The 57,671-nt window shown below is 62.6% G+C and carries 52 protein-coding genes and 2 pseudogenes (2 of these 54 only partly in view); 33 read left to right on the top strand and 21 right to left on the bottom strand.

Annotated elements, in window-relative coordinates; all coding sequences use genetic code 11:
• From O4220_RS18515 to O4220_RS18505, 3 genes are all read right to left on the bottom strand, one after another.
• Positions 1-1,166, bottom strand: partial view of a gamma-glutamyltransferase family protein gene (locus O4220_RS18515; RefSeq protein WP_269606874.1) — the 5' portion only. 649 nt of this gene lie to the left of the window's left edge; only the first 1,166 of its 1,815 coding nucleotides appear in the window; the start codon lies at positions 1,164-1,166; the stop codon falls past the left edge of the window.
• 63 nt (positions 1,167-1,229) lie between these two features.
• A complete protein-coding gene (locus O4220_RS18510; RefSeq protein ID WP_269606872.1) occupies positions 1,230-1,889 on the bottom strand; it encodes a GntR family transcriptional regulator in 660 nt (219 codons plus the stop codon).
• 166 nt (positions 1,890-2,055) lie between these two features.
• The gene (locus O4220_RS18505; RefSeq protein ID WP_269606870.1) at positions 2,056-3,186 is read right to left on the bottom strand and encodes an FAD-dependent monooxygenase; all 1,131 of its coding nucleotides are present in this window, start codon (positions 3,184-3,186) and stop codon (positions 2,056-2,058) included.
• 262 nt (positions 3,187-3,448) lie between these two features.
• On the opposite strand from O4220_RS18505, the gene O4220_RS18500 reads away from it, so the two are divergent.
• From O4220_RS18500 to O4220_RS18490, 3 genes are read left to right on the top strand one after another with little or no spacing between them, the layout of a single operon-like run.
• Entirely contained in the window at positions 3,449-4,873 is a 1,425-nt protein-coding gene (locus O4220_RS18500; protein WP_269606868.1) for an APC family permease, read from the top strand.
• A gap of 16 nt (positions 4,874-4,889) precedes the next feature.
• On the top strand, positions 4,890-5,786 hold the full coding sequence (locus tag O4220_RS18495) for an alpha/beta hydrolase (protein WP_269606865.1): 897 nt from the start codon (positions 4,890-4,892) through the stop codon (positions 5,784-5,786).
• 12 nt (positions 5,787-5,798) lie between these two features.
• Positions 5,799-6,476, top strand: a complete 678-nt coding sequence (locus O4220_RS18490) for a TetR/AcrR family transcriptional regulator (RefSeq protein WP_269606863.1) — start codon at positions 5,799-5,801, stop codon at positions 6,474-6,476.
• Here O4220_RS18490 and O4220_RS18485 read toward each other — a convergent pair.
• Complete coding sequence (locus O4220_RS18485) at positions 6,422-7,357, bottom strand: dihydrodipicolinate synthase family protein (RefSeq protein ID WP_269606861.1); 936 nt, start codon at positions 7,355-7,357, stop codon at positions 6,422-6,424. The genes O4220_RS18490 and O4220_RS18485 overlap by 55 nt on opposite strands.
• A 134-nt stretch (positions 7,358-7,491) precedes the next feature.
• Between O4220_RS18485 and O4220_RS18480 the strand changes: the two genes are divergently transcribed.
• Positions 7,492-7,875 carry a hypothetical protein gene (locus O4220_RS18480; RefSeq protein ID WP_269606860.1) on the top strand — a complete coding sequence of 128 codons (384 nt, stop codon included), beginning with the start codon at positions 7,492-7,494 and terminating at the stop codon, positions 7,873-7,875.
• Positions 7,876-8,107: 232 nt separating this feature from the next.
• A pseudogene (locus O4220_RS18475) lies at positions 8,108-8,599 on the top strand (response regulator transcription factor); the annotation flags it as partial.
• Positions 8,600-8,921: 322 nt separating this feature from the next.
• Here the strand turns inward: O4220_RS18475 and O4220_RS18470 are convergent.
• The 7 genes from O4220_RS18470 to O4220_RS18440 all read right to left on the bottom strand — a co-directional run bounded on the left by O4220_RS18470 (position 8,922) and on the right by O4220_RS18440 (position 15,066).
• The gene (locus tag O4220_RS18470) at positions 8,922-9,146 is read right to left on the bottom strand and encodes a hypothetical protein (RefSeq protein ID WP_269606858.1); all 225 of its coding nucleotides are present in this window, start codon (positions 9,144-9,146) and stop codon (positions 8,922-8,924) included.
• A gap of 355 nt (positions 9,147-9,501) precedes the next feature.
• Entirely contained in the window at positions 9,502-10,434 is a 933-nt protein-coding gene (locus O4220_RS18465; RefSeq protein ID WP_269606857.1) for an SDR family NAD(P)-dependent oxidoreductase, read from the bottom strand.
• Between the two features lie 60 nt (positions 10,435-10,494).
• Positions 10,495-11,067, bottom strand: coding sequence for a TetR/AcrR family transcriptional regulator (locus O4220_RS18460; protein WP_269606855.1), 573 nt, complete (start codon positions 11,065-11,067; stop codon positions 10,495-10,497).
• 126 nt (positions 11,068-11,193) lie between these two features.
• The gene (locus O4220_RS18455; protein ID WP_269606853.1) at positions 11,194-11,922 is read right to left on the bottom strand and encodes an alpha/beta hydrolase; all 729 of its coding nucleotides are present in this window, start codon (positions 11,920-11,922) and stop codon (positions 11,194-11,196) included.
• 69 nt (positions 11,923-11,991) lie between these two features.
• Positions 11,992-12,786: a 3-oxoacyl-ACP reductase FabG gene (fabG, locus tag O4220_RS18450; RefSeq protein ID WP_269606851.1), complete on the bottom strand. Its 795-nt coding sequence runs from the start codon at positions 12,784-12,786 to the stop codon at positions 11,992-11,994.
• A gap of 25 nt (positions 12,787-12,811) precedes the next feature.
• Entirely contained in the window at positions 12,812-14,377 is a 1,566-nt protein-coding gene (locus tag O4220_RS18445; RefSeq protein ID WP_269606849.1) for a GMC family oxidoreductase, read from the bottom strand.
• Between the two features lie 92 nt (positions 14,378-14,469).
• On the bottom strand, positions 14,470-15,066 hold the full coding sequence (locus tag O4220_RS18440; RefSeq protein WP_269606847.1) for a TetR/AcrR family transcriptional regulator: 597 nt from the start codon (positions 15,064-15,066) through the stop codon (positions 14,470-14,472).
• A 144-nt stretch (positions 15,067-15,210) separates the two neighbouring features.
• Here O4220_RS18440 and O4220_RS18435 point away from each other — a divergent pair, with 144 nt between their 5' ends.
• From O4220_RS18435 to O4220_RS18415, 5 genes are all read left to right on the top strand, one after another.
• Positions 15,211-16,536, top strand: coding sequence for a flavin-containing monooxygenase (locus tag O4220_RS18435; RefSeq protein ID WP_269606846.1), 1,326 nt, complete (start codon positions 15,211-15,213; stop codon positions 16,534-16,536).
• Between the two features lie 131 nt (positions 16,537-16,667).
• Positions 16,668-17,372: a helix-turn-helix domain-containing protein gene (locus O4220_RS18430; protein ID WP_269606845.1), complete on the top strand. Its 705-nt coding sequence runs from the start codon at positions 16,668-16,670 to the stop codon at positions 17,370-17,372.
• Between the two features lie 90 nt (positions 17,373-17,462).
• Complete coding sequence (locus O4220_RS18425) at positions 17,463-18,446, top strand: NAD-dependent epimerase/dehydratase family protein (protein ID WP_269606844.1); 984 nt, start codon at positions 17,463-17,465, stop codon at positions 18,444-18,446.
• Complete coding sequence (locus O4220_RS18420) at positions 18,443-19,369, top strand: CorA family divalent cation transporter (RefSeq protein WP_269606843.1); 927 nt, start codon at positions 18,443-18,445, stop codon at positions 19,367-19,369. Before O4220_RS18425 ends, O4220_RS18420 begins: the two co-directional genes overlap by 4 nt.
• A 222-nt stretch (positions 19,370-19,591) precedes the next feature.
• The gene (locus O4220_RS18415) at positions 19,592-20,308 is read left to right on the top strand and encodes a MerR family transcriptional regulator (protein ID WP_269606841.1); all 717 of its coding nucleotides are present in this window, start codon (positions 19,592-19,594) and stop codon (positions 20,306-20,308) included.
• A gap of 7 nt (positions 20,309-20,315) precedes the next feature.
• On the opposite strand, the gene O4220_RS18410 is transcribed toward O4220_RS18415, so the two are convergent.
• Complete coding sequence (locus O4220_RS18410; RefSeq protein WP_269606839.1) at positions 20,316-21,035, bottom strand: MerR family transcriptional regulator; 720 nt, start codon at positions 21,033-21,035, stop codon at positions 20,316-20,318.
• A 108-nt stretch (positions 21,036-21,143) separates the two neighbouring features.
• Between O4220_RS18410 and O4220_RS18405 the strand changes: the two genes are divergently transcribed.
• Positions 21,144-22,697 carry an alpha/beta hydrolase gene (locus O4220_RS18405; RefSeq protein WP_269606837.1) on the top strand — a complete coding sequence of 518 codons (1,554 nt, stop codon included), beginning with the start codon at positions 21,144-21,146 and terminating at the stop codon, positions 22,695-22,697.
• Positions 22,698-22,746: 49 nt separating this feature from the next.
• On the opposite strand, the gene O4220_RS18400 is transcribed toward O4220_RS18405, so the two are convergent.
• Positions 22,747-23,349 carry a TetR/AcrR family transcriptional regulator gene (locus O4220_RS18400; protein ID WP_269606835.1) on the bottom strand — a complete coding sequence of 201 codons (603 nt, stop codon included), beginning with the start codon at positions 23,347-23,349 and terminating at the stop codon, positions 22,747-22,749.
• Positions 23,350-23,443: 94 nt separating this feature from the next.
• On the opposite strand from O4220_RS18400, the gene O4220_RS18395 reads away from it, so the two are divergent.
• Positions 23,444-24,676: an MFS transporter gene (locus tag O4220_RS18395; protein ID WP_269606833.1), complete on the top strand. Its 1,233-nt coding sequence runs from the start codon at positions 23,444-23,446 to the stop codon at positions 24,674-24,676.
• A gap of 23 nt (positions 24,677-24,699) precedes the next feature.
• Here O4220_RS18395 and O4220_RS18390 read toward each other — a convergent pair whose 3' ends face one another.
• Positions 24,700-24,912 (bottom strand): hypothetical protein, encoded by a 213-nt coding sequence (locus O4220_RS18390; RefSeq protein ID WP_269606830.1) that lies wholly within the window; start codon positions 24,910-24,912, stop codon positions 24,700-24,702.
• A gap of 478 nt (positions 24,913-25,390) precedes the next feature.
• On the opposite strand from O4220_RS18390, the gene O4220_RS18385 reads away from it, so the two are divergent.
• The 4 genes from O4220_RS18385 (at position 25,391) to O4220_RS18370 (ending at position 31,058) form a co-directional block, all read left to right on the top strand.
• Positions 25,391-27,166 carry an alpha/beta fold hydrolase gene (locus tag O4220_RS18385; protein ID WP_269606828.1) on the top strand — a complete coding sequence of 592 codons (1,776 nt, stop codon included), beginning with the start codon at positions 25,391-25,393 and terminating at the stop codon, positions 27,164-27,166.
• A 322-nt stretch (positions 27,167-27,488) separates the two neighbouring features.
• Entirely contained in the window at positions 27,489-28,382 is an 894-nt protein-coding gene (locus O4220_RS18380; RefSeq protein WP_269606826.1) for an alpha/beta hydrolase family protein, read from the top strand.
• Between the two features lie 42 nt (positions 28,383-28,424).
• Complete coding sequence (locus O4220_RS18375; RefSeq protein ID WP_269606824.1) at positions 28,425-29,447, top strand: DUF418 domain-containing protein; 1,023 nt, start codon at positions 28,425-28,427, stop codon at positions 29,445-29,447.
• A gap of 57 nt (positions 29,448-29,504) precedes the next feature.
• Positions 29,505-31,058: an alpha/beta hydrolase gene (locus O4220_RS18370; protein ID WP_269606822.1), complete on the top strand. Its 1,554-nt coding sequence runs from the start codon at positions 29,505-29,507 to the stop codon at positions 31,056-31,058.
• A gap of 11 nt (positions 31,059-31,069) precedes the next feature.
• On the opposite strand, the gene O4220_RS18365 is transcribed toward O4220_RS18370, so the two are convergent.
• The gene (locus O4220_RS18365; RefSeq protein ID WP_269606820.1) at positions 31,070-31,792 is read right to left on the bottom strand and encodes a MerR family transcriptional regulator; all 723 of its coding nucleotides are present in this window, start codon (positions 31,790-31,792) and stop codon (positions 31,070-31,072) included.
• A gap of 156 nt (positions 31,793-31,948) precedes the next feature.
• Between O4220_RS18365 and O4220_RS18360 the strand changes: the two genes are divergently transcribed.
• From O4220_RS18360 to O4220_RS18325, 8 genes are all read left to right on the top strand, one after another.
• Positions 31,949-32,944 carry an alpha/beta fold hydrolase gene (locus tag O4220_RS18360; protein ID WP_269606819.1) on the top strand — a complete coding sequence of 332 codons (996 nt, stop codon included), beginning with the start codon at positions 31,949-31,951 and terminating at the stop codon, positions 32,942-32,944.
• On the top strand, positions 32,941-33,939 hold the full coding sequence (locus O4220_RS18355) for an alpha/beta hydrolase family esterase (protein ID WP_269606818.1): 999 nt from the start codon (positions 32,941-32,943) through the stop codon (positions 33,937-33,939). The genes O4220_RS18360 and O4220_RS18355 overlap by 4 nt, the downstream gene beginning before the upstream one ends.
• 148 nt (positions 33,940-34,087) lie before the next feature.
• Positions 34,088-34,372, top strand: a complete 285-nt coding sequence (locus tag O4220_RS18350; protein ID WP_269606816.1) for a hypothetical protein — start codon at positions 34,088-34,090, stop codon at positions 34,370-34,372.
• Positions 34,369-35,307 (top strand): ABC transporter ATP-binding protein, encoded by a 939-nt coding sequence (locus O4220_RS18345; protein WP_269606814.1) that lies wholly within the window; start codon positions 34,369-34,371, stop codon positions 35,305-35,307. Before O4220_RS18350 ends, O4220_RS18345 begins: the two co-directional genes overlap by 4 nt.
• A complete protein-coding gene (locus O4220_RS18340) occupies positions 35,304-36,125 on the top strand; it encodes an ABC transporter permease (protein ID WP_269606812.1) in 822 nt (273 codons plus the stop codon). The genes O4220_RS18345 and O4220_RS18340 overlap by 4 nt, the downstream gene beginning before the upstream one ends.
• A complete protein-coding gene (locus O4220_RS18335; RefSeq protein ID WP_269606810.1) occupies positions 36,122-37,285 on the top strand; it encodes a sensor histidine kinase in 1,164 nt (387 codons plus the stop codon). The genes O4220_RS18340 and O4220_RS18335 overlap by 4 nt, the downstream gene beginning before the upstream one ends.
• Positions 37,282-37,902: a response regulator transcription factor gene (locus O4220_RS18330; RefSeq protein ID WP_243594146.1), complete on the top strand. Its 621-nt coding sequence runs from the start codon at positions 37,282-37,284 to the stop codon at positions 37,900-37,902. Before O4220_RS18335 ends, O4220_RS18330 begins: the two co-directional genes overlap by 4 nt.
• Before the next feature lie 209 nt (positions 37,903-38,111).
• Positions 38,112-38,948 carry an ANTAR domain-containing protein gene (locus O4220_RS18325; RefSeq protein WP_269606806.1) on the top strand — a complete coding sequence of 279 codons (837 nt, stop codon included), beginning with the start codon at positions 38,112-38,114 and terminating at the stop codon, positions 38,946-38,948.
• Between the two features lie 115 nt (positions 38,949-39,063).
• Here O4220_RS18325 and O4220_RS18320 read toward each other — a convergent pair whose 3' ends face one another.
• Together O4220_RS18320 and O4220_RS18315 are read right to left on the bottom strand one after the other, a co-directional pair.
• On the bottom strand, positions 39,064-39,429 hold the full coding sequence (locus tag O4220_RS18320; RefSeq protein WP_269606803.1) for a histone-like nucleoid-structuring protein Lsr2: 366 nt from the start codon (positions 39,427-39,429) through the stop codon (positions 39,064-39,066).
• A gap of 61 nt (positions 39,430-39,490) precedes the next feature.
• Positions 39,491-40,753: an SGNH/GDSL hydrolase family protein gene (locus O4220_RS18315; RefSeq protein WP_332112840.1), complete on the bottom strand. Its 1,263-nt coding sequence runs from the start codon at positions 40,751-40,753 to the stop codon at positions 39,491-39,493.
• 807 nt (positions 40,754-41,560) lie between these two features.
• Here O4220_RS18315 and O4220_RS18310 point away from each other — a divergent pair.
• The 3 genes and pseudogenes from O4220_RS18310 to O4220_RS18300 all read left to right on the top strand — a co-directional run bounded on the left by O4220_RS18310 (position 41,561) and on the right by O4220_RS18300 (position 44,305).
• On the top strand, positions 41,561-41,896 hold the full coding sequence (locus O4220_RS18310) for a TetR-like C-terminal domain-containing protein (RefSeq protein ID WP_269606801.1): 336 nt from the start codon (positions 41,561-41,563) through the stop codon (positions 41,894-41,896).
• Positions 41,893-42,381, top strand: a pseudogene (locus O4220_RS18305) (FBP domain-containing protein). The gene O4220_RS18310 and the pseudogene O4220_RS18305 overlap by 4 nt, the downstream one beginning before the upstream one ends.
• A 451-nt stretch (positions 42,382-42,832) precedes the next feature.
• The gene (locus O4220_RS18300; protein ID WP_269606799.1) at positions 42,833-44,305 is read left to right on the top strand and encodes an MFS transporter; all 1,473 of its coding nucleotides are present in this window, start codon (positions 42,833-42,835) and stop codon (positions 44,303-44,305) included.
• Positions 44,306-45,046: 741 nt separating this feature from the next.
• Here O4220_RS18300 and catC read toward each other — a convergent pair.
• Genes catC through O4220_RS18280 form a run of 4 tightly spaced genes read right to left on the bottom strand, consistent with a single transcriptional unit; the run spans position 45,047 to position 48,276 of the window.
• Positions 45,047-45,331 carry a muconolactone Delta-isomerase gene (gene catC, locus O4220_RS18295; protein WP_269606797.1) on the bottom strand — a complete coding sequence of 95 codons (285 nt, stop codon included), beginning with the start codon at positions 45,329-45,331 and terminating at the stop codon, positions 45,047-45,049.
• A 5-nt stretch (positions 45,332-45,336) separates the two neighbouring features.
• Positions 45,337-46,203 (bottom strand): catechol 1,2-dioxygenase, encoded by an 867-nt coding sequence (catA, locus tag O4220_RS18290; RefSeq protein WP_269606795.1) that lies wholly within the window; start codon positions 46,201-46,203, stop codon positions 45,337-45,339.
• A gap of 43 nt (positions 46,204-46,246) precedes the next feature.
• Positions 46,247-47,350 carry a mandelate racemase/muconate lactonizing enzyme family protein gene (locus O4220_RS18285; RefSeq protein WP_269606793.1) on the bottom strand — a complete coding sequence of 368 codons (1,104 nt, stop codon included), beginning with the start codon at positions 47,348-47,350 and terminating at the stop codon, positions 46,247-46,249.
• A complete protein-coding gene (locus O4220_RS18280) occupies positions 47,347-48,276 on the bottom strand; it encodes a LysR family transcriptional regulator (RefSeq protein WP_269606790.1) in 930 nt (309 codons plus the stop codon). The genes O4220_RS18285 and O4220_RS18280 overlap by 4 nt, the downstream gene beginning before the upstream one ends.
• 207 nt (positions 48,277-48,483) lie before the next feature.
• On the opposite strand from O4220_RS18280, the gene benA reads away from it, so the two are divergent.
• From benA to O4220_RS18250, 6 genes are all read left to right on the top strand, one after another.
• A complete protein-coding gene (benA, locus tag O4220_RS18275; protein WP_269606788.1) occupies positions 48,484-49,869 on the top strand; it encodes a benzoate 1,2-dioxygenase large subunit in 1,386 nt (461 codons plus the stop codon).
• Between the two features lies 1 nt (position 49,870).
• Positions 49,871-50,410: a benzoate 1,2-dioxygenase small subunit gene (gene benB / locus O4220_RS18270; RefSeq protein WP_269606787.1), complete on the top strand. Its 540-nt coding sequence runs from the start codon at positions 49,871-49,873 to the stop codon at positions 50,408-50,410.
• Between the two features lie 31 nt (positions 50,411-50,441).
• Positions 50,442-53,162, top strand: a complete 2,721-nt coding sequence (benC, locus tag O4220_RS18265) for a benzoate 1,2-dioxygenase electron transfer component BenC (protein ID WP_269606785.1) — start codon at positions 50,442-50,444, stop codon at positions 53,160-53,162.
• Positions 53,163-53,222: 60 nt separating this feature from the next.
• On the top strand, positions 53,223-55,925 hold the full coding sequence (locus O4220_RS18260) for a helix-turn-helix transcriptional regulator (RefSeq protein ID WP_269606782.1): 2,703 nt from the start codon (positions 53,223-53,225) through the stop codon (positions 55,923-55,925).
• A gap of 153 nt (positions 55,926-56,078) precedes the next feature.
• Positions 56,079-57,443 carry an MFS transporter gene (locus O4220_RS18255; protein WP_269606780.1) on the top strand — a complete coding sequence of 455 codons (1,365 nt, stop codon included), beginning with the start codon at positions 56,079-56,081 and terminating at the stop codon, positions 57,441-57,443.
• On the top strand, positions 57,440-57,671 hold the 5' end (the start) of the coding sequence (locus tag O4220_RS18250) for a benzoate/H(+) symporter BenE family transporter (RefSeq protein WP_269606778.1). The gene runs 1,016 nt beyond the window's last position; the window shows 232 of its 1,248 coding nt (coding positions 1-232); its start codon is at positions 57,440-57,442; the stop codon falls past the right edge of the window. The genes O4220_RS18255 and O4220_RS18250 overlap by 4 nt, the downstream gene beginning before the upstream one ends.

The raw sequence follows: 57,671 nt of genomic DNA, 5'->3' as shown, positions 1-57,671 counted from the left end.
TCGAAAGCAGGCGGAAGGAACGGCTGACGGCCCGGCACGGCACCGGGACGCATGTCCGCACTCGCAGTCTCGGAGATCTGGTGCGCACGTCGGGCACAGTACTCGGGCGACAGAAGATGGTCGCACAGGTCTTCCGAGGTGGTGCCGTCGTCGCCGTAGTAGGCGTCACGGTCGGCCATCGCCAGTTTCATCGCCTCCGTGATGTTGTGTATTCCCTCCACGGTCGCGGGGTCGACACTGGCGCTGTGCGCGACTACGTCCAAGATTCCCAATGCCTGCAACAGGACTGGACCCGACGACCAGAATCCTGCCTTGGCAACTTCGGTGCCCCGGAAGGTGTGCACAAGCGGAGGTTCACGACGAATTTCGAGGTCGGTGAAGTCTTTGACTGTGATGACTCCGGGATGGTCGCGGCCGTCGGAATGGCGATGAGGCGTAGCGACGAATCGGGATATGGTCTCGGCTATCGGGCCCTGCCAGAGTTCGCGTGCCCTCTTGATTCCAGTCAGGCGCGACCCCGATGACGATGCGGTCGCCAGTTGCTCGAGCACCGCTGCGTAGGTTGGATTCTCGATGATCGAACCCGGTGTGGGCGCAACGCCTCCGGGTAGCCAGACCGCGGCGGAGGTTGGCCAGTGTTCACGAAAATGAGGGGTCATCGTGTCGATGACACCGGACAGCTTTTCGCTGCACGGAACACCCTGCAGCGCATAGTCGATGGCGTACTGTAGAACGTCCGCCAGCCCCCAGGTCCCGTAGTCCTGCAATATCGTCAGCCAGGATTCCACGGCGGCGGGAACTGCAGCGGCGAGCGCTCCCGCGCCCGGTACTTCGGTCAATCCCATCGCGCCGAACGATTCGATCGTCGCGGCTCGCGGTGCGGGCCCCTGGCCCACAACGACTTCCGGGCGATCCCCCGCGGCGGTCGCGACGATCGCGACCATGTCACCGCCTGGGCCGTTCAGGTGTGGTTCGACGATGTGCAGTACGAAGCCGGCAGCGACTGCGGCGTCGAAGGCGTTGCCGCCCCTCTCGAGGACGGAATGGGCTGTTGCGGAGGCTATCCAATGGGTGGAGGCTGCCATGCCGAACCAGCCGCGCAGAGTCGGGCGGGTGGTATCGCACGGTGGGGCGGTGAACGAGGTGTGCACAGAGGGAGACTGCATATTGACAGTATGCAGTCTGAAGGTAATTGGATGCAATAGCTCGGGTGTCCCGAACTTGTACGGCTACCTGTCGTTGTCTTCTGCCCACCGAGCAAGATGCTCGGCAGTCGAGCGGATGTGGATGGACATCGCCTGACGAGCGGCCCGAGGATCGTGTGCACCGATTGCATCAGCCACATCTCGATGCTGCTGGAGGTTCTCGCGCATCAAACGGCTGCTTCTCGCATAGATGGTGAACGACGAACTCGACGGAAGGCGACGGCTGATCTCGGTGATGGTGATGATCAGCTGGCGGCTGTCACTTCCTTCGAGTACTGCACGATGAAATCGGCTGTTCGCGTCGGACCACAGCCTTTCCAGCTCGGTCTTGGCGACGTCGTCTCGATCGAGGGCGGACTCGAACTCGGTCCATGCGGTGCGCAGTTCGGACAGCCCGGAGTCGGTGATGTGCTCGGCAGCACGTGAGGCCGCGAGACCTTCGAGTTCGGCGCGAACCTCACCCAGTTCCCTGATGTCGCGGCCGGACAATCCTTCGACCAACGCGCCGCGGTTCTTGGTGATCGTCACGATGCCCTGTGCCTGGAGGACTCGCAGGGCCTCGCGGACCGGCGTCCGCGACACTCCGAATTCCTCAGCTATCGCTTCGTGACGAAGCCAGGAACCAATGGGTATACGGCCGTTGAGGATTCGTCGTTGTAGCTCGGCAACCAGGGAGTCGCTCATGGATTGGGAGTCTGGTGAAGATCCGGTCTGCATTACACCCCTCTGCCCTGCATTTCATCCGAGATCCTCGATTCTATGACAGGAGGGTCGGGCGTCGTTCACGGCCCGCATTCCGGGATCGTCGACTCGCGCACCGAAGGCAGGCGCGCATCAAGGCGGCAACTTGTCACATGGGCGCAGAATCGAGGTCGGTTCGCAGTGGGTATCGGCCGTTGCGAAGGGCTATTTCGTCCTCGGTGGAAGGGAACAGGATGGCGGCACCGACGGTGGCCATATCGTGGGCCGCGTCCACGATCGGGCGCATTTCTGCGCTGTACCCTGCCGAGACCGGAGATGTCGCGTTCATCGTCAGAGCACGCCCGAGCGCGGCGGCTCCGAGCATTGCCAACGACGTGCCCATCCCGGAGAAGAAGGATGCGCAGTACCCTGCGTCGCCAACGAGCGCCACACGTCCACGAGCCCAAGTCGACATCTTGACCTGGCTCACCGTATCGAAGTAGAGATCCGGCGCAGCGCTGATCTCAGCTCGAAGTTCGGGGAACTTCCATCCGCGGTGCCCGGCGAACGCCGAGGCGAGCATGTGGCGGTGAGAGTCGACGTTGCGGTAGTCGTACGAGACGAGCGGGCTGCGGTAGCCCAGAATTACAGACTGTTCGTGTCCGTCGCCGCGCACCATCACCATGCGGTCGGGCTCGTTGTATACGGTGGTCCCCGATACGCCCAGGTCCGTTCTGCACTTTCGAATGACACCGACGTACAGCCCCAGGTGCCGCACGAATTCTTCCTCGAGACCGAACGCAAGTCGGCGGACGCGGGAGTGCATGCCGTCCGCACCGATCACCAGATCGAAGGTCTCTGTCCACGCATGTTCGGCGGCCACATCCACCTCCACGTGTGAGTCGAGTTCGCGCATCGCGTCGATCGAGCTGCCATGGTGCACGACGATGCCGTCGTCCTCGATCTTCGCGCCGAGAATGCCGACCAGATCGTCCCGTGAAATCTCTAGATCGTCGGGGTTGTCGTACACATCTGTGTTGGGCTCCACCTCGGCTTGTAGCTCGCCGCTTCGATCGACGAAGGAGAAGCGGTCCTCGTACGCCACCTTGCGGTCGCGCAGTTCGCCGAGGATTCCCAAGTCCCGTGCGACGTCGAGAGCAGCACCTCGCACGTCGACTGCCACACCGCCCTGGCGGGGCCCGGTCGACCGTTCCAGGACCGTCACCGCGTGGCCGGCGCGCTTCAGGACCAGTGCCGTGGTCAGCCCTGCAACCGATCCGCCGGATATCAGAATTTTCATTGTTGACGCCTCCTGCAATTCACGTTGAGCGTTCTCGGAGTCAGCTTCGGTTCGGCGGTTGCCGGTGCCTGAACACCCGCGACGATAAATGTGTCGAGGGTGTTACAGATCACTTCAACTCTTGACTGTGACCAAGATTGGATGCAATAGTTCTAACACGAATTCGGATTCGAGTATAGCCGTCAGTGCCCGTCCGGTACCGGCGTTGAACTGTGTCTCGGCCGCCCGGAGCGGCCCCTACTACATTTACGAATCGAGCATCATGACCTCCAATGAGCAACCAGTTTCGGTTCCCCCCGAGGCTGACCATCTGAAGCGAGGCACCATCGGTGGCGTCGGCCTCACCTTCATGGTCGTAGCCGTTGCAGCCCCTTTGACTGCAATGGCCTCGAATCTGTCTCTCAGCCTGGGGTTCGGAGTCGGTGCCGGCACGGTTGGGCTACTTGTGATCGTTGCCGTGGCACTGACGATCTTCGCCTCGGCATTCGTCTCGCTGGCACGTCACGTCACCAATGCCGGTGCCTACTACGCCTTCATCGGGTTCGGACTCGGCAGCACCGTCGGCTCCGGCGCGGCATTCGTTGCAACGACTGCATACAACATGGCCGCAGCCGGGATGGCTGCCGCGACTGGCTACTTCTTCGATTTGACGATGCAAGCCGCATTCGACATCGAAGCTCCGTGGTACGTGTACGCAACGGTGACCCTGCTGCTCACCGCCTGGTTCGGCCGACGCGGTGTGGAGGTCACCAAACACTTGATCACTGTGGTTTCACTGCTGCAGTTCGCGTTGCTGATCGTTCTCGCGATTGCAGTAGGAATTCAACGGCCGAGCGGATGGAAGCTGGATGTCTTCTCGCCGTCGGCGATGCTGGATGGGAACATCGCTCTCACCCTGGCGTTCTGCGTTCTGTCGTTCGTCGGTTTCGAGGCGACTGCCATCTACGGCGAAGAAGCAAAAGCGGCACGGAAGAGCATCAAGTGGGCGACGTATGCATCGATCATCCTGCTCGTCGGGGTCTTCGTGGTTGCGACCTGGTCCTTGGTCGCGGCTTTCGACGACGTCAAGGCAGTCGCTGCCGAAGACCCCGGTGCATTGGTGTTCCGTACTGCAGACATCTACCTCGGTGAATGGTCGGGAACGCTGATGTCCGTCCTCGTAACGATCAGTTTCTTCGCAGCCAGCGTCGCATTCCACAACATGGCAGCGCGTTATCACTTCGCACTCGGACGCGCGGACTTGCTTCCTGCCCGGCTCAAAACGGTTCACCCCCGCTGGGGTACCCCCAGCACTGCCGGCACCGTGCAGATCGTTATTTCGGTGCTGGTCCTGCTGCCGTTCATCGTGTCGGGATCCGATCCGATCGTCAATCTCTTCCCGATGGTCTCGGGCGTTACCAGCGTTTCACTGATCACCCTCATGATCGGCTGCTGCGTCAGCGTGCTCGTTGCCGTCTACAGGAAGAAATTGCCCACCGGCAGATGGGCGACCGTAATCGCTCCTTCGATCGCGGGTCTGTGCCTGTTGACTGTTCTCGTCGTGATCATCGCCAACTACTCCGATGTCACCGGGAGTACCAAACTGGTGGTCACGTTGATGCCCCTGCTGCCGATCGCCGCGGCCCTTTACGGAGCGGGTCGTCAGCGGCGAATCGGCGTTCACAAAGAACTCTCGGTGGTGGAGTGAAGGGGTGGACGACGACGTGACAAGACGACGCCTGGTGGATGTCGCTCCCCTCATCGACTACGAATCCGTGACCGCCCCAGAACTGTTGAGCCCGACTCCAGCCGAGATGTTGACCTCGACGCTCAGCCATCGCGGTCTCGTGTATGCGGCGGTGCCCGGGTGGAGGCCCCTACGGTTGGACCTTCACCTCCCCGCCGCAACTGCCGGTCGGCCCTGGCCGGTCGTTGTGTACGTACACGGTGGTAGCTTCGTCGGTGGCGTCCGAGAAATGGGTCCGTGGACATCTCTTCCCGCCGAAGGCATTGCGGTGGCGTCCATTTCGTATCGGCTGGCGGCCGAGGCCTCTTTCCCCGAGCCGGTCGAGGACGTTCGCGCTGCTGTTCGCTGGGTTCGGCGAAACGCTCGAAAATTCGATCTCGACCCGGGGCGGGTGTCACTGTGGGGGAGCTCGGCCGGCGCACTGCTGTCAGGGATCGCCGCAGTGTCCGGCGATACGCCTCTCGGGCGCACAGTGGGCGACGGGACCGTACCAACCCACGTGCGATCCGTCATCTCCCACTACGGGCTGAGCGATGCCTCTGCGCTGGTCGCCGACGCAATGGCGGGTGGAGAGGCTGCGGCCGACTCGCTGGCGGAGATCATCGAGCTGTTCACCGGAACCGCCGCGACCCCGGTGTCCGTCGCCGCGCACATCGCCGATGGCGTCAGGCCGAGATATTTGCTGGTGCACGGCGACACGGATACGCGAGTGGGACACGGTCAGTCCGTTCGACTGCACCGCGCACTGACTTTCGCACGCTTCGAGAGCGACCTGAGTATCGTACCGGGAGCCGGCCACGGGACCGCGGAGTTCGCGGACGAGGTCCGGACGGAGTTGGCAATTGCGTTTCTCCGCGAGTCCTGGAAAGAGTGAGTTGGCCCGACGATGTCCCGCCCCAATCTGAAACCACTGCAAAAGCGCAGTAAAGAATCTGCTTCCCGGATATTGCAGGCGGCGGTCGAGGTGATCACCGAAGTCGGCATTCAGGACTTCACGATGGGTGGTGTTGCAGAGGCCGCCAAGATCTCGGTAGGTGGTCTCTACGGGCGCTATCCGGACAAAGATTCGTTGTTGTATGCCGTCAAGGACAAAGTCTTGACCGATCTCACCCGGACGGTCGAGGACTCGCTCGATGGTTCCGAACCGACCGTTCGGGCCGTGATCCGCGCATACGCGGGAACGCTCTCCCGTGTCCTGTTCGGTGCAGAACGCCTGTACGCGTTCATCTTTGTGCACAGTGCACACGATGACAGGCTTCGCGGCAGGGGCTTCGAGTTCCATCGTGACTTGCGCGCGGCCCTCGTCGGCAAATTGAGGACGGCGGGCGTGGTGGATGAGGGTGCCCTCGCGACCACCTACGAGGTCATCGTTCAAAGCCTGTTGATGCGCGTCATTTCGCTGGGCCACAGCAACACGGGAAATGCACCGTACGAGGGCTTCCCGTCACCGGACGAGTACGCAGCGTGGCTGACCGACTACGTTTGCCGCGCGCTCGTCGACGTCCTCACCTACGGACCAAGCCCCGAGGCGTCTGGGTCCGGTCCCGCGACGATGCATGAATAGAGAGCCGCGTGCTTCCGGAGCGCTGGCTCGAACCGACGAGTCGGTGGCCGCACGACGTCGGTCTCGATAATGCCGGCTTGCATCCAATGGTGCTTTCGTATTGCGATGTTGGGGCCGGTCTGTGTCTCGTAGTGGATTCGAGTGGCTGCACGACCGACTACCGCCGCCGCCTCGTGATACCTGCCGACCAACGCAAGACGGATCGCAGTGGCTACTTCACGCGTCGCGGTCGTGCCGATCGCCACCGCAGATGCTCCTGCAATCACGTCGTCGACGACGCCCAAACCTCCGAAACCGCTGATCAATTCGACCCGTGTATTTCTATCGAGGTATTCGATGCGCTCGTAGGTAGGCATCGCCTCACACTTCACCGCGATGCACTCCGGACTCTCGTTCAGTGCCGCCGCGAGATGATGAGGGCTGATCTCGACGCCCGAGAATCGAGGCAGGTCCTGAACGATCACAGGCACGCCGGCCGCTTCGTGTGCGGTGGCAACCGAGGCTCGAACGCCCTCGGCCGACGATGCAGTGACCGGAATCATCACCGCGGATACGGATCGACGAGCCTTCGCCGTCAGAGTCGCGAATTCCGTTCCGAAAGAACCGGATTCGAGTGCCAACACGGAGGCGACTACCGGTACGCCCCCGGCCACCGATTCGATGGTTTCGAGGATCTCGGACTTCTCGGCCGCCGTCAGTGTGAGTGGCTCGGCGATCACACCGAGGGCGATCAATCCGTCGCAACCGTTGTCGAGGAGATGCCGCACAATTCGCCTCAGTGAGGGCGCATCCAACCGTCCGTCGCAATCGAAGGGGGTGGGCACCATTCCCCAAGCGACAACGCCTGTTTCGTGCCCCAGCGCGCGTTGTGCGTTGATCACGGTTCGTCCTCTCGTACGGTTGTCGGCAAACGTGTCGGCATTTTCTGCCAATTCCACTGTTGCCCTTCCAGATCGAGCATTACGGTGTATCGTATGCTAACGTACACCAATTGCATCCAATTATAGGAGATCGCGTGACCTCGAACGACATCCCCCCGACTCCAGGAGACACCCTGCTGTTCGAGAACGACAGGGTTCGCGTCTGGTCGATGACATTGGAACCGCACGGCATTTTCGATTTTCATCAGCATCACCACGACCATGTCGTCGTGTGGCCCGATGCGGGTCGGGCGCAGGGGCAAGACCTCGGAGTGGAAGATTGGGGAATCAGTCAAGTCGCGGAGCCAGGCTTCGTGCTCTACAAAACAGTTGGACGAGCTCGTCCGCTCACGCCTCACCGCATCCGAAATCTCGAAAACCGTCGGGTTACCCACTACATCGTCGAACTGCTGGACGAGTCTCCAAGTGAGGTCGAACTACCTTGGGAGCACAACGACAGGGGATCGTTCACAAAGTAGAGCGGCGTAAAACTCAGCGACTCGCATGCGAGCGCAATTCGAGGCCGGACGGCCCCAAACATCGATCGCAGCGGTCGAGCCGGTGTAGTCCTGGCATGCATGTTCAGCGCTGTCGGAAGCCGGTCCTTCACAATTCGACGTAGCCAGTTGGGGCCCGACCGTCGAGCAGCTGCGTTGTGTCCGCACCAATAGTCTCTGCGGCGATGGCGAGCTGGGGCCAGAACGATGGCTGGACGGCCTTGATGTTCTTCGCAAACTACGAACCTTCAGTTCGGTCCCGGTGGTGGTACTGACAGCACGGGACGACGAGCGCTCGGTGGTACGGGCCCTGCGCGGCGGTGCAATCGATTACGTCGTCAAGCCGGTTCGATTGGGTGAATTGCACGCGCGACTGGAGGTGGCCGCGCATCGTCGAAGCGCGGCCACCGAACCCGCGGCGGACAGGCTGACACTCGGTGACGTCGTCGATTTGTCCGGTCGTGCCGTCGAAGTCGGCGGACGCGCTGTTGCGCTGACCACCAAAAAGTTCGACCTGTTGGCACATCTGGTGACGCGACGCGGCGAAGCAGTGAGCCGGGAACAGTTGATGGACGCGATCTGGGGTGACGCCTATGTCGCGATCTCACGAACGCTCGACGTCCACATGACGGCGTTGCGTTCCAAGGTCGCTCGCCCGGGTACCATCGCCACCATCCGCGCCTTCGGCTACCGCTGTGATACCTGACGTGCGTCGGCGTGTCCTGTTGGTGTTGATGATCTACTCCACCGTCGTCGTGCTTGCTCTGTCGGTTCCCCTCGCACTGTTGGTCGGCCGCGAACGGGCCCAACGGTTCGGCGAGAATCGGGCCGCTGCAGCATCGTTCTTCGCAGAACTGAGCTCGCGAGAACACGAATCCGGCGTAGCACGTATCCGAGAATCGGTGCAGCGCTACAACAGTCTGTACGACGAGGGCCTCGCCGTCGTCGATCGCACCGGAGAGGCGCGGGCGGTGTCCGGCATGGGCTTGCAGAGTGCCGACGTTCAGCAGGCGGTGCTGAGGCGGTGTTCAAGTGTGTCCGCTGATGTCCTGTGGACGCATTCCGAGGCTTTCGATGAAGGTCGACACGCGTGCTCTGGCCTTCGCGTCACCACCGGCGAAGAGCACATCCAGCGGGCCGCCTGCGGCCAGGACGTCGCGACAGAGGGTATTGAAAGCCTCGACGACATCGGCGCTTGCCGGGGCGACCGCAGCGACTTTCTGAGCGACAGAGGTGTCGTGGGGAACCGCCAATCCGTTGGCGCCGGCATCGAATGGGTTGGTGATATCGACGATGATCTGGTGGCCAGCCCGCCCCCGAACTCGCTGACGATCGGGGCGGCGCTGTCGAACAGCACCGCGAGGAGGACGATGTCGCCGGCTGGCCCGCGACTACAGGACCGGCTTTGCCGCTCGGCTCACCGATGCCGCCCGCGAGGCTGGCGCGTCGGACCCCGACCAGCTCGGCGAGCAGTTGGCGCTGTTGTTGGACGGTGCCTCGGCACGGAGTCGAGTTCTGGACTCCGACACCCTCGCCACTGCCGCCGCCATCGCACCCGTTCTCGTCGACAACGCGATTCCCGTACCGTAACGGCTCCGGGCATGCGTGTCAGAGCGATTGGCTCAGTGTCTGGGTGGACAGCAGTGCTCTGGTCTCGGCAACTACGCGGTCGCTGAACGCGGGATCACGCACCTGGGCGGAGCCGAGCATGGGTTTGCCGCTTTCGTCGTAGTAGACGCCCGACGTCTGCTGTGGCGTGGTCAGTGTCGCGGCAAGCAATCGTGCCGCACGCTTGGGTGTGCTCCAGTTCTTGATGAGCGGGGCCAGCGGCGACAGGACGTACTTTGCGAGGAACTTCAGCAGTGGTCCGGCGTCGCGGCCCAGACCGGTGCCGGGGTTGAAGCCCGGTTCGACGGCAGAGAACTGCAGCCGAGGGATTTCGCGCGCGAGAGCGAGAACGGTGGCGAGGTTCGTTTGTTTGGAGGTGGCGTAGGCGTCGAAGCCGGGTTTGGACGATCCTCCGGGCAACCACTCGCCTCGTGCACTCGCATCGGCGGAGATGTACCGCCCACCACGAAAGCCGACCGTGACCGCGGGCTTGTTGTCGGGGTCCTCCGAGGACGAGCAGGTGAAGACGACGTTCGCGTGGTCGGGTAGGTGTGGAACGAGGGCCTCTGTGAACGCGAACGGTCCGAGGTGGTTGGTAGTGAAGGCCAGGTCCCATCCCTGGAGGTTCTTCTCAGCGCGGTTGGGCATGATGCCCGCATTGTTGAGCAGTCCCGCAAGCGGAAGTCCGAGTTCGACGATCTGTGCGGCAGCTGCGCGAACGTTCTCGATGTCGGAGAAATCGCAGACGACCGAGACGGCGTGGTTCCCGGTGGCCGATTCGATTTCGGCTTTCACCGACTCGAGCTTGTCCGGATCCCGGCCCACCAGCACTACGGTGCCATGCTGCGCGAGCTCCAATGCGGCGTATCGACCCATTCCGGACGTCGGTCCGGTGACGATCCACGCCGGGGTGTTACGAGCCTGTGTAGCCATGTCGATGTCCTGTTCATTTGTGGTACAGCGGTTTTCGAGCGAAGTCGGGGCCGGGCGATGTCAGTTGCCGGAGATCACCCGCCAGGTGGCCTCGAAAGCGAGGCGGGTGAGTCTTTCGGCTTCGGCCGGCTCGCGAATGATCGCGTCGATGGTGGTCTCGGCGATGGTGTTGGTGAGCGTGAGCAGGAAGATGAGGGGGGCATCATGCATCGGGCCACCGGCTCGGCTTCGCTCGAGGAGGTCGGCCATGGCACCGAACGCCGCGTTCGCCTCGTCGTGGCTGGCGGCGGTGATCTCGTCCGACACCAGCAGTTGTGCGACTGCACGCCTCTTGTCGGGACTGGTTGTCGCCCAGTGCATCCACTGTGTCCACACGTGCAGCATCTGCTCGCGTGGTTCTTCGCCGACGGGAATGCCGACCAATGCCGACTCCGCCATCTCTGTTTTGAGGGACACGAAAAGCTCGTTCAGCAGAGCAACTTTCGTGTCGAAGTAGACGAACAACGAGCCGTTGGAGACACCTGCCTCCTTGGCGATCGCCGCTGTCGACGCTCCGAGTCCCTGGGCGGCTATGGCGCGGGTGGCCGCGGTCAAGATTGCGGTTCGTCGATTCTGATCACGTGGTCTGGCCATGCCGAAACAATATAAGAGAGTGAGCAGTCAGTCAACTATCAATTTCATCGGTGCTCCTGAAACGGCATTACGTGCGTGGCGGACCGCGTCCGGCCCGCCCTGCGACAGCGTCCTCGATCGCCACCGTCATTCGCATGCTCTGACGAAAGCATCGGCCAAAGATCCGGGTTGGGTGATCAGCGCCTCGTGACTACCCCGCGTCGAGATGACGTGGCCATCGGAAAGGCGGTCCGGGAACCGTGGTGTCCAGCCGAAGTCGCCGGCCGGCAGGGATATGTCGTCGTCGGTCGCGATGTAGGTTGCCGGAAGACAAAGGCGTTGCCATTCATCGAGATTCAGAGATTCGTTCACCGTATGGAATGGCTGGCGCGTGAGGAGTGAGTGGAACACCCGCTGTGTTTCGGGGGACGCGTCCTGCATGAGGGCAGCCGCGAAGACGTCGGCCGGGAAAGCTATGGAATTGTCGCTCGATTCTTGTGCCGACGAGCGGAACATCTCACCGAACTCGGTTGGGCACAGGTCGATCAGCGATTCTCCGGTGTGAGGCACGAACGCGCTCCAGTACACGAGTCGTTCGATGCGGTGGGGTATGCGTTGCGATGCACCCGAGACCAGAAATCCACCCCAACTGTGTCCCACAAGAACGACATTCGTGACGTTGTGCTGTTCGATGTACTCGACGAGGTAGTCGACGGTGTCAGCGAGATGAATATCGGCACGCGCGTCGTCGGCACCGAGTCCTGGCATGGTGGGTGTGTACACCGTGTGTCCCTGGGCGCGAAGCAGTGTTGCGACCGGGTTCCAGGCCCACCCTCCGTGACAGAGTCCGTGTACGAGGACGAAGGTCTTGGCCATGATGTTCTCCTGTGGGTTGGGGTGTGTTCCCGACGGCGACATCGAAGTGATGTCGCCGTCGCGGGTGGATCAGTAGGTGCCGACACCGCCGCAGACGTTGATCGCCTGCGAGGTGATCGAGGCGGCCGAATCGGTGACGAGATAACCCACGAGGCCGGCGACCTCGTCGGGACGTGAGTACCGTCCCAGGGGGATCCTGGCGATGAACTTCTTCTCGATCTCCGCCTCCGTGGTAGCGAACTGGGCGGCGTACTTCTCTCGAAACCATTGAGACATGGGTGTTTCGACGTATCCCGGGCATACCGCGTTGACGGTGATGCCGGTCGGGGCGAGTTCGTTGCCGAGGGCCTTGGTGAAGCCGATGACCCCGTGTTTGGAGGCGGAGTACGGCGCGCCGAGGACGACGCCGAGTTTGCCGGCTGTCGAGGAAATGTTGATGATGCGTCCCTGTTTCTTGGACCGCATACCGCCGGCGGTGAGTACTTCGCGCGTGACGAAGAACGTGCCGTTGAGGTTGGTGTTGATGACATCGAACCAGAGCTCGTCGGTGATGTCCGCAGTCACTCCGCCGCCACTGATTCCGGCGTTGTTGACCAGAACGTCGATGGGGCCGTAGCGTTCGACCGCGGTGCGCACGACGTGCGCGACATCCGCTGTCGATCCGACGTCTCCCGGTCCGCCGTCGACATCGAGTCCCAACTCGCGCAGTTCGGTCACTGTGGATTCGACTTTGTCTTCGTCTCGGGCGCAGAGGAATACGCGATAGCCTTGATGGGCCAGGTGGGTCACGATGGCCAAGCCGATACCGCTCGTGCCGCCGGTGACCAGCGCGACTCGCGGGCCGGCTTCTTCGGCATTGTTCATGGGGGGTCCTTGTGGGTTCGGAGTGTCAACTGCGGATGAGGTCGGCAGCTTTTTCCGCAATCGCATAGACGGTTGCGTTGGTGTTGGCGGACACCGGCGACGGCATGATGGATGCGTCGGCTACTCGGAGTCCGCCGATGCCCCGTACACGCAGGTGGAGATCGACGACGGCCATCTCGTCGGTGCCCACGCGGCAGGTTCCGGCGTAGTGGAAATAGACGACCAGGCTTCGCGCGAGGTAATCACGCACCGATGCGCTGTCGCCGACGGCCATGCCCGGCTGCATCTCCCCGCCTCGCCACTGCGCCAGTGCCGGCGCGTTGCCGATCGAACGAGCGATCTCGAGCCCTAATTCCATCACCGCGACATCTCGTTCGTCACCGAGATAGTTGGGGTCGATCAAGGGACTGACCGACACCGACTTGTCGGCCACACGTACCGATCCTCGACTGAACGGCGTCACGGCCGAGAAGGCGATCGCGTATCCGTTGTCGGGTCCGGGCAAAGTCTGCGCACGCATCGGCGCGGTGATCGCCAGAATCTGCAGGTTAGGACCGGCGACAGCACCCGGTGTTTCGACGAGGCCGATTGCCTGGCCCATGAGGTTGTGCTGGTTGTGGGGGAGGGGTGCGGTCGACTCGTAGAGAACCGTGGACATGGGGTGATCGTGCAGATTCTCCCCGACACCGGGCAGGTCGAGGACAACGTCGATTCCGTTGTCCTGCAGATGCTCCTTCGGTCCGATTCCGGATACAAGCAACAGATGCGCGGAGCCGATGGCACCGGCGGTGAGGATGACTTCGCGGGTTGCCTTTGCCCGCACCGTGTATCCGCCGCGGAGATACTCGATCCCCGTTGCCGCTCCGTCTGCGACCAGGATGCGTCGAACCATGGCGTCGGTGACGACGTGAAGGTTGGGGCGATCCAGGGTCGCCTGGTCGAGGTAGGCGTCGGACGCGCTTTGGCGCTGCCCGTCCTTGATGTTTCCGTCCGATAGTCCGAAGCCGATCTCGACGCCGCTGCTGATGTCCTGCGCTCGTGGATATCCCATTTCGGTCGCACCGTTCAGTGCGGCCGTGGCGATGGGGCTCGGCGCTGACATGGGACCGACCGAGAGTGGCCCGCTGGTTCCGCGGATCTCGGCGTCGCGGCCGGTGGTGGTTTCGGATCGCTTGAAGTACGGCAACAGGTCGTCGAACCCCCAGCCCTTCGCCCCCTGGTCGACCCACGCGTCGTAGCTCGCTCGGTGTCCGCGGACGAAGTTGAGCCCATTGGTGGCGGAGGATCCGCCCAGGGCGCGTCCTCGGGGCACTGGGACCGATGACTGCGAGAACTTTTGTGGCACTGTGGATTCACCCCAGTTGGCCGCTGTCCCCATCAGTTCGGGCCATGCGAAGGGGATGGCCATTGCAGGAAGTACGTCGGAGGATCCTGCCTCGACGAGTAGAACGTGCACGTGTGCGTCTTCGCTCAGGCGCGCTGCGAGGACGCTTCCGGCTGTTCCCGCGCCGACGATGACGTAGTCGAATGGTGGGTGTGTTGGACCGTGTAGTCCGGGAATGATGGTCGGTGATCCGCTCAGTTGGTTCATGCCACAACAGTGGACGAATCCGTGCGGTCGTTGTGTCCACGAACTGGACAGACTCCGTGTCGGCAATCACCTGGCCGATGAGGCGTTACCGGCTAGCGTTCGACGGCGAAACCCGCGACGACGTCGGCGAACTGGGCGAGCATTCGTTCGGTCGCGTCATCGTCACGGTCGGCCAGCCAACCGAGAACGAGTCCGTCCAGGATCGTTGCGACCATCCGGCCCAGGACCGGCATCGGTATCGACCATCGGATCTGCGCAGACTCCTCGACAGAGGCCATAGCGCGCATCGACTGCTCGAAATACTGTTGGTACTGCCAGGCAGCGAGGTCGGCCAGTTCGTCGTCGCGCAGGGCCATCGTCGTCAGTTCGTAGCCGACGAGGTGTCGATCCGGATGTGCTCGTGCGTGCTGCCATGCGGTGTCGAAGACGGTGCGAACCGCGGTAGCGGTGTCGGAGCGAGCAGGCCGGATCTCGGCTGATGTCTCGACCATTCCAGTGACGACCGATCGGATCAGTTCCTGGAACAGTTCCTTCTTCGAGTTGAAGCAATAATGGAAGATCCCCTGGTTCACGCCGGCTTCTGTGCAGATCGCTCGGGTAGTGGTCTTCTGGATTCCTGATGCCGCAATGACGCGAAATGCTGCCTCCACCAGCTCTTGTCGTCGCTGTCCGACCGGTACTCGTGCCATCGTCCGTCGCGCTCCTGTCGGCCAAATCTCGTGGTTGATGTACTGGATCCTACAACCAGGTCCCTTGACTTGGTCACATGACCAACTTACTGTCATGGACACCCCTCCCGTTCCGGTCGAGGGACCACAGTGAGGAAGTTGCAGATGACTGCTACATCGATCGAATCGGAACGCGTGTGCGTTGTCGGTGCAGGTCCGTCCGGGCTGGTCGTCGCTCGTCAGCTCCGTGAGGCGGGCATTGCCTACGACCACTTCGAGAAGCATCACGACGTCGGGGGCATCTGGGATCCAGAGAACGAGGGGAGCCCGATCTACAAGAGCGCGCACTTCATCAGTTCCAAGTACACGAGCGGATTCTTCGGACACGAGATGCCGGAGGGCTACCCCGACTACCCGTCGTGGCGTCAGATCCGCGACTACATCCGACAGTTCGCAGCCGACGAATGCCTCTACGAGGCAATCACTTTCAATGCGTCCGTCGAGTCCGCAGATCTGCAGGCCGATGGCACATGGCAGGTGTCCGTCGATGGCTCCATGCGCCACTACCGCGCACTCGTTGTCGCTCCCGGTGTCACCTGGCTCGCGAACCAGCCCAGCATCCCGGGCAGTGAGACGTTCACCGGGCAGCTGATCCACTCATCCGCTTACCACGACACGTCCTTGTTCGACGATCGGAAGGTATTGATCGTCGGGGCAGGAAATTCGGGAGTCGACATCGCCTGCGACGCGGCCAGGAGTGCGGACCGCGCGTACCTCAGTGTGCGGCGCGGCTACCGATTCCTCCCGAAGCATGTCTTCGGTGTGCCACTGGACGTATTCATCGGATCCGGTGCAGCCGCTCCCGCGGGCGTTACCCTCCCCGAGGACCCGAATGCCCTGGTGGATGCGCTCGTCGGCGATGTGACCCGATTCGGTCTGCCCGCACCCGATCACAACCTTCTCGAGTCCCACCCCATCGTCAACGATCAGATCATTCACCACTTCACACACGGTGACATCACGGCAAAGCCGGGGCTCGACAGGATCGCCGGAAACACAGCAGTATTCGTCGACGGCAGCACCGAGGAGGTCGACGTCATCGTCCTGGCGACGGGATACGAGCAGAAAGTGCCGTTCCTCGACGACAGTCTTTTCGAGTGGAAGGACGGACATCCACAGCTGTATCTCAATGTATTCAACAGAACCGTCGACTCTCTCTACGTCGTTGGCTTCGTCGAGTTCGCCGACGCCGCGTACAAGCGATTCGAGGAGATGGCACAGCTTGTCGCACTTGATCTTTCGCTCGAAGGCGAGAACAAGAAGCGATTCACCGAGCTGAAGGCGTCGCACCGGCCCGACCTCCGGGGTGGAGTCGACTACATAGACACACCACGCCACGCGAACTACGTGGAAACGCACGCCTATCAGCACGTGCTGTCGGAGATCCGCGACGAGTTCGGGTTGACGTCGCCGGCCGGGATGCACTCGTGACCAGGACGTCCAGGGTGTCACGCCGGGGTCCACCGACCGCTCGATCATCCGAGTCGATCACGTGCCCCTCGCGTATCGAGCGCCGACGAGACACTCTGCAGCGCACGAGACTGACCAAAACCTCTCTCGCCGTGTCGGGAGAACGAGGAACGGGCCGAACAACGTTGCTGGCGGAGCTGACGGAAGGAGCTGATCCCGTCTGGTTCGACGGTCTGGACCTGCTTCGCCTGACCGAAATGGAATGGATTCGCGCCGTTGCTGTGGCGCTCGACAGTGGGCTGCGTCCTGTCGTGGTCGACAACGCACATCTGTTGTCGCCATTGGCCGCTCATGGTCTGTACGAGTCGACATCTCGGTCGGCCGGATGGTTTGCACTCGCCAGCGCACCGCTCGGCACGGTGGCACCGGACGTGTATCGATTGATCGATTCGTGCAGAACGCACGTCGAGCTGATTCCACTGAGGTTGCGCAAGCACGAGATCACCACACTGATCGACGCGATGCTGGAGGACATGGGTGCCCGCGTCCGCTTCACAGCCGGCGCAATGCGACTCCTCCTCGCGCACGACTGGCCCGGCAACGTGGCCGAACTGGAAGCGGAGGTGCTCGCCGCAAGCCGGACACGTTCGGTGGGTGACGTTAGCGTCGGTGATCTGGGGCGCTTGCGGGAGCGAGCTGCAATGCCGCTGCTCAGCGCAATCGACAGCGCTCAACGGACCGTTATCGAGGACAAGCTCATCGCGCATCGGGGGAACAAGCTCGCCGCAGCACGGCATCTCGGGATCAGCCGTACGACGCTCTACAAGCGAATGCGGCGGTTCGGCATAGCGGGCTGATTCACGGGCCGCGAGATTGCCATCGCCCCAGCCGTTCACGGTTCCGTCCACCGACGTGACCGACGCACGAAACGAAGATGGAGACACGACATGAAGTGTTTGGTGACCGGTGCAACAGGATTCGTCGGCAGCAATCTGGTCAGAGATCTGGTCCATGCCGGACACGAGGTTCTCGCGAGCGGTGCTCCTGGGTCTACGACACGCTTTCTGAGCGGCCTTCCCGTGAACATCCAGCTGGCAGATCTGCTCGATCGTCACGCTGTTGATTCGCTGGTCAAAGGTCAGGACTGGGTCTTCCATCTTGCAGGGGACACATCGACCTGGCGCAAACTCTCAGCACGCCGGCGCAGTGTGAACGTCGTCGCCGCAGGTATTGTCGCCGACGCGAGTGTCGACGCCGGAGTCGGTCGTCTGGTGCACACCAGCACGATCGATGTGCATGGATGCAACTCCGACGGATCACCAGTGGACGAACGTGGAGGTAGCAATCCTTTGACCGGCATGGGATACGACTATGCCGAAACCAAAGTTACTGGGGAACAACAGGTTCGGAACAGGATTGTTGACGGCCTGGACGTCGTGGTGGTCTATCCGGGCTTCATGATCGGGCCGTTCGACCACACACTGCAGCTCGGCCGGGTGATTCGCGACATGCACGAGGGTAAGACGACGTTCGCGTTCCCCGGTACGTCGTCCTTCTGCGACGTACGAGGCGTGTCGGCCGGCATTCTGGCCGCGGCAGAGCATGGACGATGCGGTGAAGGATACAACCTCTCGGGATACAACGTCGGTTACGCAGAAATGTTCTCGCGTATAGCCGAATTGGTGGGTGCGAAGCGTCGCCCGATCAGGCTCCCGCGCAGCGCGTTGGTCGCGTACGGTGCCGGTCAGGAAGTCTCGGCCATGGTTACGGGACGCCCGCCTTCGATGGACCGCGGCCTGGGCAGATATCTTTCTTCACCCCAGTCCTCGGATTGGGGTAAGGCGCAGCGCGAACTCGGGTATTCACCCGGAAACATCGACATTGCGATCATCGACGCCGCGCAGTGGTACGACGACAACGTGTGCGCATGACCACCGAGCTCGAGGGCCGGAGACCCTTCACATGGTCGTGCATCTCGGACGTCACCCAGGTTGGTTCGGCGAGGCTGGACGCCTCTGAGATCGACGTCGATGCACTTCATCGGGTAGCGGGTACACCGATCCGCCCGATGATGGACGTGTCCGGCGAACAACTGTTTCTCGCACTCACAACGGCGAAATACTTGTCCGCCGAGAGCGGGGTCGAGCTCGGCGATGTCATCTTTGCCGTAAGTCCATCTGCTCTGGCAACCGTCTGCGATTCGCCGGAATCAACTTTTCCCACGATGCATCGAAGTCTCGACACCGCCGGCGGAGAAGCCGAACGGACCCCACTGGGAGCGTTTCATCTCGCACTGGAGATGGTCATCGACAATTACGTCGAAGTTATCGAGCTACTCGACCGTGACATCCGCCGCGTCGAAGGGGAGGTGTTTTCCCGCGCCGGTGGACATTCGGTGGAAGCGATCTATCGGCTCAGGCGGTCTGTCACCGAGATGGAGAGAGCAACCACGCCGTTGACCGGCGAGCCATTGAGTCGCCTGCTCCGACGCAGGGCACCCGGCTGGGTCACCTCGGGCGAGTACGGAGACACGATAGATGCAGACGGAATCGCCGAGCTTGATCGACACCTGCACCGCGTGGTGTCCAGGGTTCAGGGAATGCGGAGTCAACTCGACAGCATGCTCGATGCGAACTTGACCCAGGTCAACCTGAGGCAGAACGCAGATATGCGCAAGATATCGGCCTGGGTAGCAATCGCATCGGTGCCCACCCTCGTAGCCGGGATCTATGGAATGAACTTCGACAGCATGCCGGAACTCACATGGGCATTCGGCTACCCGTTTGCGCTGACTCTGATGAGTTCTGTCGCGACGACATTGCATTGGCGGTTCAAGAAAAACGGGTGGCTTTGATCCACAGCAGGGCATTTTGCTCGACGCGACACTGCGCGACGCCTTGCTCGGTACCCGGTCAGGATTCTCCACGGAACGAACGATTTCACGATGGGTTGCCGCTCCGGAACGGTGAGTGGTGTTCGATGGCAGGGTGCGGCTGCCGCATGAAATACACGTGTGCATCAGACCCCGGGAGCCGAGACTCCCCGAAGGCCGAGACACAGAGAGGGGGTGAGGGCGATGCCGTGGAACAGGCGACAACTCGCTGACCTGGTGGGGACCACCGCGAATACCGTTCGCCATTATCACCGTGTCGGTCTGCTCGACGAGCCCTCGCGCCGACTCGACGGCCAACGACGCTACGAGGTGCGGCACCTCGTGCGCCTTTTGCACGTCAGGAGGCTGGCGCACCTCGGAGTACCTCTGCACGACATCGCCGAGATGGGTTCCGAGGCACCGCCATCGACGATGCTTCGCTCGCTCGAGACGGAATTGACGGATTCGATCGCCCATCTGCTCGCCGCGCGCGAAGATCTGGCGACCATGATCGGGCTCGATGCGCCGTATGACGCGCCCGCGGAGTTCGCTGCTATCGCCGGCCGGTTGACGGCCGCGGACCGCGCGCTCACCCTGATCTGCTCGCGGCTGATATCCGCAGGTGCGCTGGATGCGATCCGGGAACAGTTCACGACCGAACGCACCGAACCGCAGGTCGAGTTCGATTCACTGCCTTCACGTGTCGACGATGTGACCGTCGGACGCCTCGCGAAGGGGTTGGCACCACATCCCGTTCTTGCCTATGTCGAGGGCGTGTTCGCCGGGGCCGACGCGAATACGCGGCTGGGCGACGATCGCACTCGGGACATCCTGCTGGATGCGGTCGTCGGCGTGCACAACGCGGCCCAGCTCGAGGTGCTTCGCCGTATGCATCCACTGCTCGACGGTTGGCTCGACTAGTCCGAGCTCAACTGTCGTCGGCGAGAACACCCGCTCGCCGGATGACCTCGATCTGGGCGCTGTTGTAGAGCTCGAAGACCGCCTCGACCATCGTCGATTGCGCGAATGCCGCCCCACCCGGCGACCGTGTGCCGGGGTCGACCGTCCATGAGAACTTCTGTCGCCGTGCGCGAATCACGTCTGCCATCCACTCGACGAGCCGATCGATCTGCTCGGGGTCGGCATCCACCTCGAGCGCGTCGAATTCGGCATCGCGATCCGTGCGGGGTTCCGTGCGCATGACGGCACGCAGGTCGTCCATGGCATCACCGTCGAGCACGCGAGAACTCACGAACAGCGCCGCGCGGTCAGCGGGGGAGAGCACACTCGCGACTGCGTCGAAGCCTGCGGGTAGGTCGGTGGGAGCGTCGTGCTCGATCAGTTGCTCGAGCTCGGACCGCACCTCGTCGAGTCGAGTCAGCATCGACTCGAGCGCGCCATCGACGGTGCGCAGCGCTTCTAGTACCGACCCGTCGGGGCCGGTGATCTCCGCGACCTGCGCGAGCGGCACACCAAGCTCGTTCAATCGTCGAATCTGCAGAACGCGCACGAGGTGCGCGACGCCGTATTGCTTGTAGCCGTTTTGCATTCGCTCGGGCTCGTCGAGCAAATCGAGGGAATGGAGATACCTGATGGTCTTGACGGAGGTGTCGGCGATTTCCGCGAGCTGTCGCGTGCTCCATGCCACTGGCATCCCTTCGGTTGAGTCGGCATCTTCGACGCCAGGGTTGACCGTGCCCCGGGAACGCTCGTTCTGATGGTTCACGCCAACCATCGCACGTTCCAAGGAGACACCATGCGCCTCCGCGCTATTACTCTCGTCCCCGCAGCGAGCGTTCTGCTCGTGCTGAGCGGCTGTGTCGCAACCGAGGCGTCATCGCCCGTAAGCGACGCCTCGCTCGGGCATTTCTACGGCCAAATGCTCGAGTTCACCGCGTGTGAGGCACCCGCGCAGGCACCCGGCCTTCCGCCGCCCGACGTGGCGGCAGAGTGCGCAACACTCGAGGTGCCACTCGACTACGCGAACCCGAGCGGCGACACCGCTCGGATCGCTCTCCTCAGAGTGGCGGCGCGCGGCGACGACGTGACCGGTTCCGTTGTGGTCAACCCAGGCGGCCCCGGCATGTCCGGCGTCGCATTCGCGCCGACCCTTGCGCTGGCTTGGGCGAACAGCCCGGTCACCGAGAAATTCGACATCGTCGGCTTCGACCCGCGTGGTGTCGGCGCATCGACACCCACCATCGACTGCTACACCGACGCAGAACGGGACGCCGACGCCAAGTTCACCTCCTACGATTCCGGCGCAGAAGACTGGACGGAAGACGAGACCCGCGACCTTGCAGAGCAGTGCGCGGACCGCTCCGGCGGAGAGCATGTGCTTGCGGCCGTCGGCACGCGCGACGTCGCTCGCGACATGGACGTGCTGCGCGAGGCGCTCGGCGACGAGCAGCTCAGCTTCGCCGGACTCAGCTACGGAACGCGGCTGGGTGCCGTCTACGCCGAGATGTTCCCCGACAACGTGCGTGCTCTTGTGCTCGACGGCGCGCTCGACCCCGGAATGAGCACGCACGATCTGCGCGTGCAGCAGTTCGAAGGCATCGGTCGCTCGTTCGACCAGATGGCGAAATTCTGTGCGACGCAGGCCGATTGCCCTCTCGGAACCGACCCGGCCGCCGCCACGACCGAGTTCCAGAACCTCGTGCAGCCGCTCGTCGAGTCCCTAGCACCCGCCACCGACGACCGCGACCTGACGTTCATCGGTGCCCTCTCCGGCGTGATCGTGGGGCTCTACAGCGACGCAGCATGGCCCATCGTGCTCGAGGGAATCAGCGAACTGAAGGCCGGCAACGGTGCTCCGCTGCTGGCACTGCGGGATGCGCTACAGGGCCGTGCTGCAGACGGCACCTCGTCGAACGATCTCGAGTCGCTGCTCGCGATCAATTGCCTCGACGAAGATCGCCACACCCCGGACCAGGAGACGGCTCTCAAGCGGGCCGTGTTCGACGCCGCGCCGTTCATCGACCCCGGCACTGCGGTCGAGAACTCGCGCAACGGCTGCGAGAACTGGCCGGTGGATCCCACGCTCAACCCGCTCCTGGCCGACGAGGTCGACGGCCTGGCCGACACTCTCGTGGTCTCGGTGACCGGCGACGGCATCACTCCGCACGCCGGCGGCATCGCCCTCGCCGAGGCGCTCGGCGGCAGCCTGCTCACGGTCGAAGGTGAACAGCACGGTGCCTCCCTCGCGGGCAATGCGTGCGTCGACCGGATCGTCGCGGCGTATCTGGTGAACCTCGAATCGCCCACACCCGACGCACGGTGCGACCTCGCCTCGGCTCCCACACCCTGATCGTCGGTGAGGTCCGCGACCGGAGATGTTGTGGCAGAAAGTGGTTCGTTTACCTCGGGTACATGGAATCCCAGAACGTCATCGTTGCCGAGACCGATGCCTGAAGTTCATCGGCGGGCACACCGTCTCTGGCGAGGGGTGACAATCCGAGTAGGAAGCTGTGTAACAGTGTCGCGGTTGCGTCGATCGGGATGCTCGGGTCGAGTTGACCCTGATCGACAGCACGTTCGACCAGCGCGGCAATGTTGCGGCGATCGAGCGTCCTCCGGGCTGCCAGAGCAGAGTGCCTTCCGGCGTCGGGACCGTCGATGATTCCACCGAGGCCGACCAGGCATCCGAGGGGATGCGACGAATCGGTCTGCATGGTCACCGATCCGCGCAACGTCTTCTCCAGGGCGTCTCGAGGGTCCAAGGATTCGTCTGCCAGTGGTGCGGTCGCACGTCCGTAGCTGTCGACGTACCGCTGGACCACGGCGGCGAACAACCCTTCCTTGGAATTGAACGCACCGTAGAAGCTGGCCGAAGACATCCCCATGCTGCTTCGTAGTTGTGCCAACGACGTTGCCTCGTAGCCGTTCTCCCAGAACAAGACCATGGCAGCTTCGAGAGCGCGGTCCTCGTCGAACTGCCGTGGTCTCCCGGTTCTGCTCATTGCTGCTCCATTCCGTGCTTCGGTGCGCTGTGAATTACAGGCTAATCGATCCATATATTTGGCACGAGAGGCACCGGTAGTGTTGACTTACGGAATGACCAATCCAGAAGTCATTCAGGGCAGCAGCGACAGCTCCACAACTCCGATGCCGGCCGGGGGTAGAAGCACACAGCGACTTCCGTGGTCAGCTCTGCTGGCGATGTCAGCGACCGCATTCATCGTCATCATGACCGAGACACTTCCTGCCGGGCTTCTTCCTCAGCTCTCAGGGGGTTTGGGTGTCGGGGAGGCCGCGGCAGGGCAGTTGATCAGCGCGTATGCACTCGGAGCGGTGCTCTTTGCGATTCCTGCGATCACGTTCATGCGAAGTTGGCGACGCAAACCGATTCTGCTCATCGCGGTTGGTGGGTTCGTAGTGGCCAATACGATCACAGCACTTGCGCCTGGGTTCGAGATTGCACTGTCGGCGCGTTTCGTTGCGGGGGCTTTCTCCGGGGTGGTCTGGGGGATACTCGCCGGGTACGCCCGGAAGATAGCGCCGCCCGCGTTGGCAGGAAAGGCGCTGACCGTGGCGATGGCGGGTACGCCTGTTGCTTTCGCCGTCGGCACGCCTCTTGCGACGTATCTCGGAACGCTGATCGGGTGGCGATGGACCTTCGGTCTGATGTCTGTGATCGCCCTCGGTTTGATCGCGTGGGTGGTCGTATCAGTTCCCGATTCCGACGGACAGAATTCCACTGCGCAAACGCCGTTGAGTCGCGTCTTTCTGCTCTCCGGTGTCGCGCCGATCATCGCTGTAGTGCTCGGATGGTTCCTCGCCCACAACCTGCTCTACACGTACATCGCACCCATCATCGACGATATGGACGTAGGGCTCAGAGTCGATGTGGTGCTGGCGGTGTTCGGGGTGGCTGCGATGGCCAGCATTGCCGTTGTGGGAGCGCTGGCGGACCGCATTCTGCGACGGCTCGTGCTGATTTACTTGATCGCGTTCGCTCTGGGAGCCACCGCTTTGGCTCTCGCGGGAAGCAATCCGGCGGTGTTCGTCGTAGCGGTAATTCTGTGGGGCATGTCGTTCGGGGGAGCTGCGCCGCTGTTGCAGACCGCACTGGCGGACGCATCCGGCCCCGATGCCGATGTTGCCAATTCGATACTGACGACTGTCGCGAACGCGGCTATCTTCCTCGGAAGCGCCATGGGCGGAATACTTCTGAGCGGCGCAGGACCAGGATCTTTTCCCGTCGTCACCCTGGGTCTGGTCGCCTGCACCTTGCTCGCCGCAGTTGCTGCCCGCCGCCATGGTCTTCCTCCAGGCGCACGGCAGTAGGCGACTCGCCGCGAACTCGGGGGCTAGTCGTCGACGGCTCTCAGCGCGGCGCTGAGCGCCACCTGCGCCGAAACCTCTGCTTCGATCGCGTCATGAAACTCGACGTCGTCGTGGTCGACGATCAAGGGGACATCGGGGTCCGTTTGTCCGCGCTCGCCGGCCAGCGCGTGCTCGTGATCTTTGGCCAGCTGGTACGCGGCGAAAGCCGAGTCTTGCTTTTCTCGTGCCGTGGGCATGTGGCGTCAGCCTCGCTGGTGCCGCGCCCGGGGACGCCTGGGCGTTGCGCCGGGTGCAGGATCGATGAACGGTTCGACAGCGCGATTCACATCGCCGGTCTCGATGCCCAGTGATTCTAGGAGTTCGTCGTGAATAGGCGTGCTGATCAATTGCTTACTCGACCTTCTCGACCCTTGCTCGGCTCATCGCCTTCGCCCGAGCAGGTCAGTGGAGTTCTGCGGCGTCGCGATCGACGATAAGTCGACCGCCTACTCATGACCCTAACGTGCTTTGGCGTCGATCGATCGACAGTAAGCAGATCGGGTCGGGCTTCGGAAGCGGCACGACGAAAGCCGCGCCCCGTTGTCTCCCTCGCATCGCCGACAGTTGACCCTGTTGCGGGAACACGGAATAGCTTTGCCGTGCAGATGAGAACGCACGCACACCGTGCCGTGCGCCACAGCGGGACCGACCGATGATCGATGACGAGGAGCTCATGTGCCGTTGCACGAGATGGTGCCAGGTACAGCAACGCGCGGGAGGAAGTACTTGCTCCCGGCTTTGATCGCTGCCGGTGTCATCGGGTTGACCGGCGTCGTCGTGATGGCTGCCATGGCGTCGCCGCCACTGCCCGATTCGACCACCAGTGGCAACGAATCCGGTAATGGAACACCGGATATCGCCGCACTCGCTGGGCCGTTGGCCGACCAGCAACTCGGCTGGGAGGCATGCGAATTCAACGACGACGGACCGCCCATTCCGGGTGCCGACATATCCAACGTCGAGTGCACAACTATCCAGGTCCCGCGCGATTGGAACGATCCTGATCCGCAGCAGACGTGGGATGTACGAATTTCCCAGGCACGCAACATCGATCCCACCGATCCTGACTACCACACCACGATGATCACCCACCCGGGTGGACCGTACGCGTCGGGGTTGTCCTACAGCTCGACCGTTCAGATGTACACCCCGGAATTGCGGCAGACCACAAATTACGTGAGCTTCGATCAGCGTGGCCTCGGCCAGTCCAGTCATGCGCAGTGCGAGTACGAATACGATCCGGCCGACGGACCCGTCGCCGAAACGCGTGCGATCGGCGAGTCGTGCTCGGTCGATCCCGATGTCGCGACCATGACCACCGAACAGACCGCGTTCGACATGGATTTGATCCGTCACCTTCTCGGGCTCGAATCGGTGACCTATATGGGTTACTCCTACGGCACGTGGCTCGGTGCCTGGTACGGCAGCCTGTTTTCGGACAACATCGAGCGCATGGTTCTCGATTCGGCCACGGATCCGACGCAGGACTCGATTCAAAGTCTGTACGACGTGGCCCACGAGGGCCGGGATCGTCAGTTCCGGCTGCACATGATGAATTGGATTGCGCGTAACGACGCCACGTACGGTCTCGGTGGTGACCCCGAGGTGATCTGGAATCGCTACTTCGCTGCTACCGGTGGCCCGGAGCGCTCGCTCGCTGCGCGTTACGCCTGGGCGTCGACGAATCTCAACGTTGCGTTCTCCAGCTCGGTGGTCTATCCGTTTGCTGGACAGCTCGTTTCGCTCATCATCGCCGAGGGCGAAGGTGCCGTGACCCCTACGACTCCTGTTGCCTCCGCGACCCGCATCGTCGACGGGATGGACACCCTCACCGAGGAGCAACGCACGGCGGCCCACGACGTGCTGGCGGCACTGTCCGCGGCACCGGCAGACAATTCCGGTGGGTTGATTCGCGGTACCTACGACGAGGTCATCGACTTTACGAAATGCACCGACGGACAGTGGGTTCAGGGCCACGAATACTGGAACGAATTCAACGAGCGAACAGCGCTCGCTGCGCCCTTCTCGGCGCAGAGTGGACTGCTCGACGGGCCGCAGGCCTGTGCATTCTGGCCGACGGACTCGGCGATGCCTCCGTTGAGCGAGGACTTCCCGGAAACCATCGTTCTGCAGAGTGAACTCGATTCGATGACGCCGTGGGAAGCGGGTCACGTGGCGGGCACAGAGCTACCCAATACGAGCCTGATCGCGGTCGACAACGAGAGTGTTCACGGTGTCTTCCCCTATGGCACAGACGAAGTCGATCGACCGGTGATCGACTTCCTGCTCGGCGGCGATCGGCCACCACGGACGATCGTGGCACATGCCAAGCCCATGCCCCTGGAGGAATTCACCTACGAGTCCTGGACGCCGATCGAGGGAAGCACCGACCATGCCGGCCCGGCACCCAGGTTCACCGATCCGACCATCCGTGCGGAATCGGGCAGGTGAGCCACCGCGTACCCGGTGAACCGGTCGTATAGGTCGAAACACCAGGGCTTGACCCTGTTCTCGGAACACGCACTAGTTTCGGTCCACAGCGCGTGCGAGCGCAGGACACAGACTTCGACTCTGACAGAGCAACCTTGGAGAGAATCACATGAAGTTCACGACATCGACGGCGATACTGGCAGGTCTGTCCATGCTGGCCATAGTCTCTTGTGGCAGTGCCACTTCCGACTCGAAGAGCGCGAGCCCAGCTCCACAATCGGTGGGCATGGATCAAGAAGTCGCGTTCGAAAACGGGGCGCAAACGGTTCATGGAAGCTTACGAATGCCCGACGACACCGGCATAGCTGTTCCGGCCGTACTGCTGATCGCCGGTTCCGGGCCGACGGACAGGAATGGCGACAACGTCCACGTCGAAGGATCCATCGGCACGTTGAGCTACTTGGCCGACGTCTTGGCGCGCCGCGGCATTGCCAGCCTGAGGTACGACAAATCCGGCACCGGTGCAACGGAATTGGACTCAGAGACGGACCCGTCGGAACTCGGGCACGATGTATACCTGCACGAGGCCGCGGCGGCGGCGAACTTCCTCGTCGATCGGCCGCACATCGAGAATTCGGGAATCGGACTGGTCGGGCACAGTCAAGGTGCCCTGGTGGCGTTGGCGCTGGCCACCGACAAGGCCGGCGAGGTGCCGCCCATTACTTCGATGGGCCTGGTGCAACCACAGACGGCTCGAACATTGGACATCATGATGCGTCAGGTCGCCGGACTCGTGGAATCTGGACGAATGGTGGATGTGGCTGGTGTCGACCTCGTATCGTCCTTGAACCGCACGGTGGACCAGATCCGCACTTCAGGGACAATTCCGAACGATCTCCCGGAACCGCTACGTTCGATAGGGATGGTTCCGGCAGGCGCCACCATGCTGGCCACTCAGGACGAACTCGATCCGATCGCCATGGCGGCGTCCCTGCCATCCTCGATGGCAGTATTCACAAGCTGTTCGGACAAGGACATGCAGGTTCGATGCGTCGACGTGGCCGGTCTCAACGACGTCTTGGCGCAAACGAAGCTGAGCACAACGCATCTGGACACGGCGAATCATGTCCTCAAGGACGTAGGCGACCAGCCGTCGACCGGTGCCGAGTACGGAGAGCCGTTGCCCTTCTCGCAGCAGTTCACCGATGCGTTCGAATCATGGATTTTCGCCCGTTGATGTGCGGGCGGCCCCGGTCGAACCTAGCAGAAAGCTGAACACGTGACATCCATTGCCCAGCAGTCTGTTTCGAGAGCCGCCGTCGGCCGAATCGCTACCCTCGATGTGATTCGTGGTGTTGCACTGTGCGGCATCATCTTTGTGAACATCGGGCCACTCACCGGCTTCCGTACCGCACCGGGCCTCTACGAGCGTGCGGCACTCGACAACACAGGAGGCTGGTTGCAGCTTCTTGTGCAACAACGCTTCTTCCCGATCTTCGCTCTACTCTTCGGCATCGGATTTGCGATGTTCTACGAGTCCGCTGCCCGCCGGGTGATACGTCCCCGGCTACTCCTGCTCCGGCGACTGCTGCTCCTGCTCGCCATCGGAATCCCGTTCAACGTGCTCCAACCCGGATCTGCGTTGCTACCGCTGGCGGTGGTCGGCCTCGCCATCTTGCTTCCGAGCACGTGGATGTCGCGGCGGGTCTCAGCGGTTGCGGCGGTGGCGCTCATCGTGGGGAGCCTTCTCTTCACGGGCGGTGGTATCAGCCTGACTCCGGGGATGCTCCTTCTGGGTGCTGTCCTCACCCGGTACGGTGTCGTATCGGCCATCGGTCGGTCGCGCCGTGGTGCGACGATCGTGCTGATCGTCGGTGCAGTTGCCGCGATCCCGCTGATCTTCCTGCAGACCAGGACGATCGAGATGTCGAATTTCAGCACGGAGTCCGCTGCAGCGGGTCTGGCTGTCGCAGCGGTGTACGTGTCGTCGCTCGCCCTGCTGATGACAACCGGTGTGTCTCGAATTCTGGTAGCGGCCTTCGGCCCGTTGGGCAGGATGGCCCTGACCAATTACGTCGGTGCCGCACCGTTGATGCTGGCGGCGGGGTTGGTGTTGAACTTCTCCGACAGCTCCTCGTGGACAACGCTGTTGGGTACGGCAGGCGCGATACTCCTCGCGCAATGGGTTGCCAGCGTGTTGTGGCTACGGCACTTCGTGCAAGGACCGCTCGAGTGGTTGTGGCGGTGGGGCACATGGGGACATCGGCAGCCCGTTCGCCGGAACGCCACCGCGACCAACTGATTGCGGAGACCCCATCGTTCTTGACTGTGTGCCGACGACATAGTGCGTAATTGGCGTATGCGTACTCACCTAGGACTGAAAGCGGGCGCGGCTGTGGCAGTGATGGCGTTGCTCGCGTCCTGCAGCCAGAACACCGCACCCGAGGACGGCGAGCCCGACGCCGGATCTCTCGACACGTTCTACAGCCAGCAGTTGAACTTCGTGGATTGTGCCCCGCCTGCCGCGAACCTCCCGTCTGGTGAAACTGATGCCTCACAAATGGAATACCAGTGCGCACGCATGGATGTGCCACTCGACTACATGAATCCAGCGGGGGAGACGGCCGAGATCGCGCTGTCCAGGATTCCCGCACGTTCGGCTGATCCGATCGGTTCCATTGTGCTGAACCCGGGTGGACCCGGGTTCTCGGGAACCGAGTTCGCGGCAACCACCGCGGGCGCGTGGGCGCAGAGCGACGTCACCGACAGGTTCGACCTGGTCGGGTTCGATCCACGTGGTGTGGGTGCGTCGACACCCGCGGTGAACTGTTTCGACGACGACGAGCGTGAAACCGACGCGATCAGCGCTGCGATCAGCGTTCTGCCGCATGCGATGTCCGAAGATTCGACCCGCGAATTCTATGAGAACTGCGCAGCAGGGTCTGGAGGAGAGAACGCGTTGGCCCACCTGGGTACACGTGATGTGGCACGCGATATGGACGTCATGCGCGCTGCGCTGGGCGACGACGAGCTCACCTACGCGGGTGCGAGTTACGGAACCCGCCTGGGCGCGGTGTACGCGGAGATGTTCCCGGAGAACGTCAGGGCGCTTGTTCTCGACGGTGGGATGGACCCGCTCGCCGGAACGAAGGAGCGACGCATTCAGCAGGCCGGTGGGATGCAACGGGCATTCGACGAGCTCGCGAAGTTCTGTGCCACACAGACTGATTGCGCACTGGGGCCGGACCCGGCGCAGGCAACCGAGGTGTTCCACAGCCTCGTTCGGCCCCTGGTAGACGCACCACTACCGGCGGCCGACGGTCGTGAACTGACGTTCACCAAAGCAATCGGAGGCGTTGTCCTCGGTCTCTATTCACAGGAGGCGTGGCAGCCCGTGGTCATGAGCCTTGCCCAACTGCGTGACGGCCGAGGAGACTCACTGATTGCACTCAGCGACATCTACCAGGATCGCAGCGCGGACGGAACCTACGCGAACACCCTCGAAGCGACGGGTGCGATCAACTGTATCGACGAGGAACGCCACAGTCCGGCCGAGGAAGCAGCACTGATTCGCGCAGCATTCGATGCGAATCCTTTCGTCGATTCGGGAAGATCGGTCGAGGGTGTGCGGGATACGTGCGAGCAATGGCCCGTCGAGCCCACGTTGGGCTACCCCTATGCGACCGAAATCGAAGGATTACCAGACACTTTGACGGTCTCTGTGACCGGCGATGCGTTGACTCCGCACCAGGGTGCCGTCAACCTTGCGGACGCGCTCGGTGGAAGCCTGGTGACCGTCGAGGGTGAGCAGCACGGATCGATCATCGCAGGGAACGCGTGCGTGGACGAGATCGTTGCCGACTACCTCATCGACCTCGCGACGCCTTCCTACGACTCACGCTGCGTCCTGTGACGGGAGACCGGTCAACGGTGTCGCTGCCGAGCGATGACAGTGGCACGAAGCAGTACGTCGAGTTGCGCAGTGTTGTAGAACTCTCGGATGGTCTCGGCGATGGCCTCTCCCGCCAACTCCGGGCTTCCCATCAGACGGGCGTTCGGTTCGTTCATCCACGGGTACTCGACCATCGCTTTGGCGATTGTGTCCGCGAATTCGTCGGCGAGGCGAGTGCGCGTGTCGGCGTCGGCATCGGCGGGCAGGGACTCGAACTCGACTGTCGCCGCGTCGTCGTCGGATTCGATCATGTCCCGGACATCGTCCATCGTTTTGGGGTCGTATATCTGCGAGTAGACCAGAGCTATGGATCTCTCGGCAGGAGTCATGCCCAGTGCGGTGTGCTCGAGGCCGGCCGGGACCTCGGTGATCGATCCGTGCTCGAGCAACAGTGCGATTTGGGCGCGAGTGCGAAGGCTGCTCTCGATGACGTCGGCAAGATTCGTGTCGATGGCGGTGAGCACATCGGCGGAGGTGCCGACGCCCGAACCGGTGGTCTCGATCTGCGCGAGTGGAACGCCGATGTCGCGTAGCCGCCTGATTTGCAGGAGACGCACCAGGTGCGTGACGCCGTACTCCTTGTAGCCGTTGGAGCGACGATGTGGCTCGTCGAGCAGGCCGCACCGGTGGTAGTGCCGGACGGTGTTGACGGTGGTCGTCGCCAATTCGGCCAGCTCACTGGTGCTCCACGTCATGGGCACCCCTCGCTCGAATCGATCGGAACCCCAACCCTAACGCCGATGCGGCGCGAAGCGATATCAACCGACGCCGCTCCAGGCCGTTTACCGACCGATTCCGCCCAATCCCATCAGTTTCGCCGCGGTTCGCGGCCGGTCGAAAGAAAGGCATGTATGACACACACCTTCGAGGTCTCTTGGATGCTGGACGGCATCACGATGGACGGCACGATGGTTTGCCCTGACGGTGAGGGGTCCTTCCCTGCCGTGGTCTTCGTGGCCGGTAGCGGGCCGACCGACCGCGATTGGTGTTCGCCACTGCTGCCCGGCAGCAACGGCAGCGCTCGGCTCATGGCAGAGGCGTTCGGTGATGCAGGTATCGCGTCACTTCGCTACGACAAGCGAGCATCCGGTCCACACGCGATGGACAACGTCGAGGCGCTGACCGGCACGATGAGTATGCAGTCGCATCTGAACGAGCTGGTGGAGGCCGTCACGGTGCTGTCCGGGCTGGAGTGCGTCGATCCCTCGAGGATCGTCGGGCTCGGGAACAGCGAAGGCGCCCTCCACGTGCTCCATTACGCCACGACAACCCACGACGTCCCCTTCGCGGGAATCGTCCTCGCGGCACCACCTGGCCGGCCGATAGAGACCGTGCTGCTCTCGCAACTGGCGCGTCAGATCAACCAGATTCCCGGCGGGTCCGAGGTGATGGCGAGGGTGCAGGAGGCTGCTGCGCGGTACACGGCGGGGCTGCCGATGAATGTCGACCCGAGCGTGCCGGACAGCGTGAAGACGGTCCTCGCAGGCTTGGAGGAACCGGCGAATCTGCCGTTCATCCGAGAGCTGTGGGTCGAGTCCGCGACCGTTTCGCTCGGGAAGGTGCAGATTCCTGCACTGGTGCTGATCGGTGCGAAAGACCTTCAGATCGATATGCACGCCGACGGCATTCCTCTCCGCGAGGTCGCCGCCGGGATGAGCAACGTGACCTTCGCCTTCCCGGCCAATGCAAATCACGTGTTCAAAGAAGACCTGCGCACGCCGGTGGACATCGCCGCGTCGCCGGGCAGCGGATACAACGAGCCGGGCACGCGCCTCGACCCCGAGACCATGGAGACTGTGCTCGCCTGGTTCGCGCAGCACATCCGCTCGACAGAGATGGTGACGTGAACGTGAAATCTGTTGCGAGAAAGGGGTTTCGAGCTACCTTGCTCGCTGTCCTCGCCGTGACGCTGGGGAGCTCGACCCTGACCACGGCTACAGCAGGGGCGTCGTCCGGTGACCGTGACGAATACGGGCAGTTCGTCGGCGACGCAGGTGTCGTCGACTATCAGGTGCATCTTCCGACCGATTACGACCCATCCTCTCCGACACCGATCATGGTTGCCCTTCACGGGTGTGGCATGACGGGGTACGGGATCAACTCGATGAAGGACACGACCCGGTTCGACGTCGTTGCGAACGAGGAGGACTTCATCGTCGTCTACCCGACGCAGACCTTCGACCGGAGCCCTCAACTGTGTTGGAACGCAATCGATCCGGCCCATCAACGTCGTGGTGTCGGCGAACCCGCAATGATCGCCGGAATCACGGAATCGGTGATCGACCGGTACAACGGCGACCGCAGAGACGTCCATGTCTCCGGTGCGTCGTCGGGCGCGGGTCTTGCTGTCGCGATGGCTGTGACGTATCCCGATGTGTTCGCGACGGTGACATCGACAGCTGGGGGTGAGTACAGCTACGACAAGGCGCAGCACGATCTGGACCGTGTCACTCCCGAGTACACCGCAAGCTTGGCTGTTGCGGAAATGGGGGATCGTGCGAGATATGTTCCGCTGCTGGTTGTTCAGGGGGACCGTGACGACGTCGTGCGGCCGGTCATGGCCGAACGGTTGACTGCGCAGTGGCTTTCGATCGGTGGCGCTTTGGGTGAACCGGCGTCGACGATCGAATCCACTCGTGTCGAAGAACCGGACAAGCATCCGTACACGCACACCCGATACGGCGACGATGACGGGCGGCCGGCGGCCATCGAGTCCTACCTCGTCGAAGGTATGGGTCACGTCTGGCCCGGTCCCGGCGCGGGCTTGTTCACCGACGCTTCGGGCGTAGATGCCTCGCGTGTGTCGTGGCAATTCGCTCTGTCGCACAACGCGACTGCATAACGGGTGTGTGCGCTGCGGGAATCTCATTGCTGCGCAACGAAAATAGCCGGTCGATGACATCGGTCATGGTTCGGGCATGCAGATAACGGCGTGATTCGATGCTCGGGTGCACTGGTGACCACGGCCCCCTTCGGACAGGCTTCTAGTCATGAACAGAACAGGAATGAACCATCCGAACAGTCCTCCTGACCGTAGCCAAACAAGCTCGCAGGGAATCACTCTCGGCAACTTCATCGCAGACGGCATGCGTTTCGGTCCCGCCCCCACTCGTGGCCGGGAGGCTGTTGCCGCGATCGGAGCCGTCGTAGCGCTGGGCATCGTGCTGGGTGTGCTGCAGCCCGGAGTCATCGTCTCCGCGGTCGTCGCCGGAGCCGGTGTGGCAATCTTCGCAGTCCGCTGGATCGTCGGTACCCGCAAGTGGGGTCAGCGATGAGCGCGGTGATCGCAGCCCGCGGATTGCGTCGGGTGTACGGGAAGGGAGACGACGCATTCGAAGCGGTGAAAGGCATCGACATCGACGTCGCGGAGGGGGAGGTCTTCGCGCTGCTCGGGACCAACGGCGCAGGCAAGACCTCGACCTTCGACCTGTTGGAAGGCCTATTGGCACCGACGTCGGGTGAGGTGGAAGTCTTCGGGCACGATCCTCGGTTGGAACGCAAGAAGGTCCGTCCGCAGATCGGCATCATGTTGCAGTCCGGGGGATTGCCGGCCGAGTTGACGATCGCAGAGACCCTGGAGATGTGGCGCGGTACCTGCAGCAATCCCACGACAACTGCAGCCGTCCTGGCGCAGGTCGATCTCACGGACCGGGCCGATGTTCGGGTGGGGTCGCTGTCGGGTGGCGAGAAGCGTCGAGTCGACCTCGCATGTGCATTGCTCGGCCAGCCTCGGTTGTTGTTCCTGGACGAGCCGACTACGGGCCTCGATCCCGAAAGTCGCCGGGCCACATGGAAATTGCTGGCCGGTCTGAAGGCATCCGGCGTGACGATCCTCCTCACGACGCACTACCTCGACGAGGCCGAAGCCCTCGCCGACACTATCGCGATCATGCACAAGGGTGAGATCGCGCGCCGCGGCACACTTCGCGACATCGTCGACGAGCATCCTGCTCGGATCGTCTTCGACCACCCCGGCCTGATGCTGCCGACGTGGGACGGTGCGACGGTCGACGCCGGCGCGCGGGTCACGGTCTACACCCACCAGTTGCAACGACATTTGTCCGAGCTGCTGGCCTGGGCCGGTGCCCGCGGCGTGCAGTTGACCGGTCTCGAAGCACGAGCCGCGTCACTCGAATCGGTATTCCTCGACATTGCCGCCGACCACAGCGAGTCGCCGACGTCCACCCCCGAATTGATCGGAGCATCATGACCACCACGACCACCGCGCCGCCCTCCGTGGGGTTCGGCCGGCGCCCGCTGTCCTCTCTCGCCGTCGCTGAATATCGACAGTTCATCCGCAACAAGACTCTCGTCGTCATGGGCACACTGTTTCCGGTGGCGATTCCCCTCGCGACCTTCTTCATCGCGCGCAACAATTCCGGGGCCACCGTCGGTGTCGCCACCACCGGACTGGAAATGTTCGCCCTGATGGCGCTGCTGTTCGTGATGTACTACTCGGTGCTCTCGATGGTCACGACCCGGCGTGGGGAAGGTGTACTGAAGCGGCTACGAACGGGCGAGGCTGCCGACTGGCAGATTCAGGTGGCACCCGCTGTGCCAGGGGCGTTACTCACCCTCATCGGTGCCGTCATCGTAGGAGGGGTGATCTACGGAGCCGGCTCTCCGGTCCCCGTCAATGCCATCGTCCTCGTTCTTGCGCTGCTCGGCGGAATCGTCGTGTTCTCACTGCTGGCCCTGGCGACCAGCGCGGTCACCAAGAATGCCGAGGCTGCTCAGATCACGTCACTGCCGGTGATGATCATCGCGATGGTCGGTCAGGATTCCATCCGTAGTTTGCTACCCGATCGCCTCGGTTCTGTGGTCGATTGGACGCCGTTCGCCGCGTTGTCCGACCTGATCTCGCTGGGCTCGGCAGGTCTGCCGTCAACAGCCCCCGAAGGAGCAGTTGCCGCGAACTTCATGGGAACTTTCGCCGAGATGGGTCAGCCGCTCGCCACTTTGGGGCTGTGGACCCTGCTGACGCTATGGATTGTCAAGACAAGCTTTCGTTGGGACGACCGAGGATGACAAAGACGGCCTCCCGGTGGCGTGAGTTGTCGGAGCCGGCCAAGTACCGGCTCTACGCACAGGTCACGCTCCTGGCGGCTATCGCTTCGGTCACTGTCTTCGCGGGTATCACCGTCGCCGGCGCCCTCTGGGCGTCGGCGACGGTCGCGATCTCAGGGCTCGCCTCGCTGGCAGCCTTGCTCAGCCGGGCGGACTTGTTCGCCGGGTCGACCTCCGCGCTGCGACGCTGGGGGTTGCCGGTGGGAGCGATAGCCCTGGCCGTGGTGTGGGCGTCCTGTGCCATCGCAGCAGAGCTGACCACCGATACGTCGGGCATGGTTGCGGTTCGCGCAACGGGATTCGCAGCGACGCTGTTCGCAGCGCAGTCGATAGTCCCGTTCGTTCGACATCGGTGGTGGGTCCTTCTCGGGATCAGCGTCGCTACCGGCGCGGTTCTCGGAGCAACTACCGGCAAGGTGGTCCAGTTGATGGCACTGACCGGTCTGATCTCGGGTGTCCTACTCTCCAGCACCCTTCTGACGCGGTGGGGGCTCCAGATAGTGGAAGAGCTCGAGCGCGCAAAGACTGTCGAGGCGCGATTACAGGTCGCGGAAGAACGACTTCGTTTTGCTCGCGACCTCCACGACGTCGTCGGGCGGAGTTTCTCGGCCATCGCGGTGAAAAGTGAACTTGCCACCACACTGGCCAAAGTCGGCGCACACGACCGCGCTCGCATCGAGATGGACGAGGTGAAAACCGTAGCGGTCGAGTCCATGAACCAGATGCGAGCACTCGTTCGGGGGTACCGTGACATCAACCTGGACGGAGAAGTCGCCGGTGCCCGATCACTGCTCGCGGCGGCAGGATGCCGACTCGTCATAGAAGGCGATCCGTCGAACGTTCCGACGCGCTTCCACGAGGTGTCGGCGTGGGTTGTGAGGGAAGGGACGACCAATATCGTGAAGCACTCCACGGCCACCTCCGCAACGATGACTCTCGGAAAGGCTGGAATGTCACTGCGTAACAACGGAGTTTTCACGTCATCTCACGCGTCGCGGGATCAGGCCCAGCAGACGGGACTCCGTGGGCTGGCCGAGCGACTGACGTCGGTCGATGCCGGTCTCGACACGACCTCCAATCGGGACGGTTTCCTGCTCGAAGTCCATTGGGACACAGCATGATACCGGTGCTGCTGGCTGACGACGAGAACCTGGTGCGGACGGCAATGGCGGCCATGCTCGATCTCGAAACAGATATCGATGTGATCGCCGACGTCGAGTCGGGCGAAGATCTGATAGCGATCTGGCGGCGTCGCGTCGACCGTGGGGAGAGCGCTGCCGTCGCGGTGATCGATCTGCAGATGCCAGGAATCGACGGTATCGACACGGCAATCGAGCTGTTGGCGATCACTCCCAAGGCCGGCATCGTGATCGTCACCAGCCATGGTCGTCCCGGCTATCTCAAGCGTGCTCTCACTGCGGGAGTGCGCGGATTTCTGCCGAAGACCATTTCCTCGGCGACGCTGGCCGAGGTGATCCACACGATTGCGGCGGGCGGACGCCACGTCGATCCGCAGTTGGCGGCGGAGGCGATCAGCACCGGCGACACCGTCCTGACCGGCCGCGAAGCGGACGTTCTGGAGTACGCCATCGACGGTGCGTCGATAGACGAAATCGCTGTCCGTGCACATTTGTCGACCGGGACGACTCGCAATTACCTGTCGGCAGCGATGGGAAAACTGGGTGCGTCCAACCGGTACGAGGCTGCGTTGAAGGCCCGCAGGTTCGGCTGGATCTGACTCGCCTGCTTAGCCTGCCTTCCACGGACCTACTTCTTGTGTCGTCCCCGGCGGTTTTCTCAGCGTGTAGGAACCTGACGGTAGGAGGCGAACGCACGCTGGTTCGGTGATGCGCGTACGGTCACCGGTGCCCGTCGGGGGTCGTAGTTGCTGAGTTTCTCGCGCACGTCAACAGGTGTGAACGTTGCACAGTCAGGGACCCGTTTCCCATGATCGACCCTTCTGAAATTGCAATGGAATCTGCAGCGGCCACGAGTTTCGATGCGGAGGTATCGGCTGCAAAGTCGGTACCGACTCGAACGCTGCTACCGCCGATAGTCCCGCCGCGCTACTATCCCGACAGCGCCCTCGAGTCGGTCGAGAAGTTCCGGGAACTGCTGCTCTCGCACAGCTCCATCGAGAGCCTTCTGCAGGGGCTGTGCGAGCGGGTAGCTGCAGTCGTCCCGGGTACGGACATGGTCGGGGTGAGCCTTTTGCACAATCGATCACGAGGTCCGGCGACGGTCGCGTGCAGCGATTCTCGGGTCGTCGCCATCGAATCCGATCAATATTTCACGGACGAAGGTCCCGGCTTGGAGGCGGCGCGAACCGGCCGGATCGTGTGCGTCCGTGTCGGCGATACCTGGACTCGCTGGCCGAAGTTCGCTTCCAAGGCAGCTGATGTCGGGGTCCGAAGCTACCTGTCCGCACCACTGGCAGTGGATTCCGAGCACGCCGGCTCACTCAACCTCTACAGCTTCGACGAGCACGGTTTCAACGACATCGACGAAGTACTGGTGATGATGTTCGTGACCGCGGCGCAAACGGCGGTATACAACTCCAGGCTGCTGGCTGAAGCTCTGGCCGAGGTCGAGGGGCTGCGCACTGCCATGCTGACCCGTTCGACCATCGACCAGGCCAAGGGAATTCTGATGGCGGTGCGGGCAATATCCCCGGACGCTGCGTTCGCCGCGCTGTCGGAACAGTCGCAACGCGAGAACACCCGGATCAAGGATCTGGCGGCCCGAATAGTGGACACCGTCGTGGATGGTCACCGCGAGCTGTGACAACCAGCCACATTCCCCGGAACAGCTGGTGAATCGGTTCTGGTTCCGTCGTTCGGCTCTAGAGCCACGACTTCATCGAGTCCGTATGGCAACTGCGGAATCGTCGAGCGAGACATCAGTGGGCTGCTTTGTATGCCTCTTTGATTTCTGACGAGATTCGGCCGCGGCGGCTGATGTCGTACCCGCCAGCGGCTGCCCATTGCCTAACCGCCTTACCCCGACCCGGTTCGATCTCCACAACGATCGTCGGCATGGGAGTCCGTGCGCCGGCCATGAGCGTTTTGCGCCTGCGACCGCCCACTCGGGTGGCGTATTTGATGTAGCGATCGAGTTTGCGGTGGAACTCGGTCGCGTTCGATTTCCTGAGATCGATGACGTAGTCGACCCCGGAGACTGAGAATTCAACTGTCTCCCCTGATCCGTCGGCGATGCGGGACCCGTCCATATCATCGACAAACTCGGTAGAAACTCTTTTCCCCATGATGTCGCGTCACCTTAGAGTCGGAAAAATGTTGTGCGCCAGCACAACTGTAAAGGTAGTGTCAAGGAAAATTCGTACGTCCCGACGGATGTGCATTGTCTGAGCTGCCGAATGCTCGCTGGCGGGATTGTCGTAGCTCGAACCTGTTCAGTAGATCTGCATCGATTCCCTCTCGAGACTCTGAGGGCAAGATCGCGGATATGGCTGCGCCGAAACGTGTTCCGATCCTGAGGTGAGATTCGGCGTCGGGATGCAATCCGTCGGGCAGCGGCAGTTCGGCGAAGTCGTCCTCGCCGTACAGGTCGAGTCCGTCGAGGTAGTACAAGTTGGGGTCCGTTGTCGAACGTCGTCGGACGACTTCTGCCAGCACGCTCCTGACAACGGACAGTGTCAGCTTCCCTGCGGCAGGCTGTCCGGTCGCAATGAAACGGACTTCACCGACTGCGAGCGCTACTGGATCGAAAGCGCCCGGGCCAGGGGTGTTCTCGTGGATTGCACAGTAGAGCGGCGATACGACGATAACAGGAGTGGTCGGATGTCCGTCACGGATCGTGTCCAGGAAACCCTCTACCGCAGGGACGAAGGCGCGAAGGTTCATGGCATCGGTGTTGACAAGGTTGATGCCAATTTCGAGGCTGATGAGATCGGCCGCTGTGTCGCGTACGACGCGTGCGACGAACGGATCGAGGAGGGCGCTGCCCGCGAATCCCAGGTTCACCAGATCGAGACCGAGGGTCGAGGCCGCGAGAGCCGGGAACGTTTCGCTCGGGCCTGATGCGTTGGAACCTTGGCTGATCGAGCTTCCGTAGTGTAGCCACGGTTTCGAGGGTGCAGGGTCCGGCTCCACCGGAGCGTCGGTGGCCAGTTCGATCAGGGTGACTCTTTCGTTGTGCGGCAACCAGATCTGAATGCTCTTCTCGACGCCCATATCCCCGGGCTCGAACGTCATGGTGCTGGGGCTTCCGGGTCGAAGCTCTTCGGCTCCTGTGCTCAGATCGATCGCGATCGTGTCGCCCCCGATCGCGACGGCCCGTTCGCGGAATTCCCCGTTCACCACCATGTCGTAGGCGCCGTCGGGCCGTGCCGGTAGTCCGAGATACACCCGTTTGGTGGGTAGTACGGTGAGTTCGATGTGAGCGGCGGCCGTACGAAACATCAGACGAACACCGGACGGATGTGCCTGTGCCATCGCAAATTGCACGTCGGGAAGGCGTTCACGTGCCCATTCCGGGAGCCGATGCGGCACTACCCCGTTGGAGGTGTGTTCGTGGTCGAGAGCGCCGCGCAGCAAATCGGGGGTGATGGGTGTTGCTGTCATACTCATGGGCGCACCCTACTCCTCTCCCAATTCCATGCCGTCTCCAATTTCTCAGTGACACAATGAGAATGAAATCGGCCATGGTGTGAATGACTGGTAGGTGACTCTGGCGGCCACTGGGCAACACAAGCGAGCTGGATGATCGTTCAGAGTGTTCGACGAGTGTCCTCATCCTGTTCCTACGTCACCCCACTGCACAAACGAGCCGCAGCAGGAACGCAACTCACCGAGCCTGCGTCTGCGGTCGGCTGACCTCGATTTTCGGTCGGGCATACCCTGCCAGCCCATCCGCTTCGGCATCGTAGTTTTGAGGCAGGGGGAATTCTTTCGGGCGTGAGGCCCCCGATGCGGTTTGGGTTCACCTTCGAGCGCGGTTCGTCGTCGGCCGAAGGCGCAGATGTCAGCGAACGCCAGGTCATCTTGGGCGGCGAAGCAACGGATCTGGTAGCTAAGGCGCGGCGTGGCCCGAGATCCCCGTGATTTGCGTCGAGACTCACCGAACTGGTTTCGCAGAAAACGTCCGGCTGACGTGCGTGCAGAGCGTTGTGCGGACAAGGTTCCCAGCGCCCAACGTGGTTGTCATGCGAGACGTGCAGCGGTGGTGAAGTCTTCTGAGAGCTTGGAGCCCGCTACCGAATTGTGTTAGGTACTTGCCTAAAGGCATTAGGTAACTGTACGGTTCTCCTCAACCGACAAGGAGGCCGATATGGCTCGCGCTGGATTGAACGTGGATCGCATAGTTCGCGTTGCAGCGGATCCGGCCGACGAAGTCGGCTTCGATCGGGTGACTGCGAGCGAGGTGGCCCGGCAAAGATGCGTTGGTCGCTGTGGCGAAATGTGTACCTCGACTACTCGCGTGAGTATCCCGGCCGGTACACGGCAACCCAATTCCCACTCGATCACGAGACTGCGATCAACAGTGCCGGCGTGCGCCATTCGGCGATGATGACGGCAATTCTGCGGGAATACGACCTCAACGAAACTGATCAGGTCCACGCGATCAGATTGTTGGGCAGCATCTTTCATGGATACGCCCCTCTCGATGCATCCGGCGCACTCAGCCACAGTAGTCCGGACTCACAGCAGTCATGGACACGCATCCTCGACGGAATCGACACTCGCCTACAGCAGTGGAGGCAGAAACAATGAAACGCTTGTCCGGTCCTGACATCAGAACGTCGTTCATCAACTCGACCAAGGGCGACGCCACCCGGCTCACCCTCCCCTCCGCGCTCGACTCAGTTCCGTAGGACGATATCGACTTCCTCGGCTGGACCGACTCCAAGCTATCGGGAAAATCCTATCTTGTTGTACCGCAACAAGACCGGCTACTCGGTATAGCGATGCGCTTCAAGGCCGGTGGTCCACGCAAGGCGCAGATGTGCAGCATCTTCCTCACCACACACGCCAACGGCGGAGTATCTCTGATGGCCGCAGCGAAAGCCGGGGAATCAGGACGGCGCGGCAACACCGTCGGGACGTACATCTGCTCGGATCTCGCCTGCTCGCTCTATGCACGCAAGAAATAGACCCCCGCACTGGGGCGACAGTTCAAGGAAGACTTCGACGTCGAGAGCCGCACTGCGACTCTCAGAGACAACATCGACGCATTCGTAGGCGGCGTTCTGAGCTGATGGCACGTCCCGTCACCACGAACGGCCATCGCCGAAACCAGAGCCCACCGCTAGTAGGTTTCGATCCACAGTCCTTGCCGCCACAAAGGTCGATACTCGATGCGCTTGCTTTCTCCCGTCGGTTGGCACACGCGGCGAGGGTTGTGCGGAGTTGGGAGCACGGCAACTCACCGACTGACAGATGCCCTGCTCGAGTTGGGTTCGCCGTCGGTCCACTTCGATAACGTGCCTGAACACCTCGGTGTCAAACCAATTCAGGTTCTCGATACCTGAACCAGTGAGGTCACAGACCATCTCCCCGTTCGACGTCCACCGGACGTCCAACACCGACCACGAAGCAATGGCGGCTCGAACCCGCACTGTCACGTCGAACGCCGGATGACCTCTTACCTGCAAGGACACGGCGCACGCTTCACCCATTTCCGGACCAAGCCCTATGGAGGACCACAGCATGTCGATGCCAACATCCGAGACCTGCCATACACGGACAGTCGATACCAGCATGGTGGTCGCCGTGCTTGCCCTCACCGGAATCGTCGTCTCGTTGATGCAGACGTTGATCATTCCGCTGATTCCACAGCTTCCTGCCCTTCTCCACGCATCAGCTGGTGACACCGCGTGGGCCGTCACCGCTACCCTCCTTGCCGGTGCCGTTGCGGTGCCCGTCGTCGGCCGACTCGGCGACATGTTCGGCAAACGTCTGATGCTTCTCATCAGCCTCGTACTCTTGATCGCTGGATCGATTACCGGTGCTCTCAGCGAATCCCTGATCCCTTTGATCATCGGCCGCGCCCTACAAGGCTTAGCAGCTGGTGTAATTCCATTGGGGCTCAGCATTATTCGCGACGTTCTCGCGCGCGAGAAAGTCGCGGGTGCAACCGCCACCATGGGTGCATCACTCGGGGTAGGTGGTGCACTCGGCTTGCCCGCTGCCGCTCTGATCGCGCAATACGCCGACTGGCACATCCTTTTCTGGATCTCGGCGGGGCTCGGGCTCGTAGTGGCCGGCTTGGTCGTTGTCACGGTTCCAGAATCCGAGGTGCGAACAGGGGGAGTGTTCGACGCGGTCGGAGCTGTCGGCCTTGCTGTCGCGCTCGTCGCGTTGCTACTTGCCATCTCCAAGGGATCTGTGTGGGGCTGGAGCAGTTCGATAACGCTGGGATTGATAGCGCTGGCAGTGGTTTCGCTCTTCTTCTGGGGTTGGTGGGAACTGCGCACCAGACAGCCACTCGTCGACCTGCGTGTGTCCTCCCGTCGTCAGGTCTTGTTGACCAACCTCGCTTCGGTCGTGTTCGGATTCTCGATGTTCGCAATGACATTGGTCTTTCCGCAGGTTTTGCAAATGCCGACCGAGACAGGGTTCGGTCTCGGCCGATCGATGCTCGTCACCGGGCTGGTGATGGCACCGTCGGGAATCGTCATGATGTTGATCGCACCGCTGTCGTCGCGAATCACGACCACCCGCGGTCCCAAGACGACGCTGATGATCGCTGCGGTTGTCGTCGCGGCCGGGTACATCTTCGGCGTCGTCACGATGAGCGCGGTCTGGCATCTCGTCGCGATCTCGTGCATCATCGGCGCCGGAATAGGAATGGCGTACGGCGCAATGCCCGCTCTCATCATGGGAGCCGTACCGCCGTCGGAGTCCGCTGCCGCGAACGGCCTCAATGCTTTGATGCGCTCGCTCGGCACCTCCATGGCCAGCGCTGTCGCAGGCGTGATCCTTGCGCAGATGACCATCACACTCGGATCGACCGAACTTCCCGCACAGGACGGATTCCGGGTCACCATGGCGCTGGCCGCCCTTGCTGCGATCATCGCATTGGCACTCGCTGCGTTCCTTCCGCCTTTTGTGGCTACCGGATCGACTGTCGCCACTGGGCAGGGGGTAAAGAAGAACGATCCGGCACCGCAGCACGGTTGATTCCGGAAGCACAGTGCGATTTTGCGGTCCATTTTTCCGTGACATAAAACTCGATGCCGTACCTCCGAGCAGACTCCTCTGCAACGGTGTGGCTTGCATGTGCGGGGGACTCATCGAAATGGGTTGGCGCAACGCATGCGAAGCTCATCGCACTACGGCAGAAGGCGTTCGAGTTGTTTGCAAAAGAGTTCTGGGTGATGGTCCGTCGATCGGCGGATGGGCCTCGAAACGGGTCACGTGTGCTCACGTGTGGAGGTTGGGTTGCTCTGCAAGTAGACAAATCTGTTGCATAGCAGGCTGGTGGACCCACTTGATCCTCTCCGAATCGAGGTGACTCTGCATGGAGCAAACGGAGTTCGAGCGTGCCGCGAGCGTGTCACTAGTCGGTGTAACCATGGGTGGATCAGGATGAACCAGTGTGCACGGGAAGTGCTTGTCAGAGGCTGTGTAATAGGTCCGGGTGGGTCCAACGAGATGCGGTCAATCCAGCTGGGGGTCAAGGGGTCGCAGGTTCAATTCCTGTCAGCCCGACACAGAGCAAAGGCGGCTCCGAAGAAATTGGGAGCCGCCTTTTTTGTATGCGTTCTGCGCGCGAGCTTGTCGACAACCCTTTCTTGCTGGGTCGAAATCGTTGCAACAGGGTCTGCGGGAGCGAGGACCTGCGGTGCCGAACTCGAAGTTGTGGACGGATGCCGTCTGAATACCGTCCACAACTTCGAGTTCGTCTCGCGACATCGTTTCTCACACAGCGGATATGTCCGACGGGTGCTGGGCGAGTGGGGACACCTCGATGTTCATGTACGGAAACAGCGGTAGATTCCACAGGATCTCGTGGAGTCGCTCGTTGTCGCGCACGTCAAAGATGCTCAAGTTGGAGTACTGGCCGACGATGCGCCAGATGCTCACCCATTCACCGTCGCGCTGCAGCTGCTGCGAGTACGCCTTCTCTCGGGCGAGAGTGTCGGCTCGTACGTCCGCATCGAGATCCTGCGGCAGCGCGACGTCCATTTTCACCGCAAAAAGCATGTTCTTCAGGCCTTGTCGAGGACGAAGTCGTACGTCACTTCTTGGCCACCGTCGACGTCCTTCGGGTCCAGAATCAGCTCCGGCTTGACGGCGTTCGCGACGTCGTCGTCGTTGTGCGCGTCACCGGGGAAGTAGAGCTGAGTGGTGACCTGCTGGTAGCCGTCGGCCGCAACCTTGAGGTGCAGGTGCGCCGGGCGCCACGGGTGCCAGCCGGCTGCTGATATGAGATTGCCGCATGCCCCGTCGGTCGGGATCTGGTACGGCGCAGGCTTCATGGTGTGAATCCAGAACTGGCCCTGATCGTCCGTGGTTACCGTGCCGCGTAGATTCCACTCCGGAATTCCGGGTGCGAACTGCGAGTAGAAGCCGTCGGAGTCGGCGTGCCAGATCTCGATGACGGCGTGCGCCAATGGTGTGCCGTCCACTGCCGTCACCTGGCCCTGAAACAGCAGCGGGGTGCCCTGCTCGCCGTCGCGGGTGGGCAGGATCGCGGCCGAACCCAACTCGGGTGCATTCGGGACGTAGTACGGGCCTTCGATGGTGCCCTTGCTGCCCTCGCGGGATTCGCCGGCCACTTCTTCGACGACGTGCTCCACCCAGACGTCGAGGAACAGCGGCCACTCGCCGGTCTGGCCCACGTTGATCAGCCACGCCTTGAGTGCGTTGTACTCGTCGTACGTGACCTTGTGTTCGCGGATCGTGTCGTGGACCGCCGAAAGAACCTGGCGTGCAAGCAGACTGACCCGCTCTGGCGGAGTGTCGGCAGCAGCCTGCTTGTCGGAGGTGAAACGCTCGGTGGCGTTCGCACCCGACGCTGCAGCTGTTGCCACCTCGGGGGACAGATCTGTCGATGCGGCATGGTCGATGCTCATGGTGAACTCCTTGTGTTGAGGGCGCGCGGTGGGGGAGTGAAAATTATTGATCGGTGCGGTATCTCGCGAGTTTGTCCGGATCGATGCGAACGCCGAGTCCTGAGCCGGGTAAGACGCTGAGCGTGCCGTCCCGGATCTCGAGGCTCTCGGTGAGCAGGTCGTCGCTCATGTCGAGGAAGTTGGACAGCTCGCCTGCTCGACGCGACGTCAGGTCGAACGCCGCGCCGAAGGCAACGGTGCAGGCCGTGCCGAGCTGTCCGTCGATTTGGTTCCCCATCACCACGTCGACGCCGAGGCCCTCACACAGATGGTGCGTTCGCTGCGACGTCGTGAATCCAGTGCGCGCGGTCTTGATGCTCACCGCGGTTGCGGATCCACCGAGAATCTCGCGGGTGACCTCGGCCGGGGTGGTCGCGGATTCGTCTGCCACGAAGGGGATGTCGAGTTGCTGGACGAGCCAACGGCGGCCGAGAACGTCGTCGGCTGGGCACAGTTCCTCTGCGAGAGTCAATCCGAGGTCGGACATTTCTTTCATCGCGCGCGCCGATTCGGCGGCGGTCCAGCCTCGATTGCCGTCCACGTAGAGTTCGACGCCCTCGCCCAGTCCTTCTCGGAGAGCGCGTACGACTGCTGTGTCGAGATCGACGGGCCGACGCCCGACCTTGACCTTGAAGACCTCGATTCCGTACGTCTCTCGCATCCTGGTTGCTTCGTCGACCATCGCTGCCGGGGTATCGAACCCGAGCATGTGGCTCACTCGCATCCGGTCGGTGTAGCCGCCGAGAAGTTCGGTGACCGGTAGGTCCAGAGTCTGCCCGAGGGCGTCCCAGATTGCCATGTCGACGGCGGACTTGGCAACCGGATTGCCCACGGTGCGAGCAAGTTTCGCGTGTACCACCTCGCGCTCGACGAGGGTGAGGCCGACGATCGCGGGGGCGAACAAAGTCTCGATCACCGCGGCCACTCCGCGCTGGGTCTCGCCGTACGTGAAGGGTCGGGGTGGAGCATCCGCGATACCGACGACGCCGTCGTCGGTATGTACCCGAACGAGTACGTGCTCGGCCGCGCTGACCTCGCCGCTGGCGAACTTCAGCGGCTTGCGGTACGGGATCGAGTAGGGGATCGCCTCGACTGCAACGATTTTCATGATATGCCCTTCGGCTGTGCAGACGGTACGGATGGTTCGAGTCGAGGGAGCACGCCCGCGTCCTCGAGGGCACCGACAAGGGCATCGACGAGGGCCGAGGGCCGGTCTCGGCACCAGGCCAACGCCAGATCGATGGTGCTCGCGCCGGCGATATCGCGGAACACGACGCCGTTCAACTGCAGAGCACGCACTGATTCGGGAACCAACGCAACGCCCAGTCCGGCTGCCACGAGTGCCAGCAGCACCGAGGTGTCCGGGGCCTCGTGCTCACGCCTCGGGCTGAAGCCCGCGGCGCGAGCGCTCGTCACCACAGCTTCGTTGACCACCGAATGCGTGTCGGCGTACATGACGAAGTCCTCGTACGCGAGGTCGGCGACGTCGAGCGCCGGTTCGGTGGAGAACCGGTGATCGACGGGTAGTGCGAGCACCAACGATTCGGTGGTGATCTTCCGCAGCACCAGATCGTCACCCGCAACTGGCGGCCGCAGTACTGCAACGTCCAGATGTTCCGAGCGGAGACCGTCTACCTGAGCAGGGGTGAGTAGGTCACCGTGGATCTCCAGCGCGATACCGGGCAGTCTCTGCTTGATCGCACGCGCTATCGGAGGCAGTTGATCGAAGGCCGCAGTACCGGTGAAGCCGATGCGTACCAAACCGTATCGACCGTCGGCGATCCGTCGTACTCCTCGCGCACTCTGCTCGAGATTGTCCAGGTTACGAAGCGTCTCTCGATAGAAGAACTCGCCCGCCGGAGTCAGGCTCACCTGACGGGTCGTTCTGGCCAGCAGCGTCACACCCAGCTCGGCCTCCAACTGGCGAACCGATTGCGACAGCGCCGGCTGAGCCAGGTGCAGCCGCGTAGCGGCTTGCCCGAAGTGCCGAGTCTCGGCCACGGCCACGAAGTGGTAGAGGTGCCGAAGTTCCATGACCGAGTCTCTCTGCGTGTGGTGGGGTGACCCTGACCACAATAGGGATCGAATCCATCGTTGACAAAGACCTATTTAGAGTTGATTGATAAGCAACAGCGATCAATCGCCATCCAGGTTAGGCCTAGGCAAAGCCCTGGTGTGACGACGGCCACTCCCTGACACAGTCGCTTCTAATCGAACTCGAAGCGCCTGGAGGAACCCGATATGACCGACATGCTGGATCACGTGCAGAACACGATCGACAGAGCGGTGATCGACGATGTCGCGGCGGGCATCTACCGCGCCAACCGCAGCATTTTCACCGACGAGGAGGTCTTCGAGCTCGAGATGAAGCACATCTTCGAGGGCAATTGGATCTACCTGGCCCACGAAAGTCAGCTCCCGAACAACGGCGATTACTTCACGGTGCACATGGGTCGACAGCCCGTTGTCATCACCCGTGACAAGGACGGCGAGCTGCATTGCCTCATCAACGCTTGCGCCCACCGCGGTGCGATGCTGTGCCGACGCAAGACGGACAACCGCACCACGCTCACCTGTCCCTTCCACGGCTGGACGTTCCGAAACGACGGCACGCTGCTCAAGGTCAAGGATCCCGACGGTGCCGGCTACCCCGACACATTCGACGTCGACGGATCGCACAACCTCACCAAGGTCCCTCGCTTCGACAGCTACCGCGGTTTCCTCTTCGCGAGCCTGAACGACGATGTCTCGACCCTCGCCGAGCATCTCGGTGACACGACGAAGGTCATCGACATGCTCGTCGACCAGTCACCCGACGGCCTCGAAGTTTTGCGGGGCTCCTCGTCGTACACCTTCGACGGAAACTGGAAAGTGCAGGCGGAGAACGGGGCCGACGGCTATCACGTCAGCGCCGTGCACTGGAACTATGCCGCGACCACTTCGCGGCGAAACAACGGCGAATCCAAGAACACCACCAAGGCACTCGACGCCGGGGGCTGGGGGAAGTCCGGCGGCGGTTACTGGTCGTACCCCAACGGCCATCTCTGTCTGTGGACCTGGGCGGCCAACCCTCAGGACCGCCCGCTGTGGGACCAGATGGACGCGCTCAAGGAGAAGTTCGGCGACGCCAAGGGCGAATTCATGGTGAAGGGTTCACGCAACCTGTGCCTCTACCCGAACGTCTACCTGATGGATCAGTTCAGCACGCAGATCCGGCACTTCCGGCCGATCGCGCCGAACAAGACCGAGGTCACCATCTACTGCATCGCACCCAAGGGTGAGAGCAAAGAGGCTCGCGCACATCGGATCCGGCAGTACGAGGACTTCTTCAATGCCTCCGGCATGGCAACACCCGACGACCTGGAAGAGTTCCGCTCGTGTCAGCTGACGTTCCAGGCGACCAATGCTCCGTGGAACGACATGAGCCGTGGCGCGGAGCACTGGCTCACCGGACCCGATCCGGTGGCCGAGGCACTCGATATGCCCGGTGTCATTTCGGCGGGCGTCAAGAACGAAGACGAGGGCCTGTTCCCCGTCCAACACGGCTACTGGCGCAAGACACTGCTCGCTGCCCTCGACAAGCAGCGCGCAGTCGACTCCGCACCCGCTGCAGCACAGGAGGTCTGACATGACTGCGACCGTCGACAACACCGATAGCCAGCAGACCGGCCCGTCTCGCCTGATCACCCAGTCATCCATCGAGCAGTTCCTCTACCGCGAAGCGCGCTACCTCGACGATCGCGAGTTCGAGAAGTGGCTCACCTGCTACGCGGACGACGTCGAATACTGGATGCCCTGCTGGGACGACAACGACTTGCTCACCGAAGATCCCCAGACCGACATCTCGCTGATCTACTACGAGAACAAGGGTGGCCTGGAAGACCGCGTTTTCCGCATCCGGACCGAACGTTCCAGTGCCACATCAATACCCGAACCGCGGACCAGTCACAACATCAGCAACGTCGAGGTCATCGAGCGTCGGGGAGATATCGTCGACGTCCGATTCAACTGGCACACCATGTATTTTCGCTACAAGACCATCGATCCGTACTACGGAACCTCGTTCTACACGATCGACTTCTCCGGCGACTCGCCGCTCATTCGACGCAAGACCGTGGTGCTGAAGAACGACTACATCCATCACGTGGTCGACATCTATCACTTCTGATCGACCTGCCGTAATCCCGAGGAGTTCCATCGTGAGTCATTCCGTCGCACTGTCCTTCGAGGACGGCGTCACCCGCTTCATCACCTGCGAGGACGAACAGACCGTCGCCGACGCCGCCTACCGATCGCGGATCAACATTCCTCTCGACTGCCGGGACGGTGCGTGCGGCACCTGCAAGGCCCTGTGCGAATCGGGTGAGTACGACGGCGGTACCTACCTCGACGACGCGCTCTCGCAGTCGGAATCGGACGAGGGCTACTGTCTGCCGTGCAGCATGAAGCCCACTTCCGATCTGGTGCTGCAGATCGCCAGCACCTCGGCGGTGGCGAAAACCCAAGCGGCGAAGCATGACACGGTCGTGACCGCCGTGGAGAAACTCTCTGCCACGACGGTCAGGCTCGCCGTCGAGGCACCGGCAGGTGGCACGCTCGCCTTTCTTCCAGGCCAGTACGTCAACATCACCGTTCCCGGTTCCGACGAGACGAGGTCATATTCCTTCAGCTGCGTCTCCGGATCGGACGAACTGGAATTCCTGGTCAAGCTCACCCCGGGCGGACTGATGTCCACCTACCTGAGCGACACGGCGACCGTGGGCGACAAGATCTCGTTCACCGGCCCCCACGGCAGTTTCTTTCTGCGCGAGGCCCAGCGACCTGCGTTGCTGCTGGCCGGTGGAACCGGATTGGCTCCCATCCTGTCGATTCTGCGCACCATGGCGGCCGAATCGAGCACTCGTTCCGTGCATCTCGTGTACGGCGCCAGCACCGACGACGACGTCGTCCAGCTGGACGAGCTCGCTCTCTTGGCCTCGACAATGGACGCATTCACGTGGGATCACTGTGTTTCGGACCCTACGACCACCGCTGCGAACAAGGGATACGTCACTGCGCTGTTGAACGACACACACCTCAATGGCGGCGACGTCGCGGTCTACCTGTGCGGTCCGCCTCCCATGGTCGAGTCCGTCCGAACCCATTTCACCGAGGCCGGCATCGAACCGACAGGCTTCTACTACGAAAAGTTCGCGCCGTCCTCGGCTGCTGCGAAGGAGAGTCTCGACGACGACACCGATGCTGCGACAGAGGTTCTGGCGAACAACGACCGGATATCGACCATCGACGCGGCAGTCACCACAGCCGATGCCGACGTCGTACCTGCGGCATCGGCCGACCTCGAACCCGCTCTCGATGGCAGGAGCATCTTCGGACGAGCGGTGTTCGGCAGTCGCGTAAGGGAACCTCTGCACAAGCGGAACACGGGCTTCTCGGCGTCCGACGAGGTGGCAACCATGCGCGCGATCGCAAGTCAGCGCGTCGCCGTGGCCGGCTCGACGGCCGACCAGGGCGGGTTGGACGAGAGCTCAGACCTGGTCCTGACACCGGAGGCACACTCCGTTGCAGCGCAGCGCATCTGGCCGTCGCGAGATATCGAGCCTCTCGTCGCGCGCAGACCGGAACCTGTCCCGGTGTCTACTTCGAGTTCGGGGTACGAGATCGGCGAGGAGCATCCATCGGTGCACGAGTCGGACGCGGTGTTCGAGGCCAGGCGTGCCCTCGAACTCGGTGCCCTCGAACTCGTGATCGGCCGACTGTCCTCGCAGCAAATCTCCGGATACCGGCTGTTGGCCGAGACCACCACGCGCTATGTCGACGGTGATCGGTTCGTCGATGCCGCCGCGTACACCGAGACAAATGCCGCCTTTCACGACTACCTCTTCACCCAGACGGGCAACGAGCATCTGCTGCAGGCCTATCGGGCTCTCGGCGTCAAGGCCGCGATGGAGGAGGTGTTGCGCAACGCGACCTGGTGCGATCCGCTCTGCGCCCAGGATCACCTCGACATCGTCGACGCGTTCGAGGCCGGGGACCGTGAGCGCGCACGAACGCTGATCGCCGATCACGCCGACCGCTCGAAAGCGACGATGAAACGTGCCATGCACGAATCCCGGACGAACAAGAGACCCAAGTTCGTCAGCCCGGGTCGATTCGCAGGCAAGGTCGTGCTGATCACCGGCGCAGCCCAGGGCATCGGCGAATTCGTAGCCCGGCGAATCGGAGCCGAAGGCGGATCCTTGATTCTGGCCGACCGGTCCGAGTTGGTCGAATCTCTCACCGAGGAATTTCGGCAAGACGATGTCGAGGCCACTCCCGTGATCGCCGACCTCGAAACCTGGGAGGGCGCGTCATCCGCGGTGGACGCCGCACTGACCGCGCACGGACGCGTCGACGTGTCCATTCACGTCGTCGGCGGCACCATCTGGGCCAAACCGTACGCCGAGTACCCGCCCGAACAGATCGAGAAGGAAATCTCCCGGTCGCTGTTCCCGACCCTGTGGTCCTGCAGAGCCGTGATCCCACACATGATCGAACGCGGTGCCGGCACCATCGTCAACGTCTCCTCGGTCGCCACCCGCGGCATCCACCGGGTCCCCTACGCAGCAGCGAAGGGCGGCGTCAACGCCATCACTGCGACTTTGGCCCTCGAGGCAGCGCCGCACGGTGTTCGAGTGGTTGCCACGGCCCCCGGTGGTACCGACGCCCCGCCGCGACGCGTTGCTCGTGGGCCCGCACCCTCGACAGGGCAGGAAAAGGACTGGTACCAGGCCATCGTCGACCAGACCGTGGACTCCTCGTTGCTCAAACGCTACGGAACACTCGACGAGCAAGCTGCGGCGATCTGCTTCCTCGCCTCCGACGAGGCGTCGTACATCACCGGCACCGTGCTCCCGGTGGCCGGCGGCGACCCGGGCTGAGTCATGACTGTGTTGGTTCGATCGCCGGACGCACTCGGGCGCCGCGGATACGGTGACGTCATGTCCCCTTCACCGTTGATCGGCCGCGGTGAACTGCTGGATGTCCTGATTCGGGCGGTCGAAGCCTCGGCGACGACGTCGGCTTTCGTGGTGCTGACCGGCCCGGCAGGCATCGGCGCATCGTCGATTCTGCGTGAAGTCGAACGGACGGTCGGCAGCGAGGGGGAGCGCACGGTGGTGCGCCGCTTAGGTGCGGTGCCGTGGGAAACGCAGGTGCCGTTCGGCCTCGTCATGCAACTCGTCCCGGGAGTCCGGATCGATGGGACGAACCCGGTCGAGTGGGGACACCGCATCGCCGACGCGTTGTCGACGGACGGCGTGACGATCCTGCTGATCGACGACGCGCACGACTGCGACCCGGACTCGCTCCGCGCACTCGCCTCGGCCGTTCGGCACCATCGATCCGCGAGACTCACCGTCTTGTGTACTCGAAAGCCGTTGCCCGACGGCTCTATCGAGTCGCATCGGGTTCTCGATCGCGCTGCCGACCTGTCGTTGACGGTATCGGCGCTGACGGTGTCGGCGGTTGCCGAACTCGCCGCACGTCGTGGGATCATCCTGTCACCGTCCTCGGCTGCGCACCTGGCGCGTCACACCGGTGGGCGTCCTCGACACGCCTTGGCGCTGCTGGACGAGGTGCCGCGCGAGACCTGGAAGGGCGTTCGCCCCGACCTACCTGCGCCCGCCTTCGTCGAGGCAGACGTTCGGACCACTCTCGCTCTCTGCACCGACGAGGCTCGGCGTCTGGTTTCGGCAGTGACCGTTCTCGAAGACGGCCGATCGTTGACCACGGTGTGCGAGGTCGCCGGCATCGCCGATCCCTGGCCTGCTGTCGATCTCGCCGAACAATTCGCACTGGTGACCGTTCGACGCAGCTCCGCGGCGACCATCCTCGAGGTTGACGATCCAATGGTTCGCGCCGCGGTGCTCGCGACGATGAGCCGCGTCGAGCGCGCGCAGGTGCATCGAGCCGCTGCCGCAGCCGAGGCCGACCCGGCCGATCAGCTGGCGCACCTGGTTCATGCGTCGCCACTGCCCGATCCGCTGGTCTCGGACCGCTTGGACGTACTCGCTGCGTCACGTGCAGGAATCGGCGAATGGGCCACTGCGGCAAGGCTGTATCTTCTGTCGAGTCGGTCGGCCCAGGAACCGCATGTGCGTGAGGATCGGCTTGTTCGTGCAGTGGACGCCCTCATCGGCGCTGGGGACACGCGGACGGCCTCGGACTACATTGCCGAGATCGAAAGTCTGCGCGAGACCCCGACTCGCAATGCGGTCCTCGGATATCTGGCCATCCTGCGCGGCCGCCCCAACGAGGCCGAAGCTCGACTCACTCGGGCATGGCAGCTGGTACGGACGCGGCACGACCCCGAGGTCGCTGCCGTGATCTGTCATCGGCAGGTACTGCACAATCTGGCGCGCTGCGACGGTGCCAACCTCGTGCTGTGGGCCGATCGCGCCGTCGAACTCGTCGGTGCCGACCACGCAACCGCAGTGGAGGCGCAGTCCATTCGGGGTCTCGGTCTGGCGGGCACCGGCCGTGTCGACGAGGCACTGAGCAGCTATCGAGATCTGTGGGGTCACGCCAGTACCGGGGCCGTCGGACAACGTGTGCAGATGGGTGCAGGCTGGCTCCACTTCGCAACGGACCACATCGATCTCGCGCGCTCGGAGCTCGAAGCCGCAGCACCGACCGACTTTCTCGGCGGTTCGACGCGAATTTCGTTGTGGGCTCACGGTTGGTTGGCGCGCACCTATTTCGTCACGGGGGAGTGGGATGCGGCGCTTCGGTTGGTCGGAGCTGGTTCCGACCTGGCCGACAGTTCCGGTGCCGCATTGATCGTTCCGCTGCTCCAGTGGACCGCGACGCAGATCCACGCACTACGCGGAGACTGGGTGGCCGCCGCAACCAGTGCACACCGCGGTGATTCGGGCGCGCGCGACTACGAGATCATGAGGGTGCCAACGGCTCTCGGTCGTGCGGCCATCGCGGAGGCGCAGGCCGACTATGCCGGGGTCCTCCGCGCCCTTGCCCCGTTGACCGAGCAGTGGGCTCACGCCGACGTATCCGAACCCGGTTTCTGGGCCTGGCCCGATGTGTACGCCAATGCGCTGATAGTCGAGGGTCGACTCGACGAGGCGGACGAGTTTCTGATTCCACACGAGGCCAGAGTGCGCGATCGTGGTCATCGCTCCGCACACGCACGCCTTGCTTGTGCCCGTGGCCGACTGCACGGCGCACTGGGTGATCTCGATTCTGCCCGAGCATCATTCGAGGATGCCCTGGCTTCGTTGGCACCGCTGCCCCTGATGTACGACCGCGCCCGAGTCAATTACGCCTACGGGCAGACCCTGCGCAGAGCCGGGAAACGACGCGAGGCCGATGCCGTCGTCAGTGCGGCGCGCGAAGGCTACCTGGCATTGGGGGCCACCACGTACGTGCGGCGGTGCGACAGAGAACTCAAAGCCGGTGGCGTGCACGCCGTTCTGAAGGACAGGGCTCACGATGCATTGACCCCCCAGGAAGATGCCGTCTCGAGCCTGGTCGCCACAGGGATGACCAATCGCGAGGTCGCCGCCGAATTGTTTTTGTCGGTCAAGACAGTTCAGTTTCACCTGACCAGGGTGTACGCCAAGATGGGCATTCGCTCGAGAGCGGAGCTGGCCGCTGCGCGGTCCACCGACGACGGCTCGACGACATGATCGGAGCGCACCCGCTTTCGCAATGCCGAGGTAAGCACTAGGCAAAGCCCTGGTGTGACTCAGCCCACAACTTGGGACAGTGATGCAACCCGCTCGGCCGTCAGCGCCGATTCGCCCCTCGTAGCGGTACTCCCTGACCGAAAAGGATCCCCGATGACTGCCCCGGACTCCATGAAAACCGGCACACCATCCAGCACCACCTGGGCCAGCGACCGGCACCGCCGCAGCGTGCTGTGGATCGTCGCACTGTCGACGGCAGCAATTGTTTTCGACGGCTACGACCTCGTCGTCTACGGCACAGTGCTACCGACGCTGCTTGCCGATTCTGCCCAGCTGGGCGCGCTGGATCCAGCAACTGCGGGCGCGCTGGGTTCCTACGCACTGATCGGGGTCATGGTCGGCGCTCTGACCGCTGGTGCCTTCGGTGATCGAATCGGCCGTCGCAGAACGATGTTGACGTGCATCGTCTGGTTCTCGGTGGGGATGGGGGCGACCGCACTCGCACAGAACATCACCATGTTCGGCACACTTCGGTTTCTCACCGGCATCGGTGTCGGCGGACTCGTCGCCACTGTCGGTGCCATGATTGCCGAATTCGCACCTCCGGGACGTCGAAACCTGTTCAATGCCATCGTATACAGCGGCATTCCGGCCGGCGGCGTGCTGGCATCGTTGGCCGCGATCACCCTCCAGGATTCGATCGGATGGCGCGGACTGTTCTGGATCGGTGCATTCCCACTGTTCGTACTGCTACCGCTGGCCCTGCTTCGGATGCCGGAGTCGCCGCGGTGGCTGTTGGCACACGGACGCGTCGTCGATGCACAGGAGATCTGCATTCGGACCGGGATTCCGATGCCCGAGGCCGAGCCTGTTGTCGCCGGCGATCGTGTCGGATTCGCGGCACTGGCCCGCAAGCCACTTCTGCGCCCGACGGCTCTGCTCGGGCTGATGAGCTTCTCCGGGCTGCTACTGACCTACGGCCTGAACACCTGGCTGCCGCAGATCATGTCCGAGGCCGGATACAACGCCAAAGGATCACTGTCGTTCTTGTTGGTACTCAACGGCGGTGCCATCGTCGGCGGTCTGATCGCATCGCGCATCGCCGACCGCACCGGTCCGCAACGCGTCATCGCGGTCACCTTCTGCCTCGCCGCTCTGTCGTTGGTGCTGTTGACGCTGAATTTCCCCCTCGGCGTCCTGCTCGTTGCCGTGGCCGGTGCCGGCATCGGTGCCATCGGTACCCAGGTGTTGATCTACGGATTCGTCTCGAACTATTACCCCACCACCGCCCGTGCAGCTGGGGTTGCGTGGTGCGCCGGATTCGGCCGGCTAGGCGGCATCCTCGGACCACTGCTCGGCGGAATCCTGCTCGGAGCCGGCATCGCATCGTCCACCGCGTTCTACATCTTTGCCGTCGTCGCGCTGCTCGGCGCTCTCGTCACCACCGCCGTTCCTGCGATTCGAGTCCTGCGCGGTTCCGATCCAATACCCAGCGAACCGGTGAAAGTGGCTGAATGACGGATATTTTCGAGCGTCTCACCGCGAGTGAATTGCCTGAGCGTCGCCCGCCGAGTCTGCGCGCTTTACGCGCCGACTTCGGCGGGCAGTACGTCGGTGCGGGGGCAACCGGTGTGCTGTTCAGCGCGACCGGCCCCGTTGCGGTCATCATGGGCGCATCGGCAGCCGGTTCACTCACCGCCGCCCAGACGGCGTCGTGGGTATTCGGAGTGTTCGTACTCAACGGCA

Origin of the sequence: Rhodococcus ruber (assembly GCF_027270735.1) — a bacterium.
Lineage (GTDB): Bacteria > Actinomycetota > Actinomycetes > Mycobacteriales > Mycobacteriaceae > Rhodococcoides > Rhodococcoides rubrum_A.
Note: the sequence above shows the minus strand (reverse complement) of the source record. Positions and strands in the feature narration are given on the sequence as shown.

Coding starts and splice junctions, on each gene's coding strand:
- O4220_RS18510 (WP_269606872.1), bottom strand. CDS start 1,889: ATGAGCGACTCCCTGGTTGCCGAGCTACAACGACGAATCCTCAACGGC.
- O4220_RS18505 (WP_269606870.1), bottom strand. CDS start 3,186: ATGAAAATTCTGATATCCGGCGGATCGGTTGCAGGGCTGACCACGGCA.
- O4220_RS18500 (WP_269606868.1), top strand. CDS start 3,449: ATGACCTCCAATGAGCAACCAGTTTCGGTTCCCCCCGAGGCTGACCAT.
- O4220_RS18490 (WP_269606863.1), top strand. CDS start 5,799: ATGTCCCGCCCCAATCTGAAACCACTGCAAAAGCGCAGTAAAGAATCT.
- O4220_RS18465 (WP_269606857.1), bottom strand. CDS start 10,434: ATGGCTACACAGGCTCGTAACACCCCGGCGTGGATCGTCACCGGACCG.
- O4220_RS18460 (WP_269606855.1), bottom strand. CDS start 11,067: ATGGCCAGACCACGTGATCAGAATCGACGAACCGCAATCTTGACCGCG.
- O4220_RS18455 (WP_269606853.1), bottom strand. CDS start 11,922: ATGGCCAAGACCTTCGTCCTCGTACACGGACTCTGTCACGGAGGGTGG.
- fabG (WP_269606851.1), bottom strand. CDS start 12,786: ATGAACAATGCCGAAGAAGCCGGCCCGCGAGTCGCGCTGGTCACCGGC.
- O4220_RS18445 (WP_269606849.1), bottom strand. CDS start 14,377: ATGAACCAACTGAGCGGATCACCGACCATCATTCCCGGACTACACGGT.
- O4220_RS18440 (WP_269606847.1), bottom strand. CDS start 15,066: ATGGCACGAGTACCGGTCGGACAGCGACGACAAGAGCTGGTGGAGGCA.
- O4220_RS18435 (WP_269606846.1), top strand. CDS start 15,211: ATGACTGCTACATCGATCGAATCGGAACGCGTGTGCGTTGTCGGTGCA.
- O4220_RS18425 (WP_269606844.1), top strand. CDS start 17,463: ATGAAGTGTTTGGTGACCGGTGCAACAGGATTCGTCGGCAGCAATCTG.
- O4220_RS18420 (WP_269606843.1), top strand. CDS start 18,443: ATGACCACCGAGCTCGAGGGCCGGAGACCCTTCACATGGTCGTGCATC.
- O4220_RS18415 (WP_269606841.1), top strand. CDS start 19,592: ATGCCGTGGAACAGGCGACAACTCGCTGACCTGGTGGGGACCACCGCG.
- O4220_RS18405 (WP_269606837.1), top strand. CDS start 21,144: ATGCGCCTCCGCGCTATTACTCTCGTCCCCGCAGCGAGCGTTCTGCTC.
- O4220_RS18400 (WP_269606835.1), bottom strand. CDS start 23,349: ATGAGCAGAACCGGGAGACCACGGCAGTTCGACGAGGACCGCGCTCTC.
- O4220_RS18395 (WP_269606833.1), top strand. CDS start 23,444: ATGACCAATCCAGAAGTCATTCAGGGCAGCAGCGACAGCTCCACAACT.
- O4220_RS18390 (WP_269606830.1), bottom strand. CDS start 24,912: ATGCCCACGGCACGAGAAAAGCAAGACTCGGCTTTCGCCGCGTACCAG.
- O4220_RS18380 (WP_269606826.1), top strand. CDS start 27,489: ATGCCCGACGACACCGGCATAGCTGTTCCGGCCGTACTGCTGATCGCC.
- O4220_RS18370 (WP_269606822.1), top strand. CDS start 29,505: ATGCGTACTCACCTAGGACTGAAAGCGGGCGCGGCTGTGGCAGTGATG.
- O4220_RS18365 (WP_269606820.1), bottom strand. CDS start 31,792: ATGACGTGGAGCACCAGTGAGCTGGCCGAATTGGCGACGACCACCGTC.
- O4220_RS18360 (WP_269606819.1), top strand. CDS start 31,949: ATGACACACACCTTCGAGGTCTCTTGGATGCTGGACGGCATCACGATG.
- O4220_RS18350 (WP_269606816.1), top strand. CDS start 34,088: ATGAACAGAACAGGAATGAACCATCCGAACAGTCCTCCTGACCGTAGC.
- O4220_RS18345 (WP_269606814.1), top strand. CDS start 34,369: ATGAGCGCGGTGATCGCAGCCCGCGGATTGCGTCGGGTGTACGGGAAG.
- O4220_RS18340 (WP_269606812.1), top strand. CDS start 35,304: ATGACCACCACGACCACCGCGCCGCCCTCCGTGGGGTTCGGCCGGCGC.
- O4220_RS18335 (WP_269606810.1), top strand. CDS start 36,122: ATGACAAAGACGGCCTCCCGGTGGCGTGAGTTGTCGGAGCCGGCCAAG.
- O4220_RS18330 (WP_243594146.1), top strand. CDS start 37,282: ATGATACCGGTGCTGCTGGCTGACGACGAGAACCTGGTGCGGACGGCA.
- O4220_RS18325 (WP_269606806.1), top strand. CDS start 38,112: ATGATCGACCCTTCTGAAATTGCAATGGAATCTGCAGCGGCCACGAGT.
- O4220_RS18320 (WP_269606803.1), bottom strand. CDS start 39,429: ATGGGGAAAAGAGTTTCTACCGAGTTTGTCGATGATATGGACGGGTCC.
- O4220_RS18315 (WP_332112840.1), bottom strand. CDS start 40,753: ATGAGTATGACAGCAACACCCATCACCCCCGATTTGCTGCGCGGCGCT.
- O4220_RS18310 (WP_269606801.1), top strand. CDS start 41,561: ATGCGTTGGTCGCTGTGGCGAAATGTGTACCTCGACTACTCGCGTGAG.
- O4220_RS18300 (WP_269606799.1), top strand. CDS start 42,833: ATGTCGATGCCAACATCCGAGACCTGCCATACACGGACAGTCGATACC.
- catC (WP_269606797.1), bottom strand. CDS start 45,331: ATGCTTTTTGCGGTGAAAATGGACGTCGCGCTGCCGCAGGATCTCGAT.
- catA (WP_269606795.1), bottom strand. CDS start 46,203: ATGAGCATCGACCATGCCGCATCGACAGATCTGTCCCCCGAGGTGGCA.
- O4220_RS18285 (WP_269606793.1), bottom strand. CDS start 47,350: ATGAAAATCGTTGCAGTCGAGGCGATCCCCTACTCGATCCCGTACCGC.
- O4220_RS18280 (WP_269606790.1), bottom strand. CDS start 48,276: ATGGAACTTCGGCACCTCTACCACTTCGTGGCCGTGGCCGAGACTCGG.
- benA (WP_269606788.1), top strand. CDS start 48,484: ATGACCGACATGCTGGATCACGTGCAGAACACGATCGACAGAGCGGTG.
- benB (WP_269606787.1), top strand. CDS start 49,871: ATGACTGCGACCGTCGACAACACCGATAGCCAGCAGACCGGCCCGTCT.
- O4220_RS18260 (WP_269606782.1), top strand. CDS start 53,223: ATGTCCCCTTCACCGTTGATCGGCCGCGGTGAACTGCTGGATGTCCTG.
- O4220_RS18255 (WP_269606780.1), top strand. CDS start 56,079: ATGACTGCCCCGGACTCCATGAAAACCGGCACACCATCCAGCACCACC.